Origin of the sequence: Microbispora sp. H10885, assembly GCF_014161415.1 — a bacterium.
Taxonomy (GTDB): domain Bacteria; phylum Actinomycetota; class Actinomycetes; order Streptosporangiales; family Streptosporangiaceae; genus Microbispora; species Microbispora triticiradicis.
In genome coordinates this window covers 453814-509888 of the sequence record NZ_JABBWY010000005.1, presented here as the reverse complement: position 1 = coordinate 509888, position 56075 = coordinate 453814, and the positions used below count along the sequence as shown (strand labels likewise).

Here is a 56075-nt window from a genome sequence, read left to right as displayed (position 1 = left end):
GGACGTGGCCCCGGACGCGGTCACGATCGAGGTCACCGGGACGACCGACAAGCTGGACGCGTTCGTCCGGGTCCTTGAGCCGTACGGCATCAAGGAGCTCGTGCAGTCGGGCATGGTGGCCATCGGCCGCGGCGCCCGTTCCATCACCGACCGCTCGCTCCGCGCGATCGACCGCAGCGCATAGCGCCGCGGTGGGACCGTACGGCGCGAGGGGAACTGTTCGAAAGGCAAGCATGTGACTGAGATCTTCTACGACGACGACGCCGATCTGTCGATCATCCAGGGCCGCCACGTCGCGGTGCTGGGCTACGGCAGCCAGGGCCACGCGCACGCGCTGAGCCTGCGTGACTCGGGCGTCGACGTCCGGGTCGGTCTGCCCGAGGGCTCCAAGAGCCGGGAGAAGGCCGAGGCCGACGGGCTGCGCGTGCTGTCGCCGGGCGAGGCCGTCGAAGAGGCCGACCTCACGATGATCCTCGCGCCGGACCACATCCAGCGGCACCTGTACGCCGAGCACGTCGCGCCGAACCTCGTCGAGGGCGACGCGCTGTTCTTCGGCCACGGCCTCAACATCCGCTACGGCCTCATCGAGGCCCCGTCGGGCGTCGACGTCGCCATGGTGGCGCCGAAGGGCCCCGGCCACCTCGTCCGCCGTCAGTACGCCGCCGGCCGCGGGGTGCCCTGCCTGGTCGCCGTCGAGCGCGACGCCACCGGCAGCGCCTGGCCGCTCGTGCTGTCGTACGCCAAGGGCATCGGCGGCACCCGGGCCGGCGCGCTCAAGACGACCTTCACCGAGGAGACCGAGACCGACCTGTTCGGCGAGCAGGCCGTGCTGTGCGGCGGTGTCTCCGAGCTGATCAAGGCCGGGTTCGAGACGCTGATCGAGGCCGGCTACCAGCCGGAGGTCGCCTACTTCGAGTGCCTCCACGAAATGAAGCTGATCGTCGACCTTATGTACGAGGGCGGCGTCTCCAAGATGTACTGGTCGGTGTCCGACACCGCGGAGTACGGCGGCTACACCCGTGGCCCGCGCGTCGTGAACGAGGAGACCAAGAAGGAGATGCGCCGCATCCTGGACGAGGTCCAGGACGGCCGCTTCGCCCGCGAGCTGGTCGAGGAGTTCGACGGCGGTCAGACCAACTTCAAGCGCTACCGCGAGGAGCTGGCCGCCCACCCCATCGAGGAGACCGGCGCCAAGCTCCGCCCGATGATGAGCTGGCTCAAGGGCGAGCAGGCCTGATCCTCCGAGCCGGGAAGCGTCTCACGCGACCCGAGGCCCGTCTGACCGCGGCGCCGTTCCCTGCCTGTGCGGCGGGGAGCGGCGCCGCGTCGCGTTTCCGGCCCCGCGTTCGTCACCCCAGCGTCCGCCGGCCCCGACACCGGCCCCGTGTCCGCCGGCTCCGCGTTCACCGGCCCCTTGGGCGCGGCGCCGCGCCCTGATCAGATCCGCCCTCGCGGCTGGTCAGGCCGGCATGGTGACCAGGAACTCGCAGTCGCCGAAGGCCACCTCGTCGCCGGCCCTGACGGCGGCGGGGCCGACCAGCCGCCAGCCGTTCAGCCGGGTGCCGTTCATCGAGCCGAGGTCGACGAGCAGCCAGGAGTCGTCCTGCCGCCGCAGTTCGGCGTGCATCCGGGAGACGGTCAGGTCCGCGAGGACCAGGTCGCAGGCGGATCCACGGCCGACCAGATAGCGGGCCCGTCCGTCCGCGGGCAGGGCGAGGCGGGGGAGCCGCGGGCGCCGCCAGGCGGTCTCGATGCGGTTGCTCAGCTCCGACACCGAGGCGACCGCCTCGGTGATCCTTCTGCGCCAGCGCCCGCGCTGCGGGAGATCGGCGACCAGTTCGTCCAACTCGCCGCGGCTGCGCGCCCGAAGCGCCAGGTCGACCCGGCCGACGAAGGTCTCCATGGACAGGCGTCCTTCGGCGGCCCGGTCGCGGAGTTCGCTCAGCGCACGCTCGCGGTCCCCGTCGGAGGCGCGCACCGGGGGAGAGCTCATGACTGGAGTATCCGCCGCAGTGGTCCGAGGTGTCCAGAAGACGCCGTATTCCGCCACCCCCGGCGTCGTCGCGCACCCGTTCCCTCGCTGTGCGTGATCACATCTGAGCCTCCTCTCCGGGTCCGACAAGATCGGTCATCTTCAACATCATTTCGTGTACCGAACGTGTACCCCGACAACTGGATCGTCTTTGACACTGACCTTTCGGTATTCCCTACTTAAGGAGAGACCGTTGGTCCGCTCCCTCCTCCGTGTCCGGTGGTTGGCCGCCGCTCTCATCGTGGCCTGCGTCGCGGTGTTCGGCACGACCCCGGCGAACGCCGTTCCGCACCCCCCGCCGACGGGAGTGACGACGGCAGGCGTGTACGCGCTCACCACGGGGTACAACGGCACGGTCGGCAACACCCGTGGCTGGACGGTCACCTGGAAGATCCCCACCCTCAGCAACGGCAGCACCGCCTGGGGTGCCGTCGGGCAGTGGTACTACAACCTCGAGTCCGGCATCTATCACACACCCGGCGCCTGGTCGGTCTACTACTTCGGAGACGACAACGGCGCGACCGGGAACAACTCGCTCTGCAACGCGAGCCTCTGGGGGACCGGGGGCACCTGCACCGGCGCCCTGACGGGCCTCAGCGCCGGGCAGGAGCTCGTCTTCATCTACGAGTGGTGTGACTCCAACCACTCGGCCAACGTGAACGGTGCCCTGATCTGCCTGTACGTCGACCTGAAGGACGGCAACGGCAGGCGCTTCCTGGCGGATGACAGCCGTTCGACCGTGGAGATGTACGCCCACGACATCGAGGACTTCTCCGACTCCGGTCCGTCGTACCCGATCCCGCAGATCAGCTGCACCCAGCCGACCGTCATGGTCGCGCAGACGGTGAAGTCCACCTCCGGCACCTGGAGCAACATGACCGGCAGCCAGTGGAACTTCAACGACAGCACGCCGAACTACAAGTTCCAGAACACCAACACGGCGGCCAACCCGGCCACCTGGCAGTCGTGCACCGGCTGACCTGATCCCCACTGATCGGCTCGCGCCGATCGACTCGCACCGATCCCGGCCTGCGGCACCGCCGCGGGCCGGGACCCCTGCACCACCGCCTGGGCCGAGGGGTAGCCCATGGCGATGTTCTCGGTGGCGGCGCGGAAGGAGTGGCCCGCGGCCTTGATGCGGTCCGCGAAGGGCCGGCCGTCCTTGGCGGGGGAGCCGCAGGCGCAGCCAGGCCGCCGTACTTTGCCGCTCCCGGCCCCGTCGCGCACCCGTTCCCTCGCTGTGCGTGATCACATTTAAGCCTCCCTCGGGGAATCTGACAAGATCGGTTACCTCCAACATCAAGATCTTTGTCATGTGCCGAATGTGCATTCCGATCGAATAGATCGTCTTTGACACTTAATTTGTCGGCATTCCCTACTTAAGGAGAGACCGTTGGTCCGCTCCCTCCTCCGTGTCCGGTGGTTGGCCGCCGCTCTCATCGTGGCTTGCGTCGCGGTGTTCGGCACGACCCCGGCGAACGCCGTCCCGCACCCCCCGAAGTCGGGCGTGACGACGGCAGGCGTGTACGCGCTCACCACGGGGTACAACGGCACCATCGGCAACACCCGTGGCTGGACGGTCACCTGGAAGGTCCCCGCCCTCAACAACGGCGGCACCGCCTGGGGTGCCATCGGGCAGTGGTACTACAACCTGGAGTCCGGCATCTACCGCGGGCCCAGCTCCTGGTCGGTCTACTACTACGGAGACGACAACGGCACGACCGGGAACAACTCGCTCTGCAACGCGAGCCTCTGGGGAAGCGGGGGCACCTGCACCGGCGTCATGACGAACCTCAACGTCGGACAGGAGCTCACCTTCATCTACGAGTGGTGTGACTCCAACCACTCGGCCAACGTGAACGGCACCCTGCTCTGCCTGTACGTCGACCTGAAGGACGGCAACGGCAGGCGCTTCCTGGCGGACGACACCCGGACGACCGTGGAGATGTACGCCCACGACATCGAGGACTTCTCTGACTCCGGTCCGTCGTACCCGATCCCGCAGATCAGCTGCACCCAGCCGACCGTCATGGTCGCGCAGACGGTGAAGTCCACGTCCGGCACCTGGAGCAACATGACCGGCAGCCAGTGGAACTTCAACGACAGCACGCCGAACTACAAGTTCCAGAACACCAACACCTCGGCCAACCCGGCCACCTGGCAGTCGTGCACCGGCTGACCTGACCCGCACTGATCGGCTCGCACCGATCGACTCGCACCGATCCCGGCCCGCGGCACCGCCGCGGGCCGGGACTTTGTGCGGGGGTTACTGCCGGCCGAAGTCCTGCGTCCAGTAGTTGCCGGAGGCGACGTATCCCACGCCGATGTCGGTGTAGGTGCAGTTGAGGATGTTCTGCCGGTGTCCGGAGCTGTTCATCCAGCCCTGCACCACCGCCTGGGCCGAGGGGTAGCCCATGGCGATGTTCTCGGCGGCGGCGCGGAAGGAGTAGCCCGCGGCCTTGATGCGGTCCGCGAAGGACCGGCCGTCCTTCGACGTGTGGTCGAAGTACTTCTGCGCGGACATGTCGGCCGAGTGGCCGTACGCGGCGGTGCGCAGCCGCGCGTCGTGCTTCAGCGGGCCGCAGCCCGCCTTGGCCCGCTCGACGTTGGTGAGGCGGACGACCTCGTTCTCGACGGCGGTGCCCACCGTCGTGCCGCTCGTCGGAGAGGCGCTGGGGGCCTGACTGACGGTGGGCTTCGCCGACGGGCTGGGGGCGGGGGTCCCAGGGGTGGGGGTCACGGGACCGGGTGTGGGGGTGGTCGCCGAAGGACTCGGCACGGGTGTGGGGGAGGAGCAGTCGAGCCGCACCGGCTTCGACCGCGACACGTGGCCGCGGTAGTCGGTGACGAAGCTGTAGTAGACGCCGTTGACGCAGGTCACGTTCACCGTGACGCGTGCGTTGCGGACCGCCTTCGAGCCGCTCTTGACCACGCGGTCGGGGCCCGGCCTGCTCTTCAGGATCCGGACCCGGAACCGGGCGCCGTTCTCGCAACCGGCCCGCGAGCCCGCCGCGCGGATCTTTCCGTCCACGGTGACGTACGGCTTCGCGGCGGCGACCCGGCAGCCCGCGTGCTGGACCTCGGCCTGAGCGGGGCCGGCGGACAAGCCGATGGCCGCGACGCTCCCGAGGCACAGGACCGCTCCGAGCGCTCTGTTCACGATCATTCCTCCAGTGGGGGTTAGACGCTGGGGAAGTCGTCATTATGGTGCGCTCCGACCTCACATGTCCGGAAAAATCCCCCCGACCTCCTAAATATCTACCTTCCCTTAAGTTTCACTTATCCCTCCCACCTCAAGCGACGGCGGACAACCCGCAGGTCACGGTCGTGTTACGAGGAGAGGGCCGCCTTAAGGCGCGGCCAACCGTCCGGGGGCGCCTCGGAGGGTCTCAGAGCGGCGTGCGGAGCGGCCGGGGAAGCGCTCCGGCTCAGCGGCGCGGCCAGAGGAGCGGCGCGGCCGGGGGAGCGGTGCGGCTCAGCGGTGCGGCCGGGAGAGCGGTGCGGCTGGGCGCTCCGGAGAGGTGTGGTCCCGCCGGGGAAGGAGGGGGCAGGCCGCTATGCGCCGGACCGCTCGGAGCCGGACCGCTCGGAGCCGGACCACTCTGAGCCGGACCGCTCCGAGCCGGACCGTTCTGGGCGCGCGTGCGCCATCGCCTCGGCCAGGCGGGCGGCGGTCAGGTCGTACCGGAACGTCATCAGCACGCCCGCGAACGTGATCAGGGCGGGCACCGCCGTCACGCCGATCATCACGGCGAGGTGGGCGCTCTCGGGCTGAGTCACCGGGTGGTCGGGATCGGACGACAGGAAGCCTCCGGCGCTCAAGACCCAGCCGTAGATGGTCGCGCCCAGCGCCGCCACCGCGTTCTCCACGGCCGTCCACAGGCCCGTGAAGACGCCGCCCCTGCGCTCGCCGCTCACCACGCCGTCATGGGCGATCACGTCGGCGAGCATGGAGTACTGCAGCAGCTGCAGCCCGGCGTAGCCGATGCCGACGACCATCACGCACAGGTGCGCGTACAGGGCGCCGAGGGCAGGCGTCGCGAGGAGCAGCAGCCCGCCGCCCGCGAACATCGTGCCGGAGAGGATCATCGCGCCGCGCTTGTCGAGTCTGCGGGCCAGCCACACCCAGAGCGGCATGGTGACCAGCATCGGGCCGACGAGCGCCGCGAAGAGCGTGGTGGTGGCGTCCGGGTCGCCGATGATGTAGGCCGCGAAGTAGGGCGAGCCGGCCAGCATCACGCCCACCCCGAGCGTCTGCGCCGAGCTCAGCCCGAGAAGCCACATGAACGGCCTGCTCGTGCGGGCCGCGGCGAGTTGCTCCCGCAGCGTCCCCTCGGACTTCTGCTGCCCGGTGAAGGGGGCGCGGGCGGTGCCGAAGAACGAGGCCAGCATCGAGGCGAGCAGGACCAGGCCGAAGACGACGCCCATGGTCCGGTATCCCCCGGCCGTCCCGCCGGCGATCGCGGGCGCGAGGATGCCGCTCATCGCGATCGAGATCGCGATGAGCACCATGCGCCACTGCAGCAGCGAGGTCCGCTCGTGGTAGTCCGTGGTCATCTCCGCCGGCATCGCCTTGTACGGCACCTCGTACAGGGCGTATCCGGTCGCGGCGGCCAGGAACGTGAGGCCCACGTAGACGGCGGCGGGCGCCCCGGTCAGCGGCGGCCCGGCGAACATCAGGGCGAACGACACCGGCAGCACGACCGCCCCGGCGAGCAGCCAGGGACGGCGGGGACCCCAGCGCGAGACCGTGCGGTCCGACCAGCGGCCGACCAGCGTGTTGGCGATCAGGTCCCACGCCTTGGGGAGGAAGAGCACGACGCCCGCGAGCGCGGCCGGCACCGCCAGCACGTTCGTCATGTAGAAGAGCAGCAGCAGCCCGGGGATCGTGGAGAAGTTGGCCGTGCAGAACGAGCCGACGGCGTACCCGAGGCGCACACCGAGGGACACTGCGGAGGGGGAGGGCGTCGCCGCGGTGGGAGCCATGGCGTCATTCAAGCCGAGCGCGGGCTCCGCCGGAAGATCCCCCCGGCAACGGTTCGGCGGCTACCGGCTCCGGGCTCGCTCAGTCGCGTACGTCGGGGCAGACGACGTGCGCGCCGATCTCGATCAGGCGGCGCTCGGTGTGCGCGTCGGCGACGCGGGCCATGAGCACCGGGGCCTCGCTCGCGGCGAGCTGCGGCAGCCGGGCCCGCACGCGGCGGTGCAGTTCCTTCACGATGTCGTCGGCGACGGGGGTGCGCACCTTGACGTGCAGCATGATCCCCCACAGGCCCGCGGCGGTCCGCGCCTCGCAGATCCACACGTGGTGGACGAGGGGATACTCCCGCAGCAACTCGGCGATCGCCACCCGCAGCGCGGGCAGGATCGGGTGGCTCGTCCTGCGGTAGCCGGGATCGACGACCTGCATCGCCCCCGACAGGTGCTGGCGGGGCGCCGGGATCCACTGCGACGGCAGCCCGGCGGGCGCGGCCGGTGCCGGGGCGGGCGGCGGAGCGGCCGGCCGCGCGGCCTGCGCGCGGCTCACGGTCGCCATCGCCCCCGTGGCGTACGCCGTGGGGACGGGCGAGCCCAGGGCCGACAGGGCCGGCGTGGGCCCGGTGCGGGTCGCCTCCAGGTAACGCCGCAGGTCGTCGATCGGCACCGCGGCGGCGGCCGGACCGGCCGCGTCGATCACGATCTCCCGCACGCCGGTGACGCGCTGGATGTCGAGGACGGTGTCGGCGTCGCAGGCCGACAGGGAGTGGCTGCCACGGTGCCGGGCGTACGTCGCCTCGGACGTGTAGCCGAGCAGAACGCGTTCGCCGTTCTGCGTCGTGCCGAGCACCACGGAGCGGTCGGGACGGACCGCCACCAGGATGCCCCACTCCGCGAGGGCCGCCAGGAGCTGCCGGGGGCTGCCATGCCGCGCGAGAACGTCGCCCAGGGAGGGGTTCCCGATGCTCATAGCCAGCACGATAGGGACTGGACCATGGCGAAACAGGCTAATCCCCAAGATTAGGTGCGATCAATACCAAGATGGCGACAGTCCGGATGGGATCTCGCGAGGCGGGGTACACCGACCGATCGGGCCTTTACATGAGGGAGTCTCATGACTCCCCTCCGTCACAGAGGCACCTCCGCCGCGGCCCTCGGCCGCGGCGCGGGCCCGGCGGACCCGGCCGCGCCGGGGGCGCCGATCTGAGACCTGGTCGTCGTGCCGCCGCGACGCCTATGTGACCTTGGCCGCCGTCTCGTATGCCGGGCTCTCGTGAGGACTTTCACAAGCCCCGGATAGACTCGCGTCGTCCAGGCAGTCGCACCTCACGAAGGACTCATCCAGTGACCAAGCCCGTCGTACTCGTCGCAGAAGAGCTCTCCGAAGCGGGCCTCGCCGTGCTCGGCGCGGATTTCGAGGTCCGGCAGACCGACGGCGCCGACCGGTCGCAGCTGCTGCCCGCCCTCGCCGACGTGGACGCCCTGATCGTCCGCAGCGCCACCCAGGTGGACGCGGAGGCCATCGCCGCCGCGCCCAAGCTGCGCGTCGTCGCCCGCGCGGGCGTGGGCCTGGACAACGTCGACGTCGAGGCCGCGACCAAGGCCGGCGTGATGGTCGTCAACGCGCCCACCTCCAACATCACCAGCGCCGCCGAGCACACGGTCGCCCTGATCCTCGCCAGCGCCCGCAACGTCGCCCAGGCGCACACCGCGCTCAAGGGCGGCGAGTGGAAGCGCTCGAAGTACACCGGTGTCGAGCTGGACGAGAAGGTCGTCGGCATCCTCGGCCTCGGCAAGATCGGTCAGCTCGTGGCGCAGCGGCTCCAGCCGTTCGGCGTGGAGCTGATCGCCTACGACCCCTACCTCCAGCCGGCCCGCGCCGCCCAGATGGGCGTGCGGCTGGTGTCGCTGGACGAGCTCCTCCAGCAGGCCGACTTCATCACGGTCCACCTGCCCAAGTCGAAGGAGACCGTCGGTCTCATCGGCGACCGCGAGCTGCACATCGTCAAGCCGACCGTCCGGCTGGTCAACGTCGCCCGCGGCGGGATCATCGACGAGAACGCCCTCTACTCCGCGCTGAAGGAGGGCCGCGTCGCGGGCGCCGGCATCGACGTCTTCGCCAAGGAGCCCTGCACCGACAGCCCGCTGTTCGAGTTCGACCAGGTCGTGGCCACGCCGCACCTCGGCGCCTCCACCCACGAGGCCCAGGAGAAGGCCGGCACGCAGGTCGCCCGCAGCGTCAAGCTCGCGCTCGCCGGGGAGTTCGTGCCCGACGCGGTGAACGTCCAGGGCGGCGCGGTGGCCGAGGACGTCAAGCCGGGCCTGCCGCTCACCGAGAAGCTCGGGCGCATCTTCACCGGGCTCGCCGGGGAGGTCGCGACCAGCCTGGACATCGAGGTGCGCGGCGAGATCTCCGCGCAGGACGTGCGGGTGCTGGAGCTGGCCGCGCTCAAGGGCGTCTTCTCCGGAGTGGTGGAGGACGCGGTGACCTACGTCAACGCGCCGCTGCTGGCCAAGGACCGCGGGGTGGTCGTCGAGCTGGTCACCAGCGCGGAGAGCCCCGACTGGCGCAACGTCATCACGGTCCGCGGCGTGCTCGCCGACGGCCGTACGGTCTCGGTCTCCGGCACGCTGTCCGGCCCGCGGCAGATCACCAAGATCGTCGAGGTCAACGGCTACGCGATGGAGATCGAGCCCACCGAGCACCTGGCGTTCTTCACCTACGCCGACCGTCCCGGCATCGTGGGCACCGTCGGCCGCCTGCTCGGCGAGCACGGCGTGAACATCGCCTCGATGCAGGTCTCCCGTGACGTGAAGGGCGGCAAGGCGCTGATCGCGCTGACCGTCGACACCGCGATCCCGTCCGAGGTCGTCGAGCAGATCGCCGGGGAGATCGGGGCCGACAGCGGCCGCTCGGTCGACCTGGAGGACTGATCCCCCGGAGGTCCGGTCATTCGGAACCGTCGAGAACGGCCCGGCGCGCACGCGCCGGGCCGTTCTGTTCTCCTCCCGTTCGCGGACCGGTGTCTCACGATGCGAGATACTAGGTCGTCCTAGGAGATTCTGGGGTACTGTTTCAGATGACGCCCCGCACTTCGCACCTGCCGCGACGGAGCCTGATCAGGGCAGGCCGGTCCGCCGTGGAGCGTGACGTCATCGGCCTTCGGCCCACCTGTGGCGCGTGACCCGCGGTCCACCGGTGGCCCGGGTACCAGGATCCGCGACGCGCGGAGACGCACCGCAGACGTACGGACATTCACTCCTCGGTCGAATGTGGGATTTCGCCATGTACGAGATGTATCCCTGGAACCGCGCCCCCTCGAACCGCGCCGACGAGGCGGAGGACGAGGCGGCCGCCGCCCTGCAGATCGCGCTGGACCGCCGCGACAACGGGGGCGCGCCCCAGCGCTGACCCCAGCGCTGACCCCGGCGCCGACCCCGGCAGTGGACCGAATGGTGAGATCGGTGTTTCGGTCTCCGAGACAACCGGTAAGGTGAACGCATGGAGTCGAGCAACATCCGCCTGGCAGTCATCCCCGGTGACGGTATCGGCACCGAGGTCGTCGCCGAAGGCCTCAAGGTCCTCAACGCCGCGGGCGTCAAGTCCGAGACCACCGAATACGATCTCGGCGCCAGGCGTTACCACGCCTCCGGTGAGACGCTTCCCGACGAGGTGCTCGACGAGCTGCGCGGCTACGACGCGATCCTGCTGGGCGCGGTGGGCGACCCGAGTGTGCCGCCCGGCGTCCTGGAGCGCGAACTGCTGCTGCGCCTGCGCTTCGAGCTCGACCACTACGTGAACCTCCGCCCGGTCAAGCTGTTCCCCGGTGTGGCGACCCCGCTCGGGCAGGCGGGCCCCGAGGACATCGACATGGTCGTCGTCCGGGAGGGCACCGAGGGCCCGTACGCCGGGGCGGGCGGCGTCATGCGCCGCGGCACCCCGCATGAGATCGCCACCCAGGAGTCGCTGAACACGGCCTACGGCGTCGAGCGCGTCGTGCGCTACGCCTTCGAGAAGGCGCTGGCCCGGCCGCGCCGCAAGCTGACCCTCGTGCACAAGACCAACGTGCTGACCTACGCGGGCGACCTGTGGGCCCGCACCGTCGACCGGCTGAGCCTGGAGTTCCCGGAGGTCGAGACCGACTACTGCCACGTCGACGCGGCCTCGATGTTCTTCGTCAGCCAGCCGCAGCGCTTCGACGTCATCGTCACCGACAACCTGTTCGGCGACATCCTGACCGACATCGGTGCGGCGGTGGCGGGCGGCATCGGCCTCGCGGCCAGCGGAAACGTCAACCCGGCCCGCACGGCGCCGTCCATGTTCGAGCCCGTCCACGGCAGCGCCCCCGACATCGCCGGCCAGGGCAAGGCCGACCCGACCGCCACGATCCTGTCGGTCGCCATGCTCCTCGACCATCTCGGCCACGCCGGGACCGCGGCCCGCGTCGAGCAGGCCGTGGCCGACGACCTGGTGGAGCGCCAGAGCGCCTGGACCGCCCGGTCCACCCGTGAGATCGGCGACGACATCGCCGCCCGAGTAGCCGGCTGATCCCGGCCGCTCATCCAGACGACGCGCATGGCGGCCCGGTATGGGCCGCCATGCGCTTTTTCATACCTGTCGAATGCCCTAGTTTTCCCTTAGCCGACTCGTCGCACAATGACTACGACGACGAAGAGAGAAGGACCTCGCCATGACCACCCATCTCAGGTTCGACGTGCAGCACAACCCCCAGGCCCGCGGTGCGGCCGAGCGTGAGCGGATGCTGGCGAGCCCCGGCTTCGGCCAGGTCTTCACCGACCACATGGTCTCCATCGACTACACCGAAGGGGAGGGCTGGCACGACGCGAGGCTCCAGCCGTACGGCCCGCTGGTGCTCGATCCCGCCACCGCGGTGTTCCACTACGCCCAGGAGCTGTTCGAGGGGCTCAAGGCCTACCGGCAGTCGAACGGGTCGATCGTCGCCTTCCGGCCGTACGCGAACGCGGCGAGGTTCAACCAGTCCGCGGCCCGGATGGCGATGCCCGCGCTTCCGGAGGAGACGTTCGTCGAGTCGCTCGAACTCCTCGTCCAGACCGACCGCGACTGGGTGCCGACGGCCGAGGGCCACAGCCTCTACCTACGCCCCTTCATGATCGCCACGCAGACCGCGCTGGGGGTGAACCACCCCTCGCAGAAGTACAAGTTCCTGGTCATCGCCTCGCCCGCCGCGTCGTACTTCACCGGCGGCCTGAAGCCGGTGTCGGTCTGGCTGTCCACCGAGTACACCCGGGCGGCGCCCGGCGGCACCGGGTTCGCCAAGTGCGGCGGCAACTACGCGGCGGCCTTCGTGGCCCAGCGGCAGGCCGTCGAGGAGGGCTGCGACCAGGTGGTCTGGCTCGACGCCTTCGAGCACCGGTGGGTCGAGGAGATGGGCGGGATGAACCTGTTCTTCGTCTTCGGCGACCGCCTCGTCACCCCGTCGCTCACCGGGACCCTGCTGCCGGGCATCACCCGTGACTCGATCCTGAGCCTCGCCGGCGAGCTGGGCTACACGGTCGAGGAGGGCAAGATCTCGATCGAGGACTGGCAGGCGGGCTGCGAGTCGGGCGAGCTCACCGAGGTCTTCGCCTGCGGCACCGCGGCGGTCGTGACCCCCGTCGGCTCGGTGAAGGGCACCGACCGGAGCTGGACCGTGGGCGACGGCACCCCCGGCCCCGTCACGATGCGGATCCGCGAGGAACTCGTCGGCATCCAGTACGGCGCCCGCCCCGACACCCACCACTGGGTGCACAAGATCTGCTGACCTGGGTCGCGGCGGCCCGCGCCGCCGGACTCACACTCAGCCGGGGCAGGTCGTGCCCCCTCCGAGGAGGGACAGCGACAGCAGCCCGCCGAGCAGGCCGGCTCCGCCCCTGCCGTCGTCACCCAGCAGGGGCCGGGGGGCCGGGCACGGCGCCGGCGTCGCCGGAACGGTGGGAGAGGTCGGAAGGGGCGCCGGCGCGGGTGCCGGGGTCATCGTGACCGTGACGGTGACCGTGGGCACCGGAGCCGGTCTGGCCGCGGGCGTCGCTCGCGGCGAGGGGGCGGCACTCACGGTCACGCGGGGGCCGGCGACGGTGACGTGCTGGGTGATGTTGCAGACCCGGGCGCGCCGGCACAGCGCGTTCTGCACGTTCGAGGAGCCGCCGGAGGTGTTCGCCGAGGTGTGCTGGTAGCCGTGGTTGCGGGTGGAACCGCCCGTGACCGACCTGTTCCCCTGGGCGTTGCCCGGCTGCTCCCCACCGGGGGCCCGGACGACGTTCCGCTCGGCGCGGCCGTGCCCGTTGTCGGCGGCGGCGCCCATCGGAGCGACGCCGGTGATGAAGGCGGCCGAGGCCGAGGCGCCGGCGACGAGGAGACCGGCGACCCTGCCTGTGAGAAAAGCCCCGCCGCGCCGGTGAGTCATTCGTCGCCCCCTGCTTCTTCCTGTGCGTCACGCTTTCCGGGCATGACGTTCTCCCGCGAACGAGCCGGGTGGTCGGCCCGCGAACAAGAACCGCTTCGCGAGCGTACTCGCCGAAGGAACGCCGATCATGAGTCCGGCGCCTTCATGGCGGGTTATTACTCCGCCATTGCCCTGGCGCGTACGGCCGCGCGCCGAGGGTTGCCACAGCAGGGGTGACCTGGGCGTTCGCCTACTCTGGAAAGGGGAGGCGGGAGGAAGGGCGCCGCGGTGATGAAGCCGACGATCGACTACGAGGCGGTGTTCAGGGCGGGCCAGGCCCCCTGGCTGATCCTCAGTCCCGATCTCGTCATCAGCGCCGCCAACGACGCGTACCTGAAGGTGCTCGGCCGTACGGAGGAGGACCTGCTGGGCAGGCCTCTGTTCGCGGCCTTCCCACCCAACCCCGGGGCGCCCCCGGACGCCGGGGCGCAGGGGGCGGACAGCCTGCGCGCCTCGCTGGAGCAGGTGCTCACCACGCGGCGGCGCGACTTCATGCCACTGCAGCGGTACGACGTCGAGGCGCCCGGCAGGCCGGGAGTGTTCGAGGAGCGCTACTGGAGCACGGTCAACACACCCGTGCTCGGCCCGCACGGCGAGGTGCTGTGGATCATCCTCAGCACCGAGGAGGTCACCGATCTCGTCGAGACGCTTCGGCGGCAGCCGCCGGCGGACGCCGAAGGGGGCAGGGCCGGCGAGGGCGGTCCCCCGACCAGGGACGTGGACGCCTTCGCCCGTGGGTTGCAGGCGCTCAACGAGGAACTCAGGCAGGCGCACAGGGAGCAGAGCGAAACGACCTCCGCGCTGCGCGAGGCGATCGAGCGGCAGCGGCGGCTGGTCTTCGAAGCCTCGCACGACCTCCGCAACCCCATCACCGGCCTGATGATCGAGCTGGAGTGCGCGCTTTCCGAACCCGGCATCGACCTGCAGCGGATTCTGCGGAAGTCCCTGTGCGACGCCGAACGGCTCAACGACATCGTGGCCGACCTGCTCGACCTCGCGCGGCTGGACGCCGAGTCCGGCGAGCCTCCCGCCCAGACGGTCGACCTCGCCGAACTCGTCGCCGACGAGCTGGACCGCCACGCTCCGGCCGCCACGGTCGCCGTCCACACCCGCCTCGCCCCTGACGTACCGGTGCGGGCCTCGCGGATCCGGCTGGCCCGCCTGCTGGGCAACCTGATGGCCAACGCCGAACGGCACGCCCGCACGAAGATCGAGATCCTCGTGTGCGCCGATCCGCCCGACGCGGTCCTGGAGGTCGTCGACGACGGTCCCGGAATCCCTCCGGCGGACCGCGAGCGGATCTTCGAGCGCATGTACCGCGGGAAGGGCGCCAGGGAACGGGACCCCGGCGGCTCGGGGCTCGGCCTGACCATCGCGCGGTCGATCGCCGAGAAGTACGGCGGCACCGTGTACGTCGCCGACAGCCCCGTCGGCGCCAGGCTCGTCATGCGGCTGCCCCTCGCGTCGTAGAGGCGGGCCGGTCAGGCGGAGCGCCAGGGGGTCCGCGGGCGGTGGACGCGGTTCCGCGTTCCGATCAGCGGGTGCCGCCGGCGTGCTTCCGGATGAGGGTGAGCCCGTCGGCGACGGGCAGCAGCACGCTGGTGACCCTCTCGTCACGCGCCACCAGGGCGTTGAACTCCCGCATCGCCGGGACGTTGCCGCCCGCGGCGGGGTCGGTGATCGCACCGTGCTGGAGCGTGTTGTCCACCGCGATCAGGCCGCCGGGCCGCAGCCGGGTCAGGACCTCCTCGTAGTAGACGGGATAACCCGCCTTGTCGGCGTCGATGAAGGCGAAGTCGATGTGCTCGTCCGTGGGCATCGCCCGCAGCGTGTCGGCGGCCGGGCCGAGGCGCAGCTCGACGCGGCCGTCGAGCCCCTCCTTCGCCCAGTAACGCCGGGCCACGGAGGTCCACTCCTCGCTCACGTCGCAGGCGATCAACCGGCCGTCGGCGGGCAGCCCTCTGGCGATGCAGATGGAGGAGTACCCGGTGAAGGTCCCCACCTCGACGGCAAGCCGGGCACCGCTGAGCTGGACGAGCAGGGTGAGCAGGGTGCCCTGCTCCGGGGCGATCTGCATGGTGCTGCGGTCGCCCATCAGCCGGCGGGTCTCCTCCGCCAGTTCGGCGAGCAGGGCGTCGGGCGGGGTGGTGTAGGCGGCGGCGTACTCGGCGACGGCGGGCGTGATGAATTCGGCGGCCTTCATGGTGATCACTCTAGGCCGTGACCCGCTGAGCTGGCCGGACACTCGCGCACATCTCGTAGGATGAGATCGATGTGCCAGAGGGTGACCGGCTGTGGCAAACTGCTGAGCACCATGAACAACGGTCTGCTCATTATCGGCAGGCGCGCCGGCTGAAGGACATCGCCGGCGCGCAGACCTCTCACGTCCGTGAGGGGTCTTTTTGTTTGGGCCCCGCACCGGTGAACAGGTCGGCGAAGACAGTTCCGTGAACACAGGCCAACGAACCCAGGCCAACGAATAGGCCGACGAACACAGCCCGGTGAACATAGCGCGCGGCGAGACACGCGACCCCGCGAAGGAGACACAGAGATGGCCGACGACCGCTTCCACGTGTACGACACGACGCTCCGCGACGGGGCCCAGCAGGAGGGGCTCAACCTGAGCGTCGCCGACAAGCTGGCCATCGCGCGGCACCTGGACGGCCTCGGAGTCGGCTTCATCGAGGGCGGCTGGCCGGGCGCCAACCCCAAGGACACCGAGTTCTTCCGGCGGGCTCAGACCGAGCTCGACCTGAAGCACGCGCAGCTCGCCGCTTTCGGCGCGACCCGCCGGGCGGGCCTGAAGGCCGCCGACGACCCTCTGGTGGCCGCGCTGCGCGAATCCGGCGCGCCGGTCGTGACGCTTGTCGCCAAGAGTCACGACCGGCACGTCGAACTGGCCCTGCGGACCACGCTGGAGGAGAACCTCGCGATGGTCCGCGACACGGTCTCCCACCTGGTCACGGAGGGCCAGCGGGTCTTCCTCGACGCCGAGCACTTCTTCGACGGCTACCGGTCGAATCCCGCGTACGCGCTGGAGGTGCTGCGCACGGCGGCGGAGGCGGGGGCCTCGGTGATCGCGCTGTGCGACACCAACGGCGGCATGCTCCCCGACGAGCTGGCCGACGTGGTGCACGACGCGGTCGGCACGGGGGCCCGCGTCGGCATCCACTGCCACGACGACACGGGCTGCGCGGTCGCCAACACCCTCGCCGCGGTCAGGGCCGGCGCCACCCACGTGCAGGGCTGCGCCAACGGGTACGGCGAGCGCTCCGGCAACGCCAACCTGTTCACCGTGGTCGCGAACCTCCAGCTCAAGCGGGGTTTCGACCTGGTGCCGCCGCAGTCGCTCCGCGACATGACCCGCATCGCGCACGCGATCACCGAGGTCACCAACGTCACGCCCAACTCCCATCAGCCGTACGTCGGCATGTCGGCCTTCGCGCACAAGGCGGGCCTGCACGCCTCCGCGATCAAGGTGGACCCGAACCTCTACCAGCACATCGACCCCGCCCAGGTCGGCAACGACATGCGCATGCTCGTCTCCGACATGGCCGGCCGGGCCTCGGTCGAGCTCAAGGGCCGCGAGCTGGGTTACGAGCTCAGCGGCGACCAGTCGCGGTGGCTGGTCGAGCGGGTGAAGGAGCTGGAGGCCAAGGGGCACACGTTCGACGCCGCCGACGCGTCCTTCGAGCTGCTGCTGCGCGACATGGTCGAGGGCGGGAACCGGCGCCACTTCACGGTCGAGTCGTGGCGGGTCATCGTCGAGCGCCGGCCGGGCGGCGACGTGGTCAGCGAGGCGACGGTGAAGCTGCACGCCAAGGGGGAGCGGATCGTCGCGACCGGCGAGGGCAACGGCCCGGTGAACGCGCTCGACCGCGCGGTGCGACTCGGCCTGGAGAAGCTGTACCCTGAGCTGGCCGAGGTCGAGCTGATCGACTTCAAGGTGCGGATCCTCGAAGGCACCCACGGCACGGACGCGGTGACGCGGGTGCTGATCACCTCCAGCGACGCGACCGGCGAGTGGGCCACGGTCGGTGTCGCGGAGAACGTCATCGAGGCGTCCTGGCAGGCGCTGGAGCAGGCGGTGACCTATGGTCTGCTGCGGGCCGGCCACAGCGCCTGATCCCGCGGCGCCCGACGGGCCGGGATGACCGGATTGCGACCGGATGCTCACGAGACGTGAGAGAACGTCTGTGGTTTTAGTGACATTTGGTCTACTTAGTGCTTAGATAGGCGAAGCTCCTGAGGCGGTCTTCGCCATGACGGCGATCCCGGCCACGGTTCCAGCCTCAGCGTCCATGCTCTGGCTCAACGGAGGGTGACGGCAAGAAGCATCTGCGCACCGAACCCCGTGCTGTCGCGACCTGCCCGGCTTCTGATCGTCCCCCCGGGAGCGGCCGGTGTCGCGAGAGCCGAGCCACGTCCATCACCATGACCAGCCACGTGACTGCTTTGGTTCGAACACTTTTCGGGCATCAGTCATCCCCTCGCTGGCACACCCGGAATGGGAGGGTCTTGTGATCACCTCGCCGTCTTACTACGACCAGATCGGTGGCGCGCCGGTCGTGCGCGACGTCGTCGACGCCTTCTACGTGCGCGTGCTCGCCGACGACGACCTGAAGCCGTACTTCGCCGGCATCGACATGCCCAGGCTGAAGCGGCACATGGTCGTGCTGCTGTGCTCCGTCCTCGGCGGCCCGGAGCCGTACGAGGGCCGTGACCTCGGAGAGGCGCACGCCGGCATGGGCGTCACGTCCGAGCACTACGACAAGGTCGGCGAGCACCTGTTCGCCGTCCTGGAGGCGGGCGGCGTCGGCGAGGACATCCTGCGTGACGTCGGCCTGGTGCTGGGCAAGGTGAAGCCGTCCATCGTGGCCGGCCCCTCGGATACGACGGCGGAAACGGCCGGCTGAGTGGACACGCAGGCTCTCAAGGACAGCTGGCACCTCGTCTCCCGTTCGGGTGACCAGGTGCCGCTGTACTTCTACTCCGTTCTTTTCCTGATGAATCCGGACGTGCGGGACATGTTCCCCGTGTCCATGGCGCGTCAGCGCGACCGGCTCGTGGGCGCGCTCGGGCACGTCGTCAGCAACGTCGACCAGGTGGAGGACGTCGTCCCGTTCCTCCAGCAGCTCGGCCGCGACCACCGCAAGTTCGCGGTGACCGCCGCGCACTACCCCGCCGTCGGCCAGGCCCTGCTCGCCACGCTCGAACACTTCCTCGGCGACCGGTGGACCCCCGCTCTCGCGCACGACTGGACGCAGGCCTACAACCTGGTCGCCCAGGTGATGGTCGAGGCGTCCAACGAGGCCGCGAAGGTGTCCCCGCCGTGGTGGGAGGCCGAGATCATCGGCCAGGAGAACCGCACGCTCGACATCGCCGTCATCCGGGCGCGGCTGAACTACCAGTACCCCTTCCGCCCGGGACAGTCGGCGTCGATCTCCTACTCCATGCGGCCGCGCATCTGGCGGTTCTACTCGTTCGCCAACGCCCCGCGCCAGGACAACACCATCGACCTGCACGTACGCATGGTCGACGGCGGCGCGCTCAGCTCCGCACTGGTGATGGGCGCGCGCCGCGGCGACGTCCTGCGCGTCGGCGCGGCCGTGGGCGAACGGCTGACGCTCGCCCCGGAGGTCCAGGGCGACCTGCTCATGATCGCGGGCGGCACCGGCCTCGCGCCGCTCAAGGCCCTGGTGGAGCAGATCGCCTTCGAGGGCCCGTCGCGCAGGGTGGACCTCGTCGTCGGCGCCCGTACGTCGAGGGACTTGTACGACCTGGAGGCGCTGGGCAAGATGGCGGCCGAGCACCCCTGGCTCAACGTCGTCCCGGTCGTCTCCCACGACCCGTTCTACCGGGGCACCCGCGGATACGCCGTGGACGTCGCGTTACAGGGATGGCGTGGCCAGCACGTCTTCGTCTGCGGCTCGGAGGAGATGGTGCAGGCCACGAACGGACGGCTGCTGGACGCCGGCGTGCCGTCCGAGCAGATCCACTTCGACGAGTTCACGAGCGACAGAGGTCGGGAGTCATGACGGCGGAGATGCCTTGGGGAAGCCCGGCGGGTGAGCGCCAGCCCCTCACCCCGGATCGGGTACGCAAGCACGAGTTCACGCGCACCCCCCTTGGGCGCCGTGGCTACAGCGAGGACGAGGTCCGGGCGTTCCTGTACCGGGTCGCGGACGACATGGCCGCCAGCGACAAGGAGAAGGCGGACCTGCGGGCGTACATCGACCGCATGAAGCAGTGGTACAAGGAGCACGGCCTCAACCCCGAGCAGGCCACCGGGCCGCAGACCCCGAGCGTCGACGCGATCAACATCCTCTCCCGCGCGCAGCAGACCGCCGACGCCCAGATCGCCGAGGCGGAGGACTACGCCCGGCGGATCGTCGGCCAGGCCCGCCAGCAGTACGAGGAGATGCTGACGGAGGCGCAGCGCCAGGCGGAGGAGGCGGCCAACCAGGCGGTCGGCGCCTACCGCGCGGGCGACGGGGTCCAGAGTGCCGAGGCAGAGGAGCTGGAGCGCCGGATCGCCTACCTGCGTACGTTCGCCGACGTCACGCAGGTGCAGTTGCGCGCGGTCCTGGAGGGGCTCGCCAACGAGGTCGGCAAGCTCGGCCACGTGCCGGACAAGGCCAAGCAGGTCGCGGCCGGCTCCCCTTCGGTCTACGGGTAGCCGCCCGCCGGCCCCCAGGGGGAGGGCTACGACAGCGTGCCGGACGAACTCGTGCGCAGCGTGACCGGACCGGCCGGAGTGTGCACGATCAGCGTGCGTCCCGAGCAGGTGACATCCGGCCGGTCGGTCCCGGGCACCACCACGGTCAGCAGCGAGCGGGCCACGGGCGAGACGATCACGCCGGCGGGCTCCTTGCGCATGTATCCCGGCGAGATCCAGCCCTGGTAGGGCGAGGTCCGCCCGCGCACCACCCGCTGGCCTCCGACCGGCCGGCACGACGGCATCGCGAGCTGGACGATCGACGCCTTCCACCCGCCGTCGGCGACCACCACCCGGCCGCCCGCGTTCGACACGACCTTCAGGTCCGGGGCGAGGTGCCACAGGTTGCGCAGCTTGCCGCCGCCGCCGTCGAGCACCGCCATCACGTCCTGGTGATGGCTGACCAGCACCGACCGCGTGCGCGCCACGCCGTACGCCCGGTCGGTGAACGTGAACGACTGCCGTTCCTTGTCCAGCGACCGGCGCACGAGCTTGGTGGGGGTGTGCCCCCGGAACCTCCGGCCCACGAGGACCGGCACGTTGTGGGCCTCCGGGCTCAGCGTCCACCGCCGGTACGGCGTGTTCTCGTAGGAGTGGAAGCCCGCCTCCGTGAGGATCGAGCGGCCCTGGGCGTAGTAGGTGACGCCCATGTGGTCCTCGTGGCCGTGGAACTTCAGCGCCGGGCCGAACCGGATCGAGTAGTAGGCCGACTGCGGGTCGGCCCAGGCCGTACGGCCGAAGACGTATCCCGCGTCGAAGACCTGCACGGTGGCGTCGGCGTGGTCGAACGCGGCGGGCTGGACGTCCGCGGGCCCGTCGCCGATCGGCACCATGTAGCCGTTCGGCTGGGTCGCGGCGCTGATGTGCCGGGGCAGGCTCTCCCAGCGGCTCGCCAGCGCCGCGGGCACCTTCATCCCGCAGTCCTTGATCGTGTCGACCGCCACCCTGAGCCGGTCGTGCACGTAGATCGCGTAGCGCGGCGCCTGCTCGCGCAGGGCGCCCTGCCCGTCGATGTCGAGCGTCATCGACTTGACCATCCGGCGTACGGCGAGGTTCTTCCACGCCGGGTTGCCGTAGCGGCAGCCGATGCGCAGCAGGCCGATGTCCTGGTCGAGCCCGTGGTTGTGGCCGAGTTCGTAGTGCTTGGGGTCCGCCAGCAGCTTCGCGTGCAGGGCGAGGCTCGACGTGAGCCAGCGCTCCTTCACGTACCTGCTCAGGCACACCAGGGCCGGGGCGCGCAGCGCGATGGGATGCTCGGCCCAGGCGTACCTGGCGGTCGTCCGGCCGCCGTACGGGTTGTCCGCGACCCAGTCCCTGGCGATCTCGACGGCCCGGTCGAGGTAGTCGGTCTTGCCCGTCGACTCGTAGTCGGCCACGAGCCGGCCCATCCACCGCAGCGACTGGAACACCATCTGCCAGGACCGGTTCCGGTACGGGTCCAGGCGCCAGTTGACGTCCTTGCCCACGGTGACGGCGGGGAGAGCGAGGAAGGACAGCCTGCCGTTCATGATGTCGGGGGAGGTGGGGGTGGCGGGCAGCCAGTCCCCCTGGCACTCCGGCGTGCGCTGCGGCGTCCGGGCCGCGGCGGGCACGGCCGTCGTGGCGGCGAGCGCGCTCAGGGGGAGCGCGGCCGACAGGAGGAGGGCGGTGAGGCGGCGGGGCACGCCGGTTCCTTCCGGGATTCAGGGCAGGGGTGCGCCATGCTGTCCGGTTTTTGATGATCTGGTCAAGCCGCTTTGATCACAACTACGCAACTGACCTCGGTCTTCGCCCTGCCGTCACCCGGTGATCGCCCCGCCGTACCTCCGTCGTCGCTCACCGTGGCGAACGCGCCCTGCCGTCCTTGGCCGGATCCTTGCGCGAAACGGCCGTCCGGCCGCTCGTGCGTCCCGGACGGGGTCTGCCAGCCTGGTCGCCATGCTCGCACCGTTCCCCGAGACTCCCGCCGCCGCGGCGGCGCTGGCCACGGCGACCAGGTTCTGCCCGCCCGCGCTGCTCAACCACTCGATCAGGTCCTACCTGTGGGGCGCCGGGTACGCTCGCGCGCACGGGATCGGCTTCGACGACGAGATGTACTACGTGTCGTCCCTGCTGCACGACGCCGGGCTGACCGAGACGTTCGACAGCCACCGCGTGCCGTTCGAGGAGGCGGGAGGACGTCTCGCCTGGGTCTTCGGCCTGGCGGCGGGATGGCCGGCGGAGCGGGCCGCGCGGGCCGAGGAGATCATCGTCCTGCACATGCGCGACGACGTCTCCGCGTCGGAGGACCCCGAGTCGCACCTCCTGCAGGTCGCCACGTCCTGGGACGTGTCCGGGCGGCGGCCCGGGGAGTTCCCGGGGGACGCCCGGGCCGCCGTGCTGAGCCGCTATCCCCGGCTCGGGTTCGGCGCGGAGTTCCTGGCCGCCTTCGAGGAGCAGGCGCGGCGCAAGCCGGGCTGCGCGGCGGCCCGCTCCGTCGACGGCGGCGTCGGCGCCCGGATCGCCGCCAACCCCCTGGACGCCGACCCCCTGGACGCCTGATCCCGCCGCCTGGCCGGCCGCCCGGTGCGACCGGGCGGCCCGGCCGGGTCAGCCCTCCTTGGGCCCGGCGCTCTCGACCACCTCGAAGGACCACAGCTCGGAGCCGGTCGCGGCGGGACCGCCGTGCCCGTGGCCGTGACCCTGCCCGTGCCCGTGTCCGTGGCCCTGGTTCTCCCCCTGTGCGGCGGCCTCGGCCGCGGCCCGCGCGTGTCCCGCCTGGAACGCCTGGCTCTCCTGCCAGCGCCGGAAGTCCTCCTCGCTGCGCCAGCGGGTGTAGACCAGGTAGCGGTCGCCGCCCTCGACCGGCCGCAGCAGCTCGAACCACTCGAACCCGTCGGCGGACTCCACCATCCCGGCCCGGCCCGCGAACCGCTGCTCCAGTTCGCGCCGCATCTCCTCGGGCACCGTCAGCACGTTGATCTTCACGACCGAAGGCACATCGACTCCCGTACGCTCGACTTCATCCGACAGCAGACCACCTTAAGCACGTCCATTGGGCGTACCCCACTAGGCTCGTGACGTGCGTATCGCGAGGTTCTCGATGGGCGACCAGGTCGCCTTCGGCGTGGTGGAAGAGGGCGAGCAGGTCATCGCCAGGATCGGCGGGCACCCCTTCCACGGGGTGGAGTTCACCGGTGAGCGGTTCCCGCTGGCCGAGGTCCGCCTGGTCGCCCCCATGTTGCCCAGCAAGATCATCGCAATCGGCAAGAACTACGCCGACCACGCCAGGGAGATGGGCGGCGAGCCCCCGGCCGAGCCGGTCGTGTTCCTCAAGCCCAACACGACCGTGATCGGGCCGTCGGAGGCGATCGCGTACCCGGGGAAGCTGTCGGAGCGGGTCGACTTCGAGGGCGAGCTCGCCGTGGTGATCGGCCGGCTCTGCCGCGACGTGCCGGCCGAGCGGGCCGGTGAGGTGATCTTCGGCTACACCTGTGCGAACGACGTGACCGCACGCGACCTGCAGGCCAGGGACGGCCAGTGGGCCAGGGCCAAGGGCTTCGACACGTTCTGCCCGCTCGGCCCCTGGATCGAGACCGAGCTCGACCCGGCCGACCTGGCGATCACGACCACGCTCAACGGCGAGGTCAGGCAGAGCGCCCGCACCTCCCTCCTGCTGCACGACATCCCCGCGCTCGTCGCGTACGTGAGCGCGGTCATGACCCTGCTGCCCGGCGACGTCATCCTGACCGGCACCCCCGCCGGGGTGGGCCCGATGTCCGTCGGCGACGAGGTCGGGGTCTCCATCGAAGGAATCGGAACTCTCACTAACCGGGTGATCTCACGTGACTAGGGTGCGCTTCGCCCCTTCGCCCACCGGCATGTTCCACGTCGGTGGCGCTCGTTCGGCGCTTTTCAACTGGGCGATCGCCGAGCGGTCCGGCGGCACGTTCGTGCTGCGCATCGAGGACACGGACGCCGCGCGCAACCGGCCGGAATGGACCGAGGGCATCATCTCGGCCCTCGCCTGGATCGGCATCAACGGCGACTCGCCCCGGTTCGAGGGGCCCTACTTCCAGTCGGCGTACGAGCAGCAGCACCGCGAGGCGGCCGCGAAGCTGCTCAAGGACGGCAAGGCCTACCACTGCACCTGCACGCGGGACGACGTGAAGGCCAGGACCGGCTCCGAGCACCAGGGCTACGACGGGCACTGCCGCGACCTCGGCCTGACCGAGGGCGCCGTGCGGTTCCGCACGCCCGACGAGGGCGTGACGGTCGTGGACGACAAGGTCCGTGGGCGGGTGGAGTTCCCGAACGCCGCAATGGAGGACTTCGTCATCGTCCGGGGGGACGGCTCGCCGCTGTTCATCCTCGCCAACGTGGTCGACGACATGGAGATGCGGATCGACCACGTGGTCCGCGCCGAGGAGCACCTGTCGAACACGCCCAAGCAGCAGTTGCTGTGGCGGGCGCTCGGCGCCGAGCCGCCGGTCTGGGCGCACGTGCCCGTGATCGTCAACGAGAAGCGGCAGAAGCTGTCCAAGCGGCGTGACAAGGTCGCCCTGGAGTCCTACCGCGACGAGGGCTACCTCGCCGAGGCGATGGTCAACTACCTGATGCTGCTCGGCTGGGGGCCGGGCGACGACCGCGAGATCATGCCGTGGTCGGAGATGATGCCGCTGTTCCGGCTGGAGGACGTGAACCAGGCCCCGGCGTTCTTCGACGAGAAGAAGCTGCGGGCCTTCAACGGCGAGTACATCCGGGCGCTGCCCCGCGAGGTGTTCGCCGCCCGCTGCGAGCCGTGGCTCGACCCGTCCTGGGACAGCGACGTGTTCGCCCGCGTGGCCGACCTGGTGCAGACCCGGGTCGCGGTGCTGTCGGAGGTCACCGCCAACGTCGACTTCCTGTTCCTGGACGAGCCCGTCTTCGACCAGCAGTCCTGGGACAAGGCGATGAAGCCGGGGGCGGACGCGATCCTCGCCGGGTACGCCGAGCGCCTGGAGACGGTGAGCTGGGACCCCGACTCGCTGAAGACCGCGCTGGAGGAGGTGGGCCTCGCCCACGGCCTCAAGCTCGGCAAGGCGCAGGCGCCGGTCCGGGTGGCGATCACCGGCCGGACCGTGGGCCTGCCGCTCTTCGAGTCGATCGAGGTGCTCGGCCGGGAGCGTTCGCTCGACCGCCTCCGCGCCGCCCTCACCCGCCTCCAGGGCGCGTCCTGATCCCCTGAGGGATCAGCGGAGGCCGCGGCGGTCGAGGAGAGGGGCGATCTCCGGGTCCCGGCCGCGGAAGGCCCGGAACGCCGCCATCGAGTCCACGCTGCCGCCCCGGGAGAGCAGGGCCGCACGGAAGGCGTCCCCGTTCTCCCGGCGCAGCCCGCCGTTCTCGCCGAACCACTCGACCGTGTCGGCGTCGAGCACTTCGCTCCAGATGTAGGAGTAGTAGCCGGCGCTGTAGCCGCCCGCCCAGATGTGGGCGAAGTACGTGCTGCGGTACCTCGGCGGGACGGCGGGCAGGTCCACCCCGGCGTCCCTGAGCGCCCGCCGCTCGAACTCCTCCACGTCTTCGTCGCCGTCGTACGCCGTGTGCCAGGCCCAGTCGAGCAGGGTCGCGGCGAGGTACTCCAGTGTGGCGAAGCCCTGGCCGAACTTCTGGGTCTCCAGCATCCGGTCGACGAGGTCGCGCGGCATCGGCTCGCCCGTCTCGTGGTGCCGCGCGTACTCCGCCAGGATCTCCGGATGCGTCGCCCACATCTCGTTGACCTGCGAGGGATACTCCACGAAGTCGCGCGGCACGGCCGTACCGGAGAACCGGGGGAACCGCACGTCGGAGAACAGGCCGTGCAGCGCGTGCCCGAACTCGTGGAACATCGTGTTGACCTCGTCGAACGTCATGAGGGTCGGCTCGCCCCTGACGATGTTGAGGTTGTTGACCACCACCGGCCGGGTGCCCTCCAGGCCCGACTGCTTCACGAGGCTGTTCATCCACGCCCCGCCCCGCTTGGACGCCCTGGTGTGGAAGTCGCCCAGGAACAGGCCCAGCGGCGAGCCGTCCTCGTCCCGCACCTCGAAGACCCGCACCTCCGGGTGGTAGCCCCGCAGGTCCGGGCGCTCGTGGAAGGTGACGCCGTAGAGGCGCGTCGCCGCGTTGAAGACGCCCTTCTCCAGCACGGTGTTCAGCTCGAAGTACGGCCGCATGCGGCGGCTGTCGATGTCGTGGCGGGCCTTGCGCACCTTCTCCGCGTAGAACGCCCAGTCCCACGGCTCGATCGGGTGCCCGGCGATCTCCTCCAGGTCGGCCTGCTCCTTGCGGGCGTTGGCCACGGCGGGCGGCACGAGCCGGTCCAGCATCTCGGTCACGGCCCGCGTCGTGCCCGCGGTCTGGTCGGCCAGGACGTACTCCGCGTGGTTCTCGTAGCCGAGCAGCCGCGCCCGCTCCCGGCGCAGGGCGGCCATCTCCCTGATGAGGCCGGCGTTCCCGGCGCCGCGTCCGGCGGAGGCGCGGTAGATCCGCTCGCGCAGGGACCGGTCGGTCAGCTCGGCCAGGGCGGGCTGACCGGTGGGCAGGACCAGCGAGATCAGGTAGCTGCCGTGCAGGCCGCGCTCCCCGGCCTGGTCGGCGAGCGCCTGGACGGCGTCCGGCGAGAGCCCGTCGAGCTCGGCGACGTCCTCGACCACCACCGCGCGCTCGTTGGTGTCGGCGAGCAGGTTCTGCTGGAACGTGGTCCCGAGGGCCGAGAGCCGCTCGTTGATCTCCCTGAGCCGGTCCTGGTCACGCTTGTCAAGCGTGGCGCCCGCGCGGGTGAAGTCGGTGAGGTAGCGCTTCAGCAGCCACCGCTGCTCCTCGTCGGCCGCCTCGACCGCCTGGACGCGCTCGAACAGCCTCCGGTCGAGGTGGATCGCGTCGGCGTGCTGGGCGAGCCTGGGCGTGACGGCCTGCTGGATCTCCTGCACGCCCGGAGTGGTGTCGGACGACGCCTGGTTGAAGAACACCGCCGAGACGCGGTCGAGCAGCCCGCCCGACCTCTCCATCGCCTCGATGGTGTTCTCGAACGTCGGAGGCTCCGGATTCGCGGCGATCGCCTCGACCTCCGCGAGGTGCTCGGCCATGCCCTGCTCGAACGCCGGCGCGTAGTGCTCCTCCCTGATCTCCTCGAACGGAGGCAGCCCGTACGGCAGGTCGCTGGGGCTGAGGAAGGGGTTCGCGGCCGAGGTCATGGCGGGCGGCTCCTCACGTGGCGCTGGCGTTTGTCCCAGCCTCGCACAGAAGCGCCGGAGCCTTCGCCCGGGAGGATCGGATCACGAGATCGCGGGGCGCGCCGCAATCGTTTTGGTAGTGGGTCGCAAGCTGGGCTATCCTTTCGGAGTCGCAAGCGGGAGCCGCGAGGCCCCCGCGAGCAGATGGGGTATGGGGTAATTGGCAGCCCGACGGATTCTGGCTCCGTTAGTCTAGGTTCGAGTCCTGGTACCCCAGCTGGATCCCCCCAAGGGATTCTGCTGGAAGCAGCGCAGTGCATGGTCCCGTCGTCTAGTGGCCTAGGACGCCGCCCTCTCAAGGCGGTAACGGCGGTTCGAATCCGCTCGGGACTACTTCACTGCACTCGGCTCCGTCGTCTAGTGGCCTAGGACGCCGCCCTCTCAAGGCGGTAGCGCCGGTTCGAATCCGGTCGGGGCTACCTCACCGAAACCCTCGGCACCTCCCCGTGCCGGGGGTTTCGTCGTTACGAGGACGCCGCACCCTGTTCATGGCCCGCAGTGCGGGCGCGAATCCGGTCGGGGCTACCTCTCCGAAACCCTCGGCACCTCCCCGTGCCGGGGGTTTCGTCGTTACGAGGACGCCGCACCCTGTTCATGGCCCGCAGTGCGGGCGCGAATCCGGTCGGGGCTACCTCACCGAAACCCTCGGCACCTCCCCGTGCCGGGGGTTTCGTCGTTACAAGGGACCGACGGTCCGCGGTTGACTTCAAGCGCTTGAGGGATGTTCTGCTGGGCGCATGACGAGCTTCACCATCCAGGACGTTTCCCGGCACAGCGGGCTGAGTGAGCCGACGCTGCGCTACTACGAAGAGGCCGGGCTGGTCGGGCCGATCGGCCGTGACGAGAGCAGCGGACATCGCCGCTACCAGGACGAGGACCTTGAGGTGATCGAGGTGCTGGCCTGCCTTCGCGCGGTCGGCATGGGCATCGAGGCCATGCGTACCTACCTGGCCAACCGCACGCGCGGGCGGGCCGCGGCGGCGGAGCAGCGCGACCTGCTGCTGCGACAGGCCGAGCGGATCGAGGCCGAGATCTCCGCTCAGCGGGCGCGGCTCGGCTACCTGCGCGAGAAGGCGGATCTGTGGGACGCCCGCGACCGGGGCGACGCCGGCGCGGAGGCCGAGGCGATGCGGCGAGTCGTGGACGCGGTGGGCCGTCTGGAGCTGCCGCGATGAGCCGGGTTCTGGTCACCGGCGGGTCCGGTTACCTGGGCACGCATCTGGTCGCCGCGCTGCTGCGGGCCGGTGGCGAGGTGCGTGCCACGGCGCGCTCGGCGGCCCGCGAGGCGGAGCTGCGCGCGGCGGTGCGTCGCGGCGGTGCCGACGACGCCGGCTTGGAAGTCGTCGCCGCGGAGCTGACGACCGACGACGGGTGGGCCGCCGCGCTGGCGGGTTGCGACGAGGTCCATCACGTCGCGTCGCCCATCCCCGTCGTCCAGCCGGAGGACCCCGACGAGCTGATCGTCCCCGCCCGTGACGGTGCGTTGCGGGTGCTGCGCGCCGCGCGGGACGCGGGCGTCCGGCGCGTCGTGCTCACCTCGTCCTTCGCCGCGGTCGGATACACCCCCAAGCCCGGCGCCGAGTTCACCGAGGCCGACTGGACCGACCCCGACATGCCGGGGCTGGCGCCCTACCCACGCTCGAAGACGATCGCCGAGCGGGCCGCGTGGGACTGGACGAAGCGCGAAGGCGGCGACACCGAACTCGTCGTGGTCAACCCGACCGCCATCCTCGGGCCTACCCTGACGACCGGCCTGCGCTCCTCGACCCAGCTGGTCAAGGCGATGCTCGACGGGAGCATGAGCGTCGCGCCCCGGCAGCGCTTCGGCGTCGTCGACGTGCGCGACGTGGCCGACCTGCACATCCGCGCCATGGCCGCGCCCGAGGCCGCGGGCAAGCGCTTCCTGGCCGTCGCCGACGGTCCGGTGCTGAGCTTTCTGGAGGTGGCCGAGATCCTGCGCCGGCGGCTCGGTACGCTCGCCGCACGGGTTCCGACGCGGGAGGCGCCGGGGGACGAACCGCCACGGCCGGTCATCCACAACGATCGAGCCCGCGACGAGCTCGGATGGCGTCCGCGCCCCGCCGAGACGGCGATCGTGCAGACGGCCGAGAGCCTGCGCGAGCTCGGTCTGCTGGAGGCGGAGAGCTGACGGCGCGAGAGCCGCGGACGCACGGCCCGGGTTCCGTGTCGTGCCCTAGAGATGCCGGGCGCCGGCGTCCAGGCTGGAGACGGTCAGCACGCCGTCGATGCCGGCGAGCGCGGCGGTGAGGTCGCCGATCGAGCCGGGGCCGTGGACCGTCATGGAGACGGTGACCGTACGGCCCTCGCGGAGTTCGCCGGGCTGTTCGAGCGACAGCTCGCTCACGGCGAAGTCGCGTGCGCCGCACTCGGTCAGGATCCGGGAGAACGCGCCGCGGCCGTCGACGTAGGACAGCGTCAGGGCATACGGCGTGTGCCGGGAGCGGGGGAACCGGGCGGCCAGCGGGGTGAGCCCGAGCATCACGACGAAGTGCCCCACGGTCGCCAGGGCGGCCAGCAGCCACAGACCGGCGCCCGCGGCCATGCCCACACCGGCGGTGAGCCAGACGGCGGCGGCGGTGGTCAGTCCCTTCACCGCGTCGCGCCGCACGAAGATCAGTCCACCGCCGATGAAACCGATGCCGGAGATGATCTGGGCGGCCACCCGGGACGGATCGAGTGTGACGTGCTCACCGAGGACGTCGGAGAAGCCGTGCTTGGACACGAGCATGAACAGCGCGGCCCCGAACCCCACGAGTGTGTGCGTGCGCAGCCCGGCGCTCTTCTGCCGGATCTCCCGTTCCGCCCCGATGGCGGCCGACAGCACCAGCGCGATGCCGAGGTCCACCGCCTGCTCCAGTTCCGGGACCGCCTCCACGGCCAGCGATACGGGCGTCACGAAAACCAGCCTAAGACCGGCCCCGGCCACCGGCCGGTCATCCGGGCTCCTGAGCCCGGCCCGGCGCCGCCCCGGGTCCGGTGCCGTCCGTTCCGCCGGCGAACGTCCGGAGGATCCCGGCCGTCGTGGTGTCCACCGGCAGGAACGCCTCCAGTTTCAACTCGGAGAGCGTGACGTCGACGGCGGTGGCGAAGGTCGTCACGGTCGTCATGAGACGCAGCTCGCCGAGCGAGGTGCGCAGGTGGAGCGGCACCGCGAAGCCGAGCTGCCCGGCGGACGGCTCCGGCGCGGGCACGTACCGCGTCAGCTCGTCGCGCAGCTCCGGCAGGTGACCAAGGCGCGTCAGGATGTGCCGGGCCCATTCGGCGAGGTTCCCTATGCGCGGCGCCAGGCCGCGCGGATGCAGCGCGAGGCGGTACACGTTCGCCCCGGCGCCGAGCAGCTCGGGATCCGCGCCCTCGGTGAGCAGGCCGAAGGCCTCGTTCGCGGCGATCAGGCCGCCGTCGCGGTCCACGACCAGCGCGGGGTATGGCAGGTGCCCGCGCAGGATGTGGCCGATCGCCGTGCGCACCGGGGCGAGCACCGGGTCGTCGAGCGGGCTTTCCGGATAGGCGGGGGCGTACCCGGCCGCCGCGAGCAGTTCGTTGCGTTCGCGCAGCGGCAGTTCGAGCCCTTCGGCGAGCCGTACGACCATGTTCCGGCCGGGCACGGACCTGCCGGACTCGATGAAGCTGAGGTGCCGCTGGGTGGTGCCCGCCCGCAGCGCCAGCTCCAGCTGGCTGAGGCGACGGCGGGTCCGGCGGTCGCGGAGCGCGCGGGGGAAGTCCACGGTGACCCTTTTAGCGGCATCCGCGGCGTCCCGGCCATTCCCTGCGGGGAATTGCCGCCGGCCCGCGCGGATCGCGAGCATCGCCGGCATGGATATCGGTGTACTGCTTCCGACCGGAACCGCCCAGTGGGGCGCGGACGGCGATCCCAGAGAGCTGGTCGCCCTCGGCCGCCAGGCGGAACGCGCGGGGTTCTCCTCGCTCTTCGTCAACGACTCCCTGATCAGCCCGCGCGTCGAGGCGCTGACCATGCTGGCGGCGCTCGCCCCGGCGACCGGCCACGTGACCCTGGGGACGGGCGCGCTGCTGCCCTTCCTGCGACGGCCGATCCAGGCCGCCCAGTCCCTCGCGTCGATCGACCTGCTCAGCGGGGGCCGGCTGACGGTCGCGGTCGGCGCCGGGTTCCCCGGCCGGTTCGGCCGGCCGTTCTACACCCTGTCGGAGGTGCCGTGGGAGCGCCGCTTCACGCGCCTCGACGAGACCGTGGCGCTCTGGCGCGCGCTGTGGAAGGGCGAGACCTCCTTCCGCGGCGAGATCCTCCGATTCGACGACATCCCGCCCGCCACCCGGCCGTTCCGCCCCGGCGGGCCGCCGATCTGGCTCGGCGGCGCCACACCGGCCGCGCTCGCCCGCGCGGGACGGCACTACGACGGGTGGCTGCCCTATCCACCCGACCCGGCCGACTACGCCGCCGGGCTCGCGGTCGTACGGGAAGCGGCGGGCACGGCGGGCCGGCGGCCCGAGGACGTCACCCCGGCCCTGTTCGTCTCCGTGTGGATCGACGAGGACGGCCCCGAGGCCGGTCGCCGGGCCCTCGACGCGTACGCACGGGCCGCGTACGGCATGCCGCTGGAGGAACTGGAGCGGATCCAGGCGGTCGTCACCGGCACCGCCGATCAGGTGCTCGCGGGCCTGTGCCGCTACGTGGCCGCCGGGGCGCGGCACCTGGTCGTCCGCCTGGGCGCGCTGAGCCTGCACGGCCAGCGCGACCAGCTCGACCGGGTCGCCGAGCTGATCGCACCCCTCCGACGGGCCCGGCCGGAGCCGGAGGCCGGGCTCGCCTACGACGGGGTGAGGCCGGTCATCGTCCCGAGCGCGCCTTGAACAGGGCCCGCTTGGCGGCCTTGCCCACCTGCTTGTCCGGGTGGGCCTCGTCGATGAGCTCCAGCAGCTCCTCCAGGTGCGGGTGCCGGACCTTCCAGATCACGTCGAGCAGCCCGATGAGCGTCGGCGCCGGGCCGATGTCGTGCAGGCTGGACACGAACTCCGGCCGGCCGAGCCCCGCGGAGATCGTCCACATGTCCAGGATCAGCCAGTGGGTATCCGCCTGCGTGGGCTCGGGGGCGTCCTCGACGTCCATCTGGGTGAGGTGCGTCGCCGCGTACGGCCGCAGGGACGGCTCCTTCAGCGCCTCCTGCCAGGCCGGTATGGCGGCCTCGCCCAGCGAGCCCACCAGGCTGGCCGCCTGCACCCGGACCAGGGCGTCCGCCTCCTCCTCGGCGGCGGCGCCCAGCAGCTCGGCGGCGGCCCGCGCAGGGTCGCGCAGGGCGAGCCAGGCGGCGAACTCCTCGTCGGCCTCCTCCTCGGACATGTCCGCGCTGAACGACAGCAGGTCGAGGGCGGTCATCGCGTCGATCGCGGGCCGGGCGTCGACCTCGATGTCCTCGTCGTCCAGCAGGTGGACGAGGCCCTCGGCGCCGAGCGGCGTCAGGGTCACCGTGTCGTTCTCGACGGTCACCATGCCGTACCCGGTCAGCCAGGCGAGGACGGAGGCGAGCGGGTCGCCCGCGGCGGCCCAGGCGTCGGCGCCGAGATCGTCGTACTCGGCCGCCGCCTCGGCCAGTTCCTCACGCAGCTCGGGCACCCGCCGGCCGCCCCCCGCCAGCAGCAGGCGGACGAGCAGCGCACGGGTCAGGCCGGAGAGGGCCAGCGTGAGGTCGTCGTCGTCCAGCTCGGGGTCGCCGTAGTCGACCGAGTGCAGGCCGAGCATCCAGACGTCGAGGACGTCGTCGTCGTCCTCGTAGGGCCAGCCCTCGGTGTCGGAGTCGACGCTGACCGTGTCGTCGCCGTCGGGGGCGAGGAACTCCAGGTCGATGGCGAGGTTCCAGAGGTTCCAGATGTTGCGCGCGTCGGACAGGCCGATCGTGCGCACGGCCTCGTCCACCTCGGCCTCGCCGAGCAGGGTCTCCTCGCCCACCTTGCGCCCGGTGCCGACCCACAGGGCCAGGTCGCGGGCCTGGGCGATGAGCGTGACCCCGCGCGCCGCCTCGGCCAGCTCGACGTCGGGGCGCAGCCGGACCGTGGGCAGCGCCGCGATCTCGTCGGCGAACGGCTCGAAGTCGCCGAGGCCCTCGTCGGACCCCTCCTCGTCGAGCTCGTCCTCCTCCTCGTCCCAGTCGCGTTCGGCGATGACGTCCTCCATCGCCTCCACGAAGTCGTCCTCGACCTCGTCCAGCTCGGCCAGCAGGGTCTCCAGGGAGTCCGAGCCGGGCGTGAGCCGTCCGGTGCCGGACAGGAAGGTCAGGTAGGCCCGGACGGCCGGGATCATCCCGTCCGCCGCGGCGTCGGGGTCCTCCACGACCTGGGGCATGCGTTCGAGGAGGATCGTGCGCAGATCGCCGCGCTTCCAGAGCCCGACGTCGGTACGGGCGATCAGGCGATGCCACAGTGCCACCGGACCCACGAGATCGGGGTCGCTGCCCGGCGCGTTGCCCGGCGTCCAGAGGATGAATTCTTGGAGCAGGGGGCGCAGTTCAGCGGCGGCTGCCTCGATGCGATCTGTCACCCCGCCAGCCTAGGGCTATCGGGAGGCCGCTCTCCAATCAGTTCGGCCCCTCAGTTGCACCCGGTTCGCGGGTTCAGTTCGCCCGGCGCATGGCCTCGGTGATCCGCTCGGCCGCGGTGACGACCGGCGCGGCGTGCATGCGGCCGGGCGTACGGGTCAGCCGCTCGATGGGCCCGGACACGGAGACCGCGGCGATCACCTTGCCGCCCGCGCCGCGGATGGGCGCCGACACGCTCGCCACGCCCTGCTCGCGCTCGCCGACGCTGTGCGCCCAGCCCCTCCTGCGTACGCTCGCGAGCGTGGCGGCGGTGAACTTGGCGCCGCGCAGGCCGCGGTGCAGCCGGTCGGGCTCCTCCCAGGCGAGCAGGATCTGCGCGGCGGACCCGGCGGTCATGGGCAGCGCGGAGCCGACGGGCACGGTGTCGCGCAGGCCGCTCGCGCGCTCGGCGGCGGCCACGCAGACCCGCTCGTCGCCCTGGCGGCGGTAGAGTTGGGCGCTCTCGCCGGTGAGGTCGCGGAGCTGGATGAGCACCGGCCCGGCGACGGCCAGCAGGCGGTCCTCGCCCGCGGCGGTGGACAGCTCCGAGAGCCGGGGGCCGAGGATGAAGCGGCCCTGCGTGTCGCGGGAGACGATGCGGTGGTGCTCCAGGGCGACCGCCAGCCGGTGGGCCGTGGGCCTGGCCAGACCGGTCGCCTGGACGAGCTGTGCCAGGGAAGCGGGGCCCGCCTCCAGGGCGTTTAGCACGAGAACCGCCTTGTCGAGTACTCCGACCCCGCTAGAGTTGTCCATACCCCGATACTGCCGTCTCGCCATACGAGATGCAAACGCAATGGTGGGGATAACTAGATAGACTGTCCATATCCCGATATATCCGTCTCATCATGAGAGACATTGCCGGGGGCCTGAGCGCGAGGAGGCGTCAACCATGGGTCGAACACTGGCTGAGAAAGTCTGGGAGCAGCACGTCGTACGCCGGGCCGAGGGCGAGCCCGACCTGCTCTACATCGACCTGCACCTCATCCACGAGGTGACCAGCCCGCAGGCGTTCGACGGCCTGCGCATGGCCGGCCGTCCCGTGCGCCGTCCGGAGCTCACGATCGCCACCGAGGACCACAACGTGCCGACCGTGCTCGGGCCGATCGCCGACCCGGTGTCGCGTGCGCAGGTCGAGACGCTGCGCAAGAACGCCGCCGAGTTCGGTGTCCGCCTGCACCCGATGGGCGACGCCGGCCAGGGCGTGGTGCACATCATCGGCCCGCAGTTCGGGCTGACCCAGCCCGGCATGACCATCGTCTGCGGCGACTCGCACACCTCGACCCACGGCGCGTTCGGGGCCATCGCGTTCGGCATCGGCACCTCCGAGGTCGAGCACGTGCTGGCCACCCAGACGCTGCCCGCCTACCGGCCCAAGACGATGGCCATCGAGGTCAAGGGCGAGCTTCCGGTCGGCGTGACCGCCAAGGACCTGATCCTCGCGATCATCGCGAAGATCGGCACCGGCGGCGGGCAGGGTCACATCGTCGAGTACCGCGGCGAGGCCGTGCGCAGGCTCTCCATGGAGGGCCGCATGACCGTCTGCAACATGTCGATCGAGGCCGGCGCGCGGGCGGGCCTGATCGCCCCCGACGAGACCACGTTCGAGTACCTGCGCGGCCGTGCGCACGCGCCTTCCGGCGAGGCCTGGGACCGGGCGGTCGAGTACTGGAAGACGCTGCGCACCGACGACGACGCCGTGTTCGACAAGGTCGTGGAGATCGACGCCGCGACCCTCACGCCGTTCGTCACCTGGGGCACCAACCCGGGGCAGGGTGCGCCGCTCGGCGCCGCCGTGCCGTCGCCCGAGCAGTTCGCCGACCCGGTCGAGCGGGCCGCCGCCGAGCGGGCGCTGGAGTACATGGGCCTCACCGCCGGCACGCCGCTGCGCGACGTCCAGGTCGACACGGTCTTCGTGGGATCGTGCACCAACGGCCGCATCGAGGACCTGCGCGCCGCCGCCGAGATCCTGCGCGGCCGCTCGGTCGTCACCCGTACGCTGATCGTCCCGGGCTCCATGGGGGTCAAGAAGGCCGCGGAGGAGGAGGGCCTGCACGAGGTCTTCACAGCGGCCGGCGCCGAGTGGCGCGAGGCCGGCTGCTCGATGTGCCTCGGCATGAACCCCGACACGCTGAAGCCGGGTGAGCGCAGCGCCTCGACCTCCAACCGCAACTTCGAGGGCCGCCAGGGCAAGGGCGGGCGCACCCATCTCGTGTCGCCGCAGGTCGCGGCGGCGACCGCGGTGACCGGCCGGCTGACCGCCCCCGCCGACCTCTAGTCCGCCCACGTCCCAGGAGAAGATCATCATGGACGCCTTCACCACGCACACCGGCCGGGCCGTGCCGCTGCGCCGCAGCAACGTGGACACCGACCAGATCATCCCGGCCGTCTGGCTCAAGCAGGTCAGCCGTACGGGCTTCGAGAAGGGCCTGTTCGCCGCCTGGCGGGAGGACCCGTCGTTCGTGCTCAACGACCCGGCGTACGAGGGCGCGTCGATCCTCGTCTCCGGACCCGACTTCGGCACCGGCTCCTCGCGTGAGCACGCCGTCTGGGCCCTGCAGCAGTACGGCTTCCGCGCCGTGATCGCCTCGCGGTTCGGCGACATCTTCCGCAACAACTCCACCAAGATGGGCCTGCTGCCGGTCGTCCTGCCCGAGGACGTCGTCAAGAGCCTGCAGGACGCGGTGGAGGCCGACCCGAAGACGGAGATCACCGTCGACCTCGTGGAACGCCAGGTGCGCGCGGGGGACCTGGTCGCGTCGTTCGAGATCGACGACTACACCCGCTGGCGGCTGCTGGAGGGTCTCGACGACATCGGCCTGACCCTGCGTCACGCGGACGCCATCGAGGAGTACGAGAATGGGCGGCAGCCATGGCTGCCGACGACCGTCTGAACGAGCCTCAGACCGAAGACGCGCTGCTGGCGCGGCGACTGCGTGATGCGCACCGCCGCGTCAGGGCGTTAGCCTTACCACAGGAGGAGCAGGCCCGCCTGGCGCGACGGCTGCTTGCTATCTGTGACGTGGCAAAGCGGGACATAGCCCATGCGGCCGCCCGGCTGGACGTCTTCATCGCCTATCTGGACGGCGCATCCGACACGCCGAGCAGGCGAAACATGCCCCCCGGTGATTGAGTCCCGCGACCTCGTCCCCTAATTTCAAGCGCGTAAGGGGGAGGAACCGAAATGAACAAGAAGGAACTCGTCGACGCGATCACGGATCGTGTCGGTGACAAGAAGACGGCCACCGAGGCCGTCAACGCCGTCCTCGACGCCATCCAGGGTGCCGTCGCCAGTGGCGACAAGGTCTCGATCACCGGCTTCGGCGCCTTCGAGATGGTGCACAAGCCCGCCCGTACGGCTCGCAACCCCTCCACAGGCGACCCGATCAAGGTGGAGGAGAGCTGGGCGCCAAGGTTCCGCCCTGGCGCGGACTTCAAGGAGCAGGTCAACGCGGGCGGCAAGGCCGCCAAGAAGAAGTAACCGGCCCGCGGGGTCCGGCGACGGCCGGCCCTGTGGTCGTCGCCGGCGTTGTCGTCTCTGCAAGGGCGTTCCGGCAGGAACGTTCAAGCGGGATCGTTCAAGCAAGGCTCACGCAGGTTCAGCACTGTGGACGGCGCTCGGGTTCCCGGGCGCCGTTCGTCTTGTGCCCGTCATGACGGGGTAAACAGCGCGAAACTCCACCCTGAACTGCGCAAACGTGTGCAACCATCGGGAAAGCGAATCGCCGGGGCGCCTCCCGGACCACCGGTGGTCCGCGCGCGATGCGACCGGGGGATTGAGTCAGTGCACGTCGGCCACGAACGAGAGACCAGCCGCATTCCACTGGACCTGTTCGACCAGGCGCCGGTCGGGGTCCTGGTGACCCGGGGCGAGGACCATCGGCTCGTCTACACGAACGCCGCCGTCGCCGCCATGTTCGGCGAGCGGCCGGACGGTGAGTGGTCGGTCGACGGGTGGACGTGCGGCGACCGTGCGGCCGGCGGGTGGCCGGCCGGGACGCCCGTCCGGGAGGCCCTCCCCGGCCTCGTCCGGCGGCTCTCGCCCGGCACGCTCGGCCACGTCCTGAAGACGGGGGAGGCGGCGTGCCTCGACGAGGTCGTCGTCACGGTGACCGGTCCCGGCGGGGCGTCCCGCGAGGGCTCCTTCCGCCTGAGCCTGTCCAGGGTGCCCCTCACGTGCGGGGAGAACGGTCTGCTGGCGGTGGTCCAGGAGATCACGGCGCATCTCGCCGCCGCCCGGCGCGTCCGGGTCATGGAGAAGGAGTGGCGCCGCATCCAGCGCCGCTACCAGAGCATGGTGTGGGCGGACGCGCACCTGGTGTGGGTGACCGGCCCGCACGGCGAGGCCAGGGAGATGAGCCAGGGCTGGCAGCGGCTGACGGGGCAGAGCGTGGAGGAGAGCCTCGGCGACGGGTGGTTCCGGGCCGTCCACCCCGAGGACCGCGCGGCCGCCGTGGAGTCCTGGGACAGGGCCACCGAAGAGGCCGTCTCGCTCTACGAGCAGATCTACCGCGTCCGCACCCCCGACGGCCGCTACCGTCACGTCCGCTACCGGGCCGTGCCCGTGCACGAGGACGGCGAGGTGGTGGAGTGGGTGGGCGCCTCCACCGACGTCGAGCAGGAGTGGCAGGAGGCCCGGCGTCGCCGGCTGCTGGACCGCGCCGCCGCCGCGGCGAGCGACATCTCCAACCTGGAGGAGATGTGCCAGGAGTTCGCCAACGTGATCGTGCCGGAGCTGGCCGACTCGTGCTACGTCTACCTGCTGCCCGAGGCGATCGGCGCGCCGCCCGCGTCGATCGTCACCGAGCGCGTCGCCTCCGCCGTACGGGAGGGGCTGCCGAGCCTGCCGGCGCGGCGCAAGGAGTACCACCCCGCCGACAGCGGGTTCGTACGCGCGGTGCGGCAGCGCCGGCCCCTGCAGGCGACCTTCCCGCCGGGACGGCCGCCGTTCCCCTGCGCGGACAACGTGACGGCCTGGATCGAGGAGGCCGGGGAGCACAGCCTGGCCATCATGCCGGTCGTCGTCGAGGGCGAGGTGGCGACGGTGGTCGTGACCGGAGTCTGCGGGGACCGCCCTCCGATCGCGCCGGACGACGTCCGGTTGATGCGGGAGATGCTCGACCACACGCACGACGCGGTCAGCAAGGCCCTGCGGTTCCGCCGCAACCAGAGAGTGGCGCTGGCCCTGCAGCACAGCCTGCTGGCGGAGCCGCCCCGGGTGCCCGGCCTGGAGATCGCCGCGCGCTACCAGGCGAGCCCGACCGCCGCGGAGATCGGCGGAGACTGGTACGACGCGTTCGTGCCGTCCGGCGGCGCCCTCGACCTGGTGATCGGTGACGTGGCCGGGCACGACCTCGCCGCGGCCGTGTGCATGAGCCAGGTGCGGAACATGCTGCGGGCGCTCGCCGTCGACCGCGACGAGTCCCCCGGGCACGTCCTGCGGCGGCTCAACACGGCCCTGGGGACCCTGAACGGCGAGAGCACCGCGACCTGCGCCCTGACCCGCGCCGAGAGGGACGAGGAGGGCGGCTGGCGGCTGGCCTACTCGGTGGCCGGGCATCCGCCGCCGTTGCTGGTGACCGGCGACGGGCGGAGCCGCTTTCTGCGGGACGGGCGCAACCCCCTCCTCGGCCTGGATCACGACAGGCCGTGGGCCAGCGCCGTGGAGCCGCTGCCGCCGCACGCCACCCTGCTGCTCTACACCGACGGCCTCGTCGAACGGCGGGGCGAGGACATCGGCGACGGGCTCGAACGGCTGCGGCGGTGCGCCGAGCCGCTCGCCCGCGCACCCCTGGGCCGGTTCTGCGACGAACTGCTCACCGGGATGCCCCTGACGGGAGAGGACGACATCGCCATGATCGCCCTGCGTCTGCCACCGGCGGCCGCCCTCTCCTGATGCCGTACGGCGGTCAGGTCCCCAGCAGATGCCGCAGGATCGCGAGCCCGATCTCCAGCCCCACGACGAGGCCGACTCCCGCGTCGGCGGTGCCCACCAGCGCGAGGGCCAGCGGCATCAGGACGGGGAACAGGGCGCGAGCCGCCCTGACCAGGGTCGGCGGCAGCGCGAACGGGACAGAAATCGTGATGGTCATGACGGACCTCCTGTCACGCGCCGGACATCCGGGCACGGATGGGCACCCGTCACACGCCGGGCGGCGGGGCCGGACGCGCCTGCGCGGTCTCGGCCCGCGCGACGAGCCGGATCACCTCCGGCGGAGCCCGCCGGGCGCGGGAAGGGTGACGGGACGGAACGGATGTGGACTGCCGGAACTCATCCCGACCACCTCCTCACGGTCATGGGGCGACGACCGCGCCCCTCGCCGTACCGCGTCGCGCACGCACCCCTCACGTAAGAGCTTCGGCACTGCGCGGCGTGATCCCCGCGAGCGGGGAAGCCACTTGGGGTCACCCCTTAAGCCGGGGAGACCTGTCCTGACCCGGGACGTCTCTCGACGAGGAGGGTCAGTGGCCTGTGTCCGCGCAGACGCCTCACCGAACGAGGTGCCTGCCCTTTCAGTACACCCCTGGCCAGGGCGTCCGGTCAAACCCGCCCGGTGTCAACCATGAGGTCCCCTTCTCCGGGCACCGGGAAGGTCGACAGCGTGAGGTAGGAGACCCGGCCGTCCGCCATGAGGAGGGCGACCCGCTGACCGGGACGCAGGTGTCGCAGCGGCCCGGCGTCGAACGCCTCGCGGTCGAAGGGGACGCGGGCGCCGTCGTCGAGGAGGACCACGCCCGACCGGCTCTCCGGATCGAAGCTCCGCACCGTCGCCTGCACCGTCACCCGCACGTCGTCAGCCTATCGCCGCGTCCCGTACCGCCGTGAAACTCCGTTGACGTCCTGATCGTGCGGGTGCCAGCATCGTCCGGCGTGACCACGACGGCGAGCCGGAGCCTGTGGCGTGCCCGGGACTTCCGGCGCTACGCCGGCGCCGACGCGATCAGCAAGGTCGGCAGCCAGGTCTCCCTGGTCGCCCTGCCGCTCACGGCGGCGATCACCCTGCACGCGAGCCCGTTCCAGGTGGGCCTGCTCACCGCCGCGGAGATGCTGGCCTTCCTGCTCGTCGGGCTGCCCGCCGGAGCCTGGGTCGACCGGATGCCGCGCCGTCCGGTGCTGGTCGCGGCCGACGTGGTCCGCGCGGCGGCGCTGCTGTCGATTCCCGCCGCCGCGGCGGCCGGCGCGCTCGGACTTCCGCAGATGTACGCGGTGGCCCTGCTGACCGGGTTGTGTACGGTCTTCTTCGACGTGGCGCACCAGAGCTACCTGCCCGCGATCGTGGGCCCGCGGGGCCTCGCCCGCGGGCACGGCGTGCTGGCCGCGAACGTCTCGGTCGCCGAACTGTCGGGCCCCGCGATCGGCGGCTGGCTGGTCCAGGCGCTCACCGCGCCCATGGCGGTCGTCGCCGACGCCCTCAGCTACGCCGTCTCCGCGCTGCTGCTCGTCCGCGTACGGACGGACGAGGGGCGAGGACGGGCCGGGAGCCCGGGCGAGAGGCGGGGCACAGGGCAGGGCGAAAGGCAGGGCGAGGGGCGGGCGGAGGAGCGGGGCGAGGCGGCGCGCGGCGGGTTGCGGTCCGAGATCGCCGAAGGGCTCCGGTTCGTCCTCGGGCAGCCCGTCCTGCGCCGTGTCGCCATGGTCGGGGCGCTGACGATGACGTCGTTCGGCCTGTGGTCGGCCACGGTGCCGCTGTACCTCGTCCGTGAGGTCGGCGTGTCCCCGGGCGCGTACGGCACGCTGCTGTCGGCGGGCGCGGCCGGTGGGGTGTTCGGCGCCTGGCTCGGCCCGAGAGCCGTCGCCCGGATGGGCACGGGCCGGGCCATGTACGCGTCGGCGCTGGCGGCCACGCTGTTCATCCCTCCGCTCGCGTTCACCGGGGGAGGCGCGCGCCTGCTGATCTTCCCGGCGGCCCTCGCGGCCAGTGGGGTCGCGACGACCGTCTTCTCCGTGGCGCAGGGGACCTACCGTCAGTCGATCTGCCCACCACACCTGCTCGGCCGCCTGAGCGCCACCATGCGGTTCCTCATGTGGGGCCCGGCGCCGCTCGGCGGCCTGCTGGCGGGCACGCTCGGGCAGCTCGCCGGGGTGCGCGTGGCGTTCTGGGCGGCCTGCGGCGCGTACGCGCTCGCGCATGTGCCGATCCTGCTGGCGCCGGGCATCCGCCGGGTGGGCTGAGGCTCAGCCCGGTTCCGGCCGGTCGTCCCCGGGGTCCGGCTCGCCGATGTAGGAGGCGATGCCGCGCAGGATGATCTCGACGCCGAGCTCGAACCGGTAGTCGTTCGACTCGTCCACCATGACGTCGGCCAGCTCCACCAGGTTCGGGAACCGGTCCGGCGGCAGCGAGGCGAAGTAGCTCTGGATCTCCTCGCGCATCTTCTCCGGGGCCGCTCCGCCGTTCTCCGGATAGCGGTCCCGCCAGAGGCTCTCCTCCAGCACGAACCCGTCCATGTACGTCGACAGCAGGTCGCCCGCGATGGCGACGACCTTCCGCGGCAGCCCGGCGGCGGTGAACATCGCCAGCATCCGTTCGACGTGGGGGAGCAGCTCCGGGGTGAAGGGGACGTGGGCCATCGAGATCTTCGCCATGTCCCGGTGGCTGAGCAGGCGCTGCCTTCCCTGACGGGCGAAGTTCCTGAGCTGCTCCCGCCACTGCTCGGGATCGGGTTCGGGCAGCTCGTAGCCGTCGAAGAGCCGGTTGTACATCAGCTGCAGCAACTCGTCCTTGTCGCGCACGTGGACGTACAGCGCCGAGACGGCGACGTGCAGCTCGGCGGCCACCTGGCGCATGCTCAGCCCGTCGTAGCCCTCCCGGTCGAGGACCGCGTACGCGGCGTCCACGATGCGCTCCCGGCTCAGGGGCGCCCTGGGCGGCCTGCGTCGCTTCGGCGGGCGTTCCCACGGCGGCGTCGGCATGTCCGGCTGCGTCAACGAGAACCTCCCACTCTCACGCCCATGGTAGTGAACACCGCTCCCGTTCAGCGAACACCGCTCTCCACACGAGATATATCTTGTGTGTCGGCGGGAACGAGATATATCGTGAGAACAGCGGACTTTGAACTGAACGCTGTTCAATGATAGAACAGCGCTCAGTTATTGGTGAACACTGTTCAGAAACTCAAGGAGGGGTGATGGCGAACACCGTCAGCACCGCGGCGTCCGAGGCGCCGGTGGATGAGGCGCCCGCGTACCGGTGGCGCTGGGCCGCTCTCTTCGTGATCCTCGCGGGCGAGATCATGGATCTGCTCGACGCGATGGTCACCAACATCGCGGCCCCGAGCATGCGCGCCGACCTGGGCGGATCGGAGTCCGTCATCCAGTGGCTGGGCGCCGCCTACACGCTGGCCATGGCCGTGGGCCTGATCACCGGCGGCCGGCTGGGCGACATCTTCGGGCGCAAGCGGATGTTCCTGATCGGGGCCGCCGGATTCACCGCGGGCTCCCTGCTGTGCGCCGTCGCGCAGTCGCCCGAGATGCTCATCGGAGCCCGGGTGGTGCAGGGCCTGTTCGGCGCGGTCATGCTGCCCCAGGGGCTCGGCATGATCAAGGAGATGTTCCCGCCGGCCGAGATGGGCAAGGCGTTCGGCATGTTCGGGCCGATGATGGGCCTGTCCGCCGTGGGCGGCCCGATCCTGGCCGGCTGGCTCGTGGAGGCCGACTACTGGGGAACCGGCTGGCGCATGATCTTCCTGGTCAACCTGCCGCTCGGCCTCGCCGCGCTGGCCGCCGGTCTGCGCTTCCTGCCCGAGTCGCGGTCGCCGCACCCGCTGCGGCTCGACCTGGGCGGCGTCGTCCTCGCCTCCCTGGGCGGCTTCCTGGTGATCTACCCCCTCGTGCAGGGGCGTGAGCACGACTGGCCGGCGTGGGCGTTCGTCATGCTCGCCGCCTCGGTGGTGGTCTTCGCCGCCTTCGGATGGTTCCAGTCCCGCAGGAGCCGCGCGGGCGGCGACCCGCTGATCGTGCCGAGCCTGTTCCGCAAGCGCGCGTTCACCGGCGGCCTGTTCACCGGGCTGGTGTTCTTCTCCGGCATGGCCGGGTTCATGCTGGCGTTCAACCTCTACTGCCAGATCGGGCTGCACTACTCCGCGCTGAAGGCCGGCCTGGTGATGGTCCCGTGGTCCGCCGGCATGATCGTCGGCTTCGGGGTCGCCCAGCCGCTGCAGAAGCTCGGGCGCCGGCTGCTGCACCTCGGCACGCTGGTCATGACGTTGGGGGTCCTCGGCGTCCTGCTCACGCTCACCGTCACCGGGACGCAGGTGACCGCCTGGCAGCTCGTCCCCGCCCTGCTGGTGAGCGGGGTCGGCATGGGCATGCTGATGTCGCCGTTCTTCGACATCGTCCTGGCCGGGGTGGAGGAGCACGAGACCGGCTCGGCCTCCGGCACGATGACCGCGGTCCAGCAGCTGGGCAACGCCTTCGGCGTGGCCCTGCTCGGCACGATCTTCTTCGACCTGCTCGGCGACCTGCCCACCGCCGCGAGCTTCGACCAGGCCATGAAGGTCACCCTCTGGGTCGTCGCCGGGATGCTCCTCGTGACGTTCGCGGTGGCGTTCCTCCTGCCCAGGCACGCCCGCGAGAACGCGGAGGCGACCCACTAGCGGGCACGACGGAGTCGCGGGCGGTCATGCCGGAGCGGGGCTCGGCGTGACCGCCTTTCCCTTCCCCCACGGTCTGGCCGCTGGCGCGTCAGCGCGGTGCGCCGCCGAGGATCCGGGCGGCGACCTCGGCGGTCGCGGGGCCGACGCCGAGGGCGAGGGCCTCGCGCAGATCCTCGATCGTGTCGACGTCCCGGCGCACCGAGGCGATCCCGGGCGGGGCCAGCTCCTTGGCCCCCCGCGAGAGGTGCCGGGCCCGCGACTCGCCGCCGAATCCCGGCCGGAAGGGCACGCCGGGCCGTACGCCGTAGAACGTGGTGCCGACCTCGGCGGCGTCGGGGACGAACGCCTGGTCGAACTCCGGCGCGGCCCCGAGCACCGTCTCCAGCTCCGCAGGCCGCAGGGCGGGCAGGTCGGCCTGCAGGGCGCCGACCGCGTCGCCCGGCGCGAGCCGTACGGCCTCCTCCGCGCCGGTCCGCAGGGCCGTGTTCAGGCCCCGGTCGGGATCGGCCACCACGTGGGCGCCCAGGGCGGCCAGCCGCCGCGCGGGCAGCGGGTCGGCCGTCACGACCACCACCCGCGCCACGAGGCGGCAGCGCAGCGCCGCCGCCACGGTGTCGAGGGCCACCGCCACCGCCAGGTCGGCCCGGTACGGCCCCGCCGCGGCGGCGAGCCGGGTCTTGGCCCGGATCAGGGTCTTCACCGGAACCACAATTGACCATCGCACCAGGGGCATGGTTGTAGCATCCCGCCTCGACATCGCGCATGGCCAACCGGGAGACTTGTCCCGGATTCTGGTGATTTTGGAGACCTTGTGAGCCACCCCAGCGACCCCGCACCCGACCCGAGCACTCCCGCACCCCGCGCCGCCGACGCCGGTTCCGGTCGTCCCCAAGGGATGGTGAGCCGGCGGGCCGGGCGGCCGCCCCGCCGGTGGGAGGCGCTCGCGGTCGTCGTCGTCAAGCCGATCTCCCGGCTGTTCGTACGGCGGAAGTGGCGTGGCGGGGAGAACATCCCGCGCACGGGAGGGCTGATCATCGCGGCCAACCACCTGTCGTGGTCCGACCCCGTGCTGCTCGCCCACTACCTCTACAACAACGGGCGGTGGCCGACGATCCTGGCCAAGGCCGGCCTCTTCCGGCTGCCCCTCCTCGGCCGCGCCGTCAGGCAGCTCCAGGCCATCCCGGTCGAGCGCAACAGCACCGAGGCCACGCGGTCGCTCAAGATCGCCGAAGAGCGGCTGCGGAACGGCGCCTGCATCATGTTCTATCCCGAGGGCACGATCAGCCGCGATCCCGAGATGTGGCCGATGGCGGGCAAGACCGGCGTCGCCCGGCTGGCCCTGACGAGCGGCGTGCCGGTCATCCCGATTGCCCACTGGGGCGCCCAGGAGCTGCTGCCGTACGGCGAGAAGAAGCCTCGCCTCCTGCCCCGCACGACCTTCCACGTCCTCGCCGGGCCGCCGGTCGACCTGTCCCGGTACGCCGGGCAGCCCCTGCGCGGCTCGGTCCTGCGCGACGCGACCGCGGACATCATGGCGGCCATCACCGCCCTGCTCGCCGAGATTCGGGATGAGAAGGCGCCAGAGGTCCCCTATGACCCGAAGAACGACTCCAACGGCTGACCGGAGCGTACGGTGAGGGGTGAGCGCGCGAGGCAAGAGGAGTGGTGCGTCCAGTGACCAGGGCGGCTGTGTTTGGTACGGGCTCGTGGGGCACCACGTTCGCGATGATCCTCGCCGAGGCGGGCACCACTCCGACCCTCTGGGGCAGGCGGGCGCAGATCGTCGACGCGATCAACGAGACCCGGGAGAACCCGGAGTACCTGCCGGGGACGCGGCTGCCCGACACCCTGCGCGCGACGACCGACCCCGCCGAGGCCATGGACGGCGCGGACTTCGTGGTCCTCGCCATCCCGTCCCAGACGCTGCGCGGCAACCTCCAGGTGTGGAAGCACCACATCCCGCCCGGGGCCGTGCTGGTCAGCCTGATGAAGGGCGTCGAACTCGGCACCTGCAAGCGGATGAGCGAGGTCGTCTGCGAGGTGGCGGAGGTGCCGGAGAGCCGGGTGGCCGTGGTCTCCGGGCCCAACCTGGTCCCCGAACTGGCCCGGCGGCAGCCCGCCGCGGCCGTCGTCGCCTGCACCGACGAGGAGGTGGCGGCCCGGCTGCAGGAGGCGTGCCACCTGCCGTGGTTCCGGACGTACACGAACCCGGACGTGGTCGGCGTCGAACTCGGCGGCGCGGTCAAGAACGTCATCGCGCTGGCCGTCGGCGTCGCGGCCGGCATGGGCCTGGGCGACAACGTGCGCGCCACGCTCATGACCCGGGGGCTCGCCGAGATCGCCCGGCTGGGCGCGGCGCTCGGCGCCGACCAGCACACCTTCGCGGGCCTCGCCGGCATGGGCGACCTCGTCGCGACCTGCACCTCGCCGCTGTCGCGCAACCGGACCTTCGGCGAGAACCTGGGCCGCGGGATGACGATGGCCGAGGTCGTCGCGGCCACGAAGCAGACCGCCGAGGGCGTCAAGTCGTGTGAGTCGGTGCTCGAACTGGCCAGGAAGCACGATGTGGAGATGCCGATCACCGAGGTGGTCGTGGGAGTCGTCCACGACGGCATGACCCCCGGAGAGGCCGCCGTGCTGCTCATGTCCCGCACGCCGAAACCGGAGCGCTACGGCGTCTGACCAGCCGTCCGGCTCTCCGCCGCGCGCGGCTGACAAGCCGTTATGCCCCTCGAACACGGTAGATTCGGGCATCATGAATGAGGATCGCGAGTCCCCGTCACGCGTGCGCGTGGCAGTCGTCTTCGGCGGGCGCAACTCCGAGCACGCCGTCTCGCTGATGGGCGCGGGCAGCGTGCTGCAGGCCATCGACCGGACGAAGTACGAGGTCGTCCCCATCGGCATCGCCCAGGACGGGCGCTGGGTGCTGGCCTCCGGCAGCCAGACGTACGCGATCGAGTCGGGCCGCCTCCCCGTCGTGGACGACTCGGGCACGGCGCTCGCGCTGCCCGCGGATTCGGGCGCGCTCGTGGCCCTGGAGCCCGGCGAGATCCCGCTCCCGCTCGGGCAGGTGGACGTCGTCTTCCCGGTCATGCACGGCCCGTTCGGCGAGGACGGGACCATCCAGGGCCTGCTGGAGATGGCCGGGGTCCGTTACGTCGGCTCGGGCGTGCTGGCCAGCGCGGTCGGGATGGACAAGGCGTACATGAAGCTCGTCCTGCGCGCCGCCGGCCTGCCGGTCGGCCCGTTCGTGGTCGTTCGGGACCGCGACTGGCGCCTCGACCGCGGCCGGGTGCTGAAGGAGATCGAGGAACTGGGCTGGCCGGTGTTCGTCAAGCCGTCCAGGGCCGGGTCGTCGCAGGGCATCTCCAAGGCGCACGATCCCGAGTCGCTGGAGCAGGCGATCGAGCGGGCCCGCGAGCACGACCCGAAGGTGCTGGTCGAGGCCGCCGTCGTCGGCCGGGAGATCGAGTGCGCGGTGCTGGAGTCGCCGGACGGCGCCGCTCCCGAGGCCAGCGTCCCCGGCGAGGTGCTGGTGCGGGGCGAGCGCGAGTTCTTCGACTTCGAGGCCAAGTATCACCCCGGCCAGATGGAGCTGCGGGCCCCGGCCGACATCCCCGCCGAGGTGGCCGAGACGATCCGGGCCATGGCGGTGCGCGCGTACGAGGCGCTCGGCTGCGAGGGACTGTCGAGGGTCGATTTCTTCTACACGCCGTCCGGGGAGCTGATCGTCAACGAGATCAACACCATGCCGGGCTTCACCTCGCTGTCGGTCGCGCCGCAGCTGTGGGCCGCCACCGGGCTGCCGTACGCCGACCTGGTGGACCGCCTGATCCAGCTCGCCCTGCGCCGCCCCGCCGGGCTGCGCTGACCGTGCCGTCCCGGCGGCTCGCGCCGGCCGTGCCGTCCCATGCGCCGGCTACTAGGGGACGTTCCGCTTGACCGGCCCGGCGAGATCGACCAGCACCGCGGCCGGTTGGTGGTTCTTGGCGATGGTGACCTCGACATACGCCACCCGGTTGACCGAGGTGAACAGCGTCGGCAGCCGGGGATCCTGGAACCAGCCGACGCCGTTGACGTCGACGACCTCGGCCGTGGGCTCCATCGCGGCCGGCCGGGGCACACCGCAGCGCAGGGCGATCTGGCCGTCGCCCCAGACGGCGACGTACGGCGAGGGCGGCTCGGAGCCGGCCCGGCCGAGCCCGTCGAGCGTCTCCGGCAGGGCCGCGCCGAGCCTGCGGCAGGCCGCCGCGGCCTCGCCGGCGGGCGTGGGCGGCTCCACGTGGACGGTGGACGAGCAGGCCGCGAGCAGGGCCAGCGTCACACCCGCCGCGGCCGTGCCCACCGCCGCGGGCCGCCTCGCCACGCGCATCGTCCCCCCGGTCGGTTCGCGGTCAGATGTGGACGATCGGACACGTCAGTGTACGAGTGATGCCCTGCACCGCCTGGATCTGGGCCACCACGAGCTTGCCGAGCTCGTCCACGTTGTTGGCCTGGGCGCGGACGATCACGTCGTAGGGGCCGGTGACATCCTCGGCCTGCGTCACCCCAGGGATGGACGAGATCTCCTCGGCCACGTTGGCCGCCCTGCCGACCTCGGTCTGGATAAGGATGTAGGCCTGCACCATGACGCCCTCCGGGTAGAGATCAGTGCCGGAGCGTAACCGTACCTCGGATGCACAAGGGGTGTGCTATCACAGTCGGAGAACTGGGCGAATTCGGAGTAATTCAGCGAATATCGGGACGGCTTACCCAGGGCGCGGCCGTACTGCTGGGCCCCGGTGACGACGCCGCGATCCTGCGCGCGCCCGACGGCCGGGTGGTGGTGAGCACGGACCTCCTGGTCGAGGGACGGCACTTCCGCCGCGACTGGTCGGGCGGCTACGACATCGGCCGCAAGGCGGCGGCGCAGAACCTCGCCGACATCGCCGCCATGGGGGCCGATCCCACCGCGCTGGTGGTCGGGCTCGGCCTGCCCCCGGACGCCGCCGCCGACTGGCTGGACGCGCTGACCGACGGCTTCCGCGACGAGTGCGACCTGGTGGGCGCGACCGTGGCGGGGGGCGACGTCACGCGTTCGGAGATCGTCGTGCTCGGGGTGACCGCGCTCGGGGACCTCGGCGGACGGCCGCCGGTGACCCGATCGGGCGCGCGGCCCGGGGACGTGGTCGCGGTGGCGGGACGTCTCGGTCACGCGGCGGCGGGTCTCGCCCTGCTCACGGCGGGGGCGGGCGCCGGGGCGCCGGAGTTGCGGGAGCTTCCGGAGGCGCACCGGCGCCCCCGGCCGCCGTACGCCTGCGGGCCCCGGGCCGCGCTGCTCGGCGCGACGGCCATGCTCGACGTGAGCGACGGCCTGCTGCAGGACCTCGGGCACGTCGCGGAGGCCTCGGGAGTGGCCGTCGCCCTGGACGCCGCCGCCCTGCCGGTGGCGGAGGTCCTGGCCGCGGCGGCCGGCGAACTGGGGGCCGACCCGCTGGAGTGGGTGCTGACCGGCGGCGACGACCACGCGCTCGCCGCGACCTTCCCTCCCGCCGTACGGCTGCCGCCGGAGTGGACGGTCATCGGCGAGGTCGAGCAGGGTCAGGGCGTCCGCGTGGACGGGCAGGTCAGGACGGTGGGGGGATGGGACCACTTCCGTGAATGATGTGAAATTTGTGACATATGTGTATTAGATCTGTTATTAAGTATGGCGGTCGGCGACAGAGAGGACCGCCATGGGCCGTCACGCGGCAGGACGAAACACCGGAGAAGGTCACCTCCCCGGGGAGGGGACGCCGGACGTGGGTGACCCCGGCGACCCGGAACCGGGGCCGGGCACCAGGACCTTCGCCGCGCTGTCTCCCGAGAGCCTGGCCTCCCACGACGACACCCCTCGCGGCTTCCTCGGCTCCGGCTGGAACGACCGGCCGGAGCCGCCGAAGCGCCTGCGGCGGATGGCCTTGGTGTCCGGCCTGTCGGTGCTGCTGGCCGTCGGGGTGACGACGGGCGGGGCGCGGCTGATGGCCGGGCGGACCACGCTGACCGTCGACCCGCCCCGGCAGGCCTGCGTGTCCACCGCGGACTGTGCCGCGAACAGCGCCCCCTCTCTCGGCGCGGGGGCGCCGCAGGAGACCGGCTCCGCCCCGCAGACAGGCGACGCGGCGGGAAGCACTGTGGGAGACGGAGCCGCGGACGGCCGGACCGGCGAGGACCCGGCACAGGGCGACACCGGTCCCGGCGCGTCACCCCGTCCCGACTCCCAGCCCGACTCCCAGCCCGATTCCGGCCCCGTCCCGGGCGCCGATCCGGGTCGTGGCCGGGAGAAGGCGCGGACCTCGTCCTCCGCCTCCCCGAAGCCGCGTGCCACGTCGCCCGCCCGGAACCGGAGCGGCGCGCGGACCGGCGCCGGATCCACGCCCGCCGACGTCGGCGCTCCCGCGACGGCCGACGCCCCCGGAGCGGGCGGCACGACGGGTGGCACGGACCCGGGCGGCCCCGTCGCCCTGGACACCTCGGAGCCGGACGAGGCGGGCTCGGCGAACTCGGACGGGGAGGCCCCGCACACCGACTCGGCCGCCCCAGCCGCCGCGCGGGGTGACGGCGCCGTCCGCGTGACCTACTCGGCGGCGGGCAGGCGCGGCGCGGCCTACACCGCCAGGCTCGCCGTACGCAACGAGGGCCCGGCGCTGTCCTCCTGGACGCTCCGGCTGCCGATCGGCGGGCGGGTGACGGCGGTGCAGGGCGCCTCCGGCTGGGAGCAGCAGGGGGACACCCTGGTCGTCACCGGCGAGTCGCTCGCCGAGGGCGGCGAGATCGGCGTCGCCTTCGACGCGGAGGGCGCCTCCCGCACCCCGGCCGAATGCTCACTCGCCGAAGGGAGCTGCGCCGTCGCGAGCGGCTCGTCCCGCCACCGTCACCGCTGACGCTCGCGCCCAGGTCCCGTGCCCCGGCGGCGGTCACCGAGGAGTGACGCGCCGCTGCGTGCCTCGCCGCCACCGCTGACCCCGCCGGGAGGTGCCTCGCCGGCGTGGTCGCCGAGGTGTGGTGTGCCGTCGTGGGCGGCTCGCCGCGCGTCACGGCGTGCGGTGAGGTCAGCGCCGGAGCCCGGGTGGCCGGGCCCGGGTGTACCCGCGAAGGGGCGCGGCTCGCGTCAAAGGGGACCTGGTTGGATGGTGGCCATGACCACCCCACCACGTGTTCTGACGATCGCGGGCTCCGACTCCGGCGGCGGCGCCGGCATCCAGGCCGACCTGAAGACCATGCTGGCCCTCGGCGTGCACGGCATGAGCGTGATCGCCGCGGTGACGGCGCAGAACTCGCTGGGCGTGCAGGGCTACTGGGAGCTGCCCCCGGAGGCGGTGCGGGCGCAGCTCGACTCGGTCCTCGGCGACATCGGAGCGCAGGCGATCAAGACGGGCATGCTGGCGTCGCCGGCGCTGGTGGAGACCGTCGCCGAGGTCCTCGCGGGCGTGGCCGTTCCCGTCGTGGTGGACCCCGTCGGCGTGTCCAAGCACGGCGACAGCCTGCTCCGGCCGGAGGCCGTGGAGACGGTCAGGAGGACGCTGCTGCCCACGGCGACCGTGGTCACCCCCAACCTGTGGGAGGTGGAGCAGCTCACGAACGTCAAGGTCGAAGACGAGGCCGACCTGCCCCGCGCCGCCGAGGCGGTGCTGGCGCTCGGCCCGAAGTGGGCGCTCATCAAGGGAGGGCATCTGCCCGGCGAGCCGGTCGACCTGCTGACCGACGGATCGGCCGAGCACCGCTTCACCGCCGAGCGGCTCGACAACCGGCACACCCACGGCACCGGCTGCACGCTCGCCTCCGCCATCGCGTCCTACCTCGCCCTCGGCGAGGACGTCCCCGGCGCCGTACGGCGGGCCAAGGAGTACGTCACGGGCGCGATCGCGCACGGGTTCCCGCTGGGCGCGGGCATCGGCCCCGTGGACCACGGCTGGCGAACGCGCGCGGACGTCTGAGCGGGATCACGCCGACCGCGCCCGTACCGTGGCGCGGCCGGCGGTCCGTCGCGTCACCGGTCCGGCGTGAGGAGAGGCTTGACGTCGAGGATCGGGGTCCCGTCGAGAGCTTCGAGGTTGCCGACCTGGACGCGCGTTCCGGCGATGGCGAGGATGCGGACCTCGTGCAGGCCGATCGGGTTGGGCCGGTCGGGACTGCGGGTGGTGAAGACGCCGGCGCGCGGACGCGTGGCGTCGCCGCGCGGGTGGACGGCGAGCGTGTCGCGGTCAGCACGGTCGAGCCAGGTGAGCAGGAGCACGTCGGTGCCCGGCGACAGGCCCTCCAGGGCGGACGCGTACCACTCGTCGAAGACGAGCCAGGCGCCGGGGGCGCCTTCGTCGGCTTGCAGGGGTGCCGCCGCTCGGTCGGTGAGGGGCGACTCCACTCGCCCGATCACGCGCAGCGTGTATTCGCTCAACAGCCCGAACCCTTCCTGGCTCGCCGATGTCCCGGGAGTGCGAGAGCCCGCCACCGAACCGGTGGCGGGCTCTCGCGGAGTCACACGGTCAGCGGGTGACCTTGCCCGCCTTGATGCAGGAGGTGCAGACGTTCATCCGCTTCGGCGTCCCGTTGACCACCGCGCGCACGGTCTGGATGTTGGGGTTCCAGCGGCGGCGGGTGCGGCGGTGCGAGTGGGAGATGTTGTTGCCGAAAATCGGCTTCTTGGCGCAGACGTCGCAGACGGAAGCCACGGTAATCGCTCCTTTGAATCAGTCGATCGGCCCGGCGCCGGTGCAGCGGCTCATCCGAGCAATGCCGGGACAACCGGCTGGCCACACGAGGATATCCGATGTGCGCCGGTCCACGCCAAACGGGAGCCCGGCGAACGGGGATAGTCTCGTACCCGCCAACGGTAGCGCATCGCGGGGCCGGGGCGCGCGGAAGGAAGGACGGCGGATGCTCAAGGAGCTCGATCCCCCCGCCGTACGGCGCTGGTCCCGGCACTGCGCCACGTCGCTCGGCCGGGCCAGGGCGGAGATCGACGCGCTCAACGTCTTTCCCGTGCCGGACGGGGACACGGGGACGAACCTGCACCTCACGCTCCTGTCCGCGGCCGACGCGCTGGACGCGCTGCCCCCGGGCGCGGATGCCGGCGCCACCTGGGCGGCGCTGGCACGCGGGGCGCTGCTCGGCGCGCGGGGCAACTCCGGCGTGATCGTCAGCCAGGCGCTCAAGGGGCTGGCCGACACGCTCGGCCCGGCCCGGGGCGACGGCGCCGGCCTGCGCGCCGGCCTCGTGAGAGCGGCCGAGACGGCCAGGGCGGCGGTGGCCAGGCCGGTGGAGGGCACCCTGCTCACCGTGCTGTCCGCCGCCGCGCGGGCCGTACGGGACGCGCCGGACGACCTGGCCGGGGTGGCCCGCCTGGCGGCGGACGAGGCACGGCGGGCGCTGCGCCGCACGACCGGGCAGCTCGACGTGCTGTCCCGCAACGGGGTGGTCGACGCGGGCGCGGCCGGGCTGGTGATCGTCCTGGAGAGCCTGGCCGAGGTGGTGACCGAGGCGTACAGCGAGCGGCACGAGGTGCCCGCCCCGGCCGGTCGGGTCGCGCCGGAGGCCCGTGTTGAAGTCGCGCCGGGGGCCCGTGGGAGCATCGCGGAGGAGGAGGCGGGGCGGCGGCACGGGGACGGCCCCGGTTACGAGGTCATGTACCTCCTGGACGCGGGCGCGGACGAGGTGGGCCGGCTGAGGGCGGAGCTGGACGCGCTCGGGGACAGCCTCGTGATCGTCGGCGGGGAGGACCTGTGGAACGTTCACGTCCACGTGGACGACGCGGGCGCGGCCGTCGAGGCCGGGCTGCGGGCCGGGCGCCCGCACCGGATCAAGGTCACCTGGCTCGGGGGACGGCCGCACGAGCCGGGCCCGGCCAGGGGAGTGGTCGCGGTCGCCGCCGGAGACGGCCTGGCGGGCCTGTTCGCGGAGGCGGGAGCGGTGGTCGTACGGCGCGAGCCGGGGTCGGTGCCGCCGGTCGCCGCGCTGGTGCGGGCGATCCGCGGGGCCGGCGCCGAGGTCGCGGTACTGCCCAACGACGCCGCCGTGTACGACGTGGCCGTGGCCGCCGCCGAGATCGCCAGGGAGGAGGGCGCGACCGTCAGCGTCCTGCCCACCCGGGCCTCTGTGCAGGGCCTCGCCGCGCTGGCCGTGCACGACGCCCTCCGCCGGTTCGACGACGACGTCGTGGCGATGACCGACGCGGCCGGGCACACCCGCCACGGGCACGTGTGGGTGGCCGACCGGGCGGCGGTGACCAGTGTGGGCCTGTGCCGTCCCGGCGAGGTCCTCGGCGTGGTGGACGGCGAGGTCGCGCTGATCGGCGCGGACCTGGCGGAGACCGCCGTCGAGGTCGCCCGGCGCCTGGTGTCGGGCGGCACCGAGATGGTCACGCTGGTCGTCGGCGCGGGCGCCCCGCCCGAGGTCCCGCGGGCCGTCGAGGACCACCTGGAGCGGACGCGGCCCGACCTGGAGATCGTTGTCTACGAGGGCGGGCAGGGCGGGTATCCCCTCCTGATCGGCGCCGAGTGAGCCCGATTGTCGGCGCGTACGGGTAGTAATGAGTGTCGTGACGAGCTTCGACGAGCCGCTCAAGAAGGCGGTCGGCAGGTCCGCCGCCCCGCTGGAGAGCGCGCTGGGCATCAGCACGGTCGGCGAACTGCTGCGCCACTATCCGCGGCGCTACGCCCAGCGGGGTGAGCTGACGTCGATCGCGTCGCTGGAGCACGACGAGCACGTGACCGTGGTCGCCAAGGTGTCGTCCGCGGTCCGCCGGCCGATGAAGAACCGGCAGGGCACCTGGCTCGACATGGTGGTGACGGACGGCAGGGAGCGGCTGCACCTGGCCTTCTTCGGCAAGGGCGCCTATGTCGCCGAGCAGCGGCTCCCGCCGGGCACCGAGGCGATGTTCTCGGGGAAGGTCAACGTCTTCGTCGCCGGGAAGTCCCGGCGCGTCTCGCTCACCCATCCCGAGTACGAGTCGTTCGACGAGACGGCGGAGACGGCCGAGGAGTTCGCCTCCGCGCTGGTGCCGATCTATCCCTCGGCCCAGGGGCTGCCGAGCTGGAAGATCCGCCGGGCCGTGCAGACCGTGCTCGACGTGCTCAGCCTGGACGACCCCGTCCCCGGCGAGCTGCGGGAGCGGCTGGGCCTGCTGCCGATCGAGGACGCTCTGCGCCTGGTCCACCGGCCGCGCGGCCAGGGGGACGTCGCGCGGGCCCATGATCGGCTGAAGTTCGACGAGGCGTTCGTGCTGCAGGCCGTCCTGGTGCGGCGGCGGATCGAGGCCTCCGCGTGGGCCGCCACACCACGCGCCCCGCGCGACGGCGGGCTGCTCGGGGAGTTCGACAAGCGGCTGCCGTTCGAGCTCACCGAGGGGCAGCGGCGGGTCGGCGAGGAGATCGCGGCCGACCTCGCCCGCGCGCACCCCATGCACCGGCTCCTGCAGGGCGAGGTCGGCGCGGGCAAGACCGTGGTCGCGCTGCGCGCGATGCTCCAGGTGGTCGACTCCGGCGGCCAGGCCGTGCTGCTCGC

General features: G+C 71.8%; 55 protein-coding genes, 3 tRNA genes and 1 riboswitch (2 of these 59 only partly in view). Of the genes, 37 read left to right on the top strand and 21 right to left on the bottom strand.

Annotated features, from left to right (window positions below; genetic code table 11):
• Positions 1-184: the 3' portion of an acetolactate synthase small subunit gene (ilvN, locus tag HHX37_RS16475; protein WP_111698790.1), read on the top strand. 341 nt of this gene lie to the left of the window's left edge; the window shows 184 of its 525 coding nt (coding positions 342-525); its start codon lies beyond the left edge, outside the window; its stop codon occupies positions 182-184.
• 60 nt (positions 185-244) lie between these two features.
• Positions 245-1237 carry a ketol-acid reductoisomerase gene (gene ilvC / locus HHX37_RS16470; protein ID WP_111698911.1) on the top strand — a complete coding sequence of 331 codons (993 nt, stop codon included), beginning with the start codon at positions 245-247 and terminating at the stop codon, positions 1235-1237.
• A 222-nt stretch (positions 1238-1459) separates the two neighbouring features.
• Here the strand turns inward: ilvC and HHX37_RS16465 are convergent, their stop codons facing one another.
• Positions 1460-1993: a DUF1707 and FHA domain-containing protein gene (locus HHX37_RS16465; RefSeq protein ID WP_182885933.1), complete on the bottom strand. Its 534-nt coding sequence runs from the start codon at positions 1991-1993 to the stop codon at positions 1460-1462.
• A 232-nt stretch (positions 1994-2225) separates the two neighbouring features.
• Here HHX37_RS16465 and HHX37_RS16460 point away from each other — a divergent pair, with 232 nt between their 5' ends.
• Positions 2226-3011, top strand: a complete 786-nt coding sequence (locus HHX37_RS16460; RefSeq protein WP_182885932.1) for a hypothetical protein — start codon at positions 2226-2228, stop codon at positions 3009-3011.
• A 414-nt stretch (positions 3012-3425) separates the two neighbouring features.
• A complete protein-coding gene (locus tag HHX37_RS16455) occupies positions 3426-4211 on the top strand; it encodes a hypothetical protein (protein ID WP_111698784.1) in 786 nt (261 codons plus the stop codon).
• Positions 4212-4298: 87 nt separating this feature from the next.
• Here HHX37_RS16455 and HHX37_RS16450 read toward each other — a convergent pair whose 3' ends face one another.
• The 3 genes from HHX37_RS16450 to HHX37_RS16440 all read right to left on the bottom strand — a co-directional run bounded on the left by HHX37_RS16450 (position 4299) and on the right by HHX37_RS16440 (position 7979).
• The gene (locus HHX37_RS16450; protein WP_208868241.1) at positions 4299-5192 is read right to left on the bottom strand and encodes a CAP domain-containing protein; all 894 of its coding nucleotides are present in this window, start codon (positions 5190-5192) and stop codon (positions 4299-4301) included.
• A gap of 395 nt (positions 5193-5587) precedes the next feature.
• Positions 5588-7018 carry an MFS transporter gene (locus tag HHX37_RS16445; RefSeq protein WP_182885931.1) on the bottom strand — a complete coding sequence of 477 codons (1431 nt, stop codon included), beginning with the start codon at positions 7016-7018 and terminating at the stop codon, positions 5588-5590.
• Positions 7019-7097: 79 nt separating this feature from the next.
• Positions 7098-7979: a hypothetical protein gene (locus HHX37_RS16440; RefSeq protein ID WP_182885930.1), complete on the bottom strand. Its 882-nt coding sequence runs from the start codon at positions 7977-7979 to the stop codon at positions 7098-7100.
• Positions 7980-8353: 374 nt separating this feature from the next.
• On the opposite strand from HHX37_RS16440, the gene serA reads away from it, so the two are divergent.
• The 4 genes from serA to HHX37_RS16425 all read left to right on the top strand — a co-directional run bounded on the left by serA (position 8354) and on the right by HHX37_RS16425 (position 12792).
• Positions 8354-9943 (top strand): phosphoglycerate dehydrogenase, encoded by a 1590-nt coding sequence (serA, locus tag HHX37_RS16435; RefSeq protein ID WP_182881364.1) that lies wholly within the window; start codon positions 8354-8356, stop codon positions 9941-9943.
• Between the two features lie 352 nt (positions 9944-10295).
• Positions 10296-10421, top strand: a complete 126-nt coding sequence (locus HHX37_RS36740) for a hypothetical protein (protein ID WP_259402543.1) — start codon at positions 10296-10298, stop codon at positions 10419-10421.
• Between the two features lie 90 nt (positions 10422-10511).
• Positions 10512-11558 (top strand): 3-isopropylmalate dehydrogenase, encoded by a 1047-nt coding sequence (locus HHX37_RS16430; RefSeq protein ID WP_182875369.1) that lies wholly within the window; start codon positions 10512-10514, stop codon positions 11556-11558.
• A 142-nt stretch (positions 11559-11700) separates the two neighbouring features.
• Complete coding sequence (locus HHX37_RS16425; protein WP_182875370.1) at positions 11701-12792, top strand: branched-chain amino acid aminotransferase; 1092 nt, start codon at positions 11701-11703, stop codon at positions 12790-12792.
• Between the two features lie 36 nt (positions 12793-12828).
• Here HHX37_RS16425 and HHX37_RS16420 read toward each other — a convergent pair whose 3' ends face one another.
• Complete coding sequence (locus HHX37_RS16420) at positions 12829-13434, bottom strand: hypothetical protein (RefSeq protein ID WP_182885929.1); 606 nt, start codon at positions 13432-13434, stop codon at positions 12829-12831.
• 270 nt (positions 13435-13704) lie between these two features.
• Between HHX37_RS16420 and HHX37_RS16415 the strand changes: the two genes are divergently transcribed.
• Positions 13705-14943: a PAS domain-containing sensor histidine kinase gene (locus HHX37_RS16415; protein ID WP_182885928.1), complete on the top strand. Its 1239-nt coding sequence runs from the start codon at positions 13705-13707 to the stop codon at positions 14941-14943.
• A gap of 64 nt (positions 14944-15007) precedes the next feature.
• On the opposite strand, the gene HHX37_RS16410 is transcribed toward HHX37_RS16415, so the two are convergent.
• Positions 15008-15676, bottom strand: a complete 669-nt coding sequence (locus HHX37_RS16410; protein ID WP_182885927.1) for an O-methyltransferase — start codon at positions 15674-15676, stop codon at positions 15008-15010.
• Between the two features lie 348 nt (positions 15677-16024).
• Here HHX37_RS16410 and cimA point away from each other — a divergent pair, with 348 nt between their 5' ends.
• The 4 genes from cimA (at position 16025) to HHX37_RS16390 (ending at position 20152) form a co-directional block, all read left to right on the top strand.
• The gene (gene cimA, locus HHX37_RS16405) at positions 16025-17599 is read left to right on the top strand and encodes a citramalate synthase (RefSeq protein WP_111698112.1); all 1575 of its coding nucleotides are present in this window, start codon (positions 16025-16027) and stop codon (positions 17597-17599) included.
• A 394-nt stretch (positions 17600-17993) separates the two neighbouring features.
• The gene (locus HHX37_RS16400; protein WP_182881368.1) at positions 17994-18389 is read left to right on the top strand and encodes a group I truncated hemoglobin; all 396 of its coding nucleotides are present in this window, start codon (positions 17994-17996) and stop codon (positions 18387-18389) included.
• Positions 18390-19511, top strand: coding sequence for a globin domain-containing protein (locus HHX37_RS16395; RefSeq protein ID WP_111698114.1), 1122 nt, complete (start codon positions 18390-18392; stop codon positions 19509-19511).
• On the top strand, positions 19508-20152 hold the full coding sequence (locus tag HHX37_RS16390; RefSeq protein WP_310738145.1) for a DivIVA domain-containing protein: 645 nt from the start codon (positions 19508-19510) through the stop codon (positions 20150-20152). Before HHX37_RS16395 ends, HHX37_RS16390 begins: the two co-directional genes overlap by 4 nt.
• Positions 20153-20178: 26 nt before the next feature.
• On the opposite strand, the gene HHX37_RS16385 is transcribed toward HHX37_RS16390, so the two are convergent.
• Positions 20179-21855 carry a heparinase II/III domain-containing protein gene (locus HHX37_RS16385; protein WP_138463131.1) on the bottom strand — a complete coding sequence of 559 codons (1677 nt, stop codon included), beginning with the start codon at positions 21853-21855 and terminating at the stop codon, positions 20179-20181.
• Positions 21856-22108: 253 nt separating this feature from the next.
• On the opposite strand from HHX37_RS16385, the gene HHX37_RS16380 reads away from it, so the two are divergent.
• Positions 22109-22711, top strand: a complete 603-nt coding sequence (locus HHX37_RS16380) for a cyanamide hydratase (protein ID WP_182885926.1) — start codon at positions 22109-22111, stop codon at positions 22709-22711.
• 48 nt (positions 22712-22759) lie between these two features.
• On the opposite strand, the gene HHX37_RS16375 is transcribed toward HHX37_RS16380, so the two are convergent.
• Positions 22760-23149, bottom strand: a complete 390-nt coding sequence (locus HHX37_RS16375) for an antibiotic biosynthesis monooxygenase (RefSeq protein ID WP_310738146.1) — start codon at positions 23147-23149, stop codon at positions 22760-22762.
• 82 nt (positions 23150-23231) lie between these two features.
• On the opposite strand from HHX37_RS16375, the gene HHX37_RS16370 reads away from it, so the two are divergent.
• Both HHX37_RS16370 and gltX read left to right on the top strand, forming a co-directional pair.
• Positions 23232-24002 (top strand): fumarylacetoacetate hydrolase family protein, encoded by a 771-nt coding sequence (locus HHX37_RS16370; RefSeq protein ID WP_182875380.1) that lies wholly within the window; start codon positions 23232-23234, stop codon positions 24000-24002.
• Positions 23995-25368: a glutamate--tRNA ligase gene (gene gltX / locus HHX37_RS16365; protein ID WP_182881370.1), complete on the top strand. Its 1374-nt coding sequence runs from the start codon at positions 23995-23997 to the stop codon at positions 25366-25368. Before HHX37_RS16370 ends, gltX begins: the two co-directional genes overlap by 8 nt.
• Positions 25369-25380: 12 nt before the next feature.
• On the opposite strand, the gene HHX37_RS16360 is transcribed toward gltX, so the two are convergent.
• Positions 25381-27363 (bottom strand): M3 family metallopeptidase, encoded by a 1983-nt coding sequence (locus HHX37_RS16360; protein WP_182885925.1) that lies wholly within the window; start codon positions 27361-27363, stop codon positions 25381-25383.
• A gap of 184 nt (positions 27364-27547) precedes the next feature.
• On the opposite strand from HHX37_RS16360, the gene HHX37_RS16355 reads away from it, so the two are divergent.
• From HHX37_RS16355 to HHX37_RS16335, 5 genes are all read left to right on the top strand, one after another.
• Positions 27548-27619, top strand: a tRNA-Gln gene (locus HHX37_RS16355).
• A gap of 43 nt (positions 27620-27662) precedes the next feature.
• Positions 27663-27735 (top strand) — tRNA-Glu (locus HHX37_RS16350).
• A 13-nt stretch (positions 27736-27748) separates the two neighbouring features.
• A tRNA-Glu gene (locus tag HHX37_RS16345) sits at positions 27749-27821 on the top strand.
• Positions 27822-28139: 318 nt separating this feature from the next.
• Positions 28140-28577 carry a MerR family transcriptional regulator gene (locus HHX37_RS16340; protein ID WP_182885924.1) on the top strand — a complete coding sequence of 146 codons (438 nt, stop codon included), beginning with the start codon at positions 28140-28142 and terminating at the stop codon, positions 28575-28577.
• The gene (locus tag HHX37_RS16335; RefSeq protein ID WP_182885923.1) at positions 28574-29551 is read left to right on the top strand and encodes an SDR family oxidoreductase; all 978 of its coding nucleotides are present in this window, start codon (positions 28574-28576) and stop codon (positions 29549-29551) included. Before HHX37_RS16340 ends, HHX37_RS16335 begins: the two co-directional genes overlap by 4 nt.
• A 45-nt stretch (positions 29552-29596) precedes the next feature.
• On the opposite strand, the gene HHX37_RS16330 is transcribed toward HHX37_RS16335, so the two are convergent.
• Both HHX37_RS16330 and HHX37_RS16325 read right to left on the bottom strand, forming a co-directional pair.
• Positions 29597-30319 (bottom strand): MgtC/SapB family protein, encoded by a 723-nt coding sequence (locus HHX37_RS16330; RefSeq protein ID WP_310738147.1) that lies wholly within the window; start codon positions 30317-30319, stop codon positions 29597-29599.
• Positions 30320-30356: 37 nt separating this feature from the next.
• Positions 30357-31148 (bottom strand): helix-turn-helix domain-containing protein, encoded by a 792-nt coding sequence (locus HHX37_RS16325; protein WP_182885922.1) that lies wholly within the window; start codon positions 31146-31148, stop codon positions 30357-30359.
• Between the two features lie 88 nt (positions 31149-31236).
• Here HHX37_RS16325 and HHX37_RS16320 point away from each other — a divergent pair, with 88 nt between their 5' ends.
• Positions 31237-32250: an LLM class flavin-dependent oxidoreductase gene (locus HHX37_RS16320; RefSeq protein WP_182885921.1), complete on the top strand. Its 1014-nt coding sequence runs from the start codon at positions 31237-31239 to the stop codon at positions 32248-32250.
• Here the strand turns inward: HHX37_RS16320 and HHX37_RS16315 are convergent.
• Together HHX37_RS16315 and HHX37_RS16310 are read right to left on the bottom strand one after the other, a co-directional pair.
• Positions 32228-33931 (bottom strand): hypothetical protein, encoded by a 1704-nt coding sequence (locus tag HHX37_RS16315; RefSeq protein ID WP_182885920.1) that lies wholly within the window; start codon positions 33929-33931, stop codon positions 32228-32230. The genes HHX37_RS16320 and HHX37_RS16315 overlap by 23 nt on opposite strands.
• A 73-nt stretch (positions 33932-34004) precedes the next feature.
• Positions 34005-34721 carry an IclR family transcriptional regulator gene (locus HHX37_RS16310; protein WP_111698126.1) on the bottom strand — a complete coding sequence of 239 codons (717 nt, stop codon included), beginning with the start codon at positions 34719-34721 and terminating at the stop codon, positions 34005-34007.
• A gap of 136 nt (positions 34722-34857) precedes the next feature.
• On the opposite strand from HHX37_RS16310, the gene leuC reads away from it, so the two are divergent.
• The 5 genes from leuC to HHX37_RS16285 all read left to right on the top strand — a co-directional run bounded on the left by leuC (position 34858) and on the right by HHX37_RS16285 (position 39861).
• Positions 34858-36243 (top strand): 3-isopropylmalate dehydratase large subunit, encoded by a 1386-nt coding sequence (gene leuC / locus HHX37_RS16305; RefSeq protein ID WP_111698127.1) that lies wholly within the window; start codon positions 34858-34860, stop codon positions 36241-36243.
• A gap of 28 nt (positions 36244-36271) precedes the next feature.
• Positions 36272-36859 carry a 3-isopropylmalate dehydratase small subunit gene (leuD, locus tag HHX37_RS16300; protein ID WP_111698128.1) on the top strand — a complete coding sequence of 196 codons (588 nt, stop codon included), beginning with the start codon at positions 36272-36274 and terminating at the stop codon, positions 36857-36859.
• The gene (locus HHX37_RS16295) at positions 36838-37098 is read left to right on the top strand and encodes a hypothetical protein (RefSeq protein ID WP_111698129.1); all 261 of its coding nucleotides are present in this window, start codon (positions 36838-36840) and stop codon (positions 37096-37098) included. Before leuD ends, HHX37_RS16295 begins: the two co-directional genes overlap by 22 nt.
• 51 nt (positions 37099-37149) lie before the next feature.
• Complete coding sequence (locus tag HHX37_RS16290; RefSeq protein ID WP_111698130.1) at positions 37150-37446, top strand: HU family DNA-binding protein; 297 nt, start codon at positions 37150-37152, stop codon at positions 37444-37446.
• Positions 37447-37749: 303 nt separating this feature from the next.
• Positions 37750-39861, top strand: coding sequence for a SpoIIE family protein phosphatase (locus HHX37_RS16285; protein WP_310740399.1), 2112 nt, complete (start codon positions 37750-37752; stop codon positions 39859-39861).
• Positions 39862-39874: 13 nt separating this feature from the next.
• On the opposite strand, the gene HHX37_RS16280 is transcribed toward HHX37_RS16285, so the two are convergent.
• Positions 39875-40057 carry a hypothetical protein gene (locus HHX37_RS16280; protein ID WP_182881377.1) on the bottom strand — a complete coding sequence of 61 codons (183 nt, stop codon included), beginning with the start codon at positions 40055-40057 and terminating at the stop codon, positions 39875-39877.
• Between the two features lie 243 nt (positions 40058-40300).
• A riboswitch (M-box (ykoK) riboswitch) is annotated at positions 40301-40473 on the bottom strand.
• A gap of 33 nt (positions 40474-40506) precedes the next feature.
• Entirely contained in the window at positions 40507-40755 is a 249-nt protein-coding gene (locus HHX37_RS16275) for a cold-shock protein (RefSeq protein ID WP_259403681.1), read from the bottom strand.
• 81 nt (positions 40756-40836) lie between these two features.
• Here HHX37_RS16275 and HHX37_RS16270 point away from each other — a divergent pair, with 81 nt between their 5' ends.
• Positions 40837-42138 (top strand): MFS transporter, encoded by a 1302-nt coding sequence (locus HHX37_RS16270; protein WP_182885919.1) that lies wholly within the window; start codon positions 40837-40839, stop codon positions 42136-42138.
• 3 nt (positions 42139-42141) lie between these two features.
• On the opposite strand, the gene HHX37_RS16265 is transcribed toward HHX37_RS16270, so the two are convergent.
• Complete coding sequence (locus tag HHX37_RS16265; protein ID WP_220501871.1) at positions 42142-42891, bottom strand: TetR/AcrR family transcriptional regulator; 750 nt, start codon at positions 42889-42891, stop codon at positions 42142-42144.
• Positions 42892-43091: 200 nt separating this feature from the next.
• Between HHX37_RS16265 and HHX37_RS16260 the strand changes: the two genes are divergently transcribed.
• Complete coding sequence (locus HHX37_RS16260) at positions 43092-44558, top strand: MFS transporter (protein ID WP_182885918.1); 1467 nt, start codon at positions 43092-43094, stop codon at positions 44556-44558.
• A gap of 88 nt (positions 44559-44646) precedes the next feature.
• Here HHX37_RS16260 and cofC read toward each other — a convergent pair whose 3' ends face one another.
• On the bottom strand, positions 44647-45291 hold the full coding sequence (cofC, locus tag HHX37_RS16255) for a 2-phospho-L-lactate guanylyltransferase (protein WP_182885917.1): 645 nt from the start codon (positions 45289-45291) through the stop codon (positions 44647-44649).
• 78 nt (positions 45292-45369) lie between these two features.
• On the opposite strand from cofC, the gene HHX37_RS16250 reads away from it, so the two are divergent.
• From HHX37_RS16250 to HHX37_RS16240, 3 genes are all read left to right on the top strand, one after another.
• Positions 45370-46179 (top strand): lysophospholipid acyltransferase family protein, encoded by an 810-nt coding sequence (locus HHX37_RS16250; protein ID WP_310740398.1) that lies wholly within the window; start codon positions 45370-45372, stop codon positions 46177-46179.
• A gap of 53 nt (positions 46180-46232) precedes the next feature.
• Entirely contained in the window at positions 46233-47240 is a 1008-nt protein-coding gene (locus HHX37_RS16245) for an NAD(P)H-dependent glycerol-3-phosphate dehydrogenase (RefSeq protein ID WP_138462887.1), read from the top strand.
• 73 nt (positions 47241-47313) lie between these two features.
• Entirely contained in the window at positions 47314-48429 is a 1116-nt protein-coding gene (locus HHX37_RS16240; RefSeq protein WP_138462888.1) for a D-alanine--D-alanine ligase family protein, read from the top strand.
• A gap of 51 nt (positions 48430-48480) precedes the next feature.
• Here HHX37_RS16240 and HHX37_RS16235 read toward each other — a convergent pair whose 3' ends face one another.
• Both HHX37_RS16235 and HHX37_RS16230 read right to left on the bottom strand, forming a co-directional pair.
• On the bottom strand, positions 48481-48924 hold the full coding sequence (locus HHX37_RS16235; RefSeq protein ID WP_310740397.1) for a DUF3515 domain-containing protein: 444 nt from the start codon (positions 48922-48924) through the stop codon (positions 48481-48483).
• A 28-nt stretch (positions 48925-48952) separates the two neighbouring features.
• On the bottom strand, positions 48953-49186 hold the full coding sequence (locus HHX37_RS16230; RefSeq protein ID WP_169984188.1) for an Lrp/AsnC family transcriptional regulator: 234 nt from the start codon (positions 49184-49186) through the stop codon (positions 48953-48955).
• A 47-nt stretch (positions 49187-49233) separates the two neighbouring features.
• Between HHX37_RS16230 and HHX37_RS16225 the strand changes: the two genes are divergently transcribed.
• From HHX37_RS16225 to thiD, 3 genes are all read left to right on the top strand, one after another.
• Positions 49234-50202, top strand: a complete 969-nt coding sequence (locus HHX37_RS16225; RefSeq protein WP_182881381.1) for a thiamine-phosphate kinase — start codon at positions 49234-49236, stop codon at positions 50200-50202.
• Between the two features lie 136 nt (positions 50203-50338).
• A complete protein-coding gene (locus HHX37_RS16220) occupies positions 50339-51460 on the top strand; it encodes a hypothetical protein (RefSeq protein ID WP_182885915.1) in 1122 nt (373 codons plus the stop codon).
• Positions 51461-51715: 255 nt separating this feature from the next.
• On the top strand, positions 51716-52513 hold the full coding sequence (gene thiD / locus HHX37_RS16215; protein ID WP_396775802.1) for a bifunctional hydroxymethylpyrimidine kinase/phosphomethylpyrimidine kinase: 798 nt from the start codon (positions 51716-51718) through the stop codon (positions 52511-52513).
• Positions 52514-52566: 53 nt separating this feature from the next.
• Here the strand turns inward: thiD and tsaA are convergent, their stop codons facing one another.
• Positions 52567-52971 (bottom strand): tRNA (N6-threonylcarbamoyladenosine(37)-N6)-methyltransferase TrmO, encoded by a 405-nt coding sequence (tsaA, locus tag HHX37_RS16210; RefSeq protein WP_182885914.1) that lies wholly within the window; start codon positions 52969-52971, stop codon positions 52567-52569.
• An 88-nt stretch (positions 52972-53059) separates the two neighbouring features.
• The gene (gene rpmB / locus HHX37_RS16205; RefSeq protein WP_030506042.1) at positions 53060-53245 is read right to left on the bottom strand and encodes a 50S ribosomal protein L28; all 186 of its coding nucleotides are present in this window, start codon (positions 53243-53245) and stop codon (positions 53060-53062) included.
• 205 nt (positions 53246-53450) lie between these two features.
• Between rpmB and HHX37_RS16200 the strand changes: the two genes are divergently transcribed.
• Positions 53451-55073: a DAK2 domain-containing protein gene (locus HHX37_RS16200; RefSeq protein ID WP_182885913.1), complete on the top strand. Its 1623-nt coding sequence runs from the start codon at positions 53451-53453 to the stop codon at positions 55071-55073.
• Positions 55074-55110: 37 nt separating this feature from the next.
• Positions 55111-56075 carry the 5' end (the start) of an ATP-dependent DNA helicase RecG gene (gene recG / locus HHX37_RS16195; protein ID WP_111698195.1) on the top strand. It continues 1198 nt past the right edge of the window, so the window shows 965 of its 2163 coding nt (coding positions 1-965); its start codon is at positions 55111-55113; its stop codon lies beyond the right edge, outside the window.

Coding starts and splice junctions, on each gene's coding strand:
- HHX37_RS16465 (WP_182885933.1), bottom strand. CDS start 1,993: ATGAGCTCTCCCCCGGTGCGCGCCTCCGACGGGGACCGCGAGCGTGCG.
- HHX37_RS16445 (WP_182885931.1), bottom strand. CDS start 7,018: ATGGCTCCCACCGCGGCGACGCCCTCCCCCTCCGCAGTGTCCCTCGGT.
- HHX37_RS16440 (WP_182885930.1), bottom strand. CDS start 7,979: ATGAGCATCGGGAACCCCTCCCTGGGCGACGTTCTCGCGCGGCATGGC.
- HHX37_RS36740 (WP_259402543.1), top strand. CDS start 10,296: ATGTACGAGATGTATCCCTGGAACCGCGCCCCCTCGAACCGCGCCGAC.
- HHX37_RS16430 (WP_182875369.1), top strand. CDS start 10,512: ATGGAGTCGAGCAACATCCGCCTGGCAGTCATCCCCGGTGACGGTATC.
- HHX37_RS16425 (WP_182875370.1), top strand. CDS start 11,701: ATGACCACCCATCTCAGGTTCGACGTGCAGCACAACCCCCAGGCCCGC.
- HHX37_RS16420 (WP_182885929.1), bottom strand. CDS start 13,434: ATGACTCACCGGCGCGGCGGGGCTTTTCTCACAGGCAGGGTCGCCGGT.
- HHX37_RS16415 (WP_182885928.1), top strand. CDS start 13,705: ATGAAGCCGACGATCGACTACGAGGCGGTGTTCAGGGCGGGCCAGGCC.
- HHX37_RS16410 (WP_182885927.1), bottom strand. CDS start 15,676: ATGAAGGCCGCCGAATTCATCACGCCCGCCGTCGCCGAGTACGCCGCC.
- cimA (WP_111698112.1), top strand. CDS start 16,025: ATGGCCGACGACCGCTTCCACGTGTACGACACGACGCTCCGCGACGGG.
- HHX37_RS16390 (WP_310738145.1), top strand. CDS start 19,508: ATGACGGCGGAGATGCCTTGGGGAAGCCCGGCGGGTGAGCGCCAGCCC.
- HHX37_RS16380 (WP_182885926.1), top strand. CDS start 22,109: ATGCTCGCACCGTTCCCCGAGACTCCCGCCGCCGCGGCGGCGCTGGCC.
- HHX37_RS16360 (WP_182885925.1), bottom strand. CDS start 27,363: ATGACCTCGGCCGCGAACCCCTTCCTCAGCCCCAGCGACCTGCCGTAC.
- HHX37_RS16340 (WP_182885924.1), top strand. CDS start 28,140: ATGACGAGCTTCACCATCCAGGACGTTTCCCGGCACAGCGGGCTGAGT.
- HHX37_RS16335 (WP_182885923.1), top strand. CDS start 28,574: ATGAGCCGGGTTCTGGTCACCGGCGGGTCCGGTTACCTGGGCACGCAT.
- HHX37_RS16320 (WP_182885921.1), top strand. CDS start 31,237: ATGGATATCGGTGTACTGCTTCCGACCGGAACCGCCCAGTGGGGCGCG.
- HHX37_RS16310 (WP_111698126.1), bottom strand. CDS start 34,721: ATGGACAACTCTAGCGGGGTCGGAGTACTCGACAAGGCGGTTCTCGTG.
- leuC (WP_111698127.1), top strand. CDS start 34,858: ATGGGTCGAACACTGGCTGAGAAAGTCTGGGAGCAGCACGTCGTACGC.
- leuD (WP_111698128.1), top strand. CDS start 36,272: ATGGACGCCTTCACCACGCACACCGGCCGGGCCGTGCCGCTGCGCCGC.
- HHX37_RS16295 (WP_111698129.1), top strand. CDS start 36,838: ATGGCTGCCGACGACCGTCTGAACGAGCCTCAGACCGAAGACGCGCTG.
- HHX37_RS16290 (WP_111698130.1), top strand. CDS start 37,150: ATGAACAAGAAGGAACTCGTCGACGCGATCACGGATCGTGTCGGTGAC.
- HHX37_RS16280 (WP_182881377.1), bottom strand. CDS start 40,057: ATGACCATCACGATTTCTGTCCCGTTCGCGCTGCCGCCGACCCTGGTC.
- HHX37_RS16260 (WP_182885918.1), top strand. CDS start 43,092: ATGGCGAACACCGTCAGCACCGCGGCGTCCGAGGCGCCGGTGGATGAG.
- cofC (WP_182885917.1), bottom strand. CDS start 45,291: ATGCCCCTGGTGCGATGGTCAATTGTGGTTCCGGTGAAGACCCTGATC.
- HHX37_RS16240 (WP_138462888.1), top strand. CDS start 47,314: ATGAATGAGGATCGCGAGTCCCCGTCACGCGTGCGCGTGGCAGTCGTC.
- HHX37_RS16230 (WP_169984188.1), bottom strand. CDS start 49,186: ATGGTGCAGGCCTACATCCTTATCCAGACCGAGGTCGGCAGGGCGGCC.
- HHX37_RS16225 (WP_182881381.1), top strand. CDS start 49,234: ATGCACAAGGGGTGTGCTATCACAGTCGGAGAACTGGGCGAATTCGGA.
- thiD (WP_396775802.1), top strand. CDS start 51,716: ATGACCACCCCACCACGTGTTCTGACGATCGCGGGCTCCGACTCCGGC.
- HHX37_RS16200 (WP_182885913.1), top strand. CDS start 53,451: ATGCTCAAGGAGCTCGATCCCCCCGCCGTACGGCGCTGGTCCCGGCAC.